This is a genomic window from Nocardioides iriomotensis (genome assembly GCF_004168035.1).
GTDB classification, from domain to species: Bacteria; Actinomycetota; Actinomycetes; order Propionibacteriales; family Nocardioidaceae; genus Nocardioides_B; species Nocardioides_B iriomotensis.
Genome location: NZ_SDPU01000020.1, coordinates 1 through 57,671, shown reverse-complemented (window position 1 = coordinate 57,671; position 57,671 = coordinate 1). Strand labels below are relative to the sequence as shown.

The following is a 57,671-nucleotide window of genomic DNA, read 5'->3' as shown; positions in this document are numbered from 1 at the left end:
AGCGCATTCTGGTAGTCGACCCGGCCGTCCCGGTCGAGCCGCGCCACCTCGCCGTCGAGCCGGGTCAGCTCCTCGCCGAGCTGCGTGACGTCCTCGTCGGCGAGGACGCGCACGGCGGCGAGGTCCTCCTCGGCCTCGCGCTCCCTTCGACGGCGGCGGCCGGGCAGGCGCATCAGGTCCCGCTCACGAAGGCGAACCGCTCGAGGATCAACGGCCAGTCACCGAACTTGTCGCGGTGGGCGACGTTCCCCTCGTGCCAGCCGCCGTGCTCGACGACCACCTCGGAGCCCGTGTCGGTGTCGGCGAACCGGACCGTCAGCGAACTCGGCGAGTCCGGGTCCTGGGTGAGCGTCCAGGTCTGGGCGTACGTCGTACCGGGGTCCCAGGCCGTGACCTCGCCGAGGACGAGCTCGTCACCGTGGATGTCGGTCATGACGACCAGGCCGCCGACGCGCGGCTCGATCCGCACCCCGTCGAAGGCGTCCGGGTCGGGCGAGTAGGCCTCGGGCCACCACTCGGAGATCCGCTCGGTGAACACCTCGAAGGCGGTCGCGGCGTCGACGTCGAGGGCCACCACGTGCCGGTGCGGATCCATGCGCCCATGATGGCCCAGCGACCGCACGTCGGGAACCACCCGGAACCGACGACCCGGGACGGGTCGCGGTCAGAGCACCTTCGACAGGAACGCCTGCGTGCGCTCGTGCTGCGGGCTGTTGATGACGTCGCGCGGGTTGCCCGCCTCCACGACGACGCCGTCGTCCATGAAGACGAGCTGGTCGCCGACCTCGCGGGCGAACCCCATCTCGTGGGTCACCACGATCATCGTCATTCCGGCCTCGGCGAGGCCGCGCATGACGTCGAGCACCTCGCCGACCAGCTCCGGGTCGAGGGCACTGGTGGGCTCGTCGAAGAGCATGAGCTTGGGGTCCATCGCCAGGGCCCGCGCGATCGCCACCCGCTGCTGCTGGCCGCCGGAGAGCTGTGACGGGTACATGTCGCAGCGCTCCCCCAGGCCGACCCGTTCGAGCAGCTCGAGCCCGCGCCGGCGGGCGTCGGCGCGGTTCGCGCCGCGCACCTGCACCGGCGCCTCCACCACGTTGCCCAGGGCGGTCATGTGGGGGAAGAGGTTGAAGCGCTGGAACACCATGCCGATGTCGCGGCGGTGCTGGGCGACCTCCTTCTCCTTCAGCTCGTAGAGCTTCCCGCCGCGCTGCCGGTAGCCCACGAGCTCGCCGTCCACCCACAGCCGCCCGCCGCTGATCTGCTCCAGGTGGTTGATGCAGCGCAGGAACGTCGACTTCCCCGACCCGGACGGCCCGACGACGCACATCACCGTCCTCGGCATCACCTCCAGGTCGACGCCCTTGAGCACCTCGACGCGGCCGAAGTGCTTGCGCACCCGCTCGGCCTTCACCATCGGGGTCGGGGTCTCCGTCGCCTCAGGCATCCTCACTCCCGTTCTCGGGGGCCTTGGTCCGGTTCGCCAGCAGCGCCCGGCGGTTCCCGCGGTCGGTGCTGCGGCGCGTGCCGCGGCTGAACCGACGCTCGAGGAAGTGCTGGCCGACCATGAGCACGCTCGTGATCGCCAGGTACCACAGGCACGCCGCCACCAGCATCGGGAACAGCTGGAACGTGCGCGAGCCGATGGCCTGCAGCTGGAAGAACAGCTCGTAGTAGGGCACGAACGCCACCAGCGCGGTGTCCTTGACCATCGCGATCGTCTCGTTGCCGGTCGGCGGGACGATCACGCGCATCGCCTGCGGCAGCACGATCCGCCGCATCAGCCGACCGCGCGACATGCCCAGGGCCTGCGCCGCCTCCGTCTGGCCCTCGTCGATCGAGGAGATGCCGGCGCGCACGATCTCGGCCATGTAGGCCGCCTCGGACAGCGCCAGTCCCAGGAGGGCGGCGACGAAGGCGGTCAGGATGGTGTTGGCGTCGACGCTGAGGAACCGGCCGTCGAGGCTGAGGCCGAACAGGTCGGCGATCTGCCGGTCGAACGGCACGCCCAGGTCGTACTGCGCGTACAGCACGCCCAGGTTGCCGAACAGGATCAGCAGGACGACGCGCGGCACGGCGCGGAAGAACCAGACGTAGATCCACGCGCCGCCCGACAGCACCGGGTTGGGCGAGAGCCGCATCACCGCGAGGACGATCCCCAGGGCGACACCGATCACCATCGCGAGCACGGTGAGGATCAGCGTGTTCTTCGCCCCGCTCAGCACGGGCGCGGAGAACGCGTTGTCCCGGATGAAGCCCCACTGGAACGCCTCGTTGGTGACCAGCATGTGCACGAACATCGCGGACAGCAGCACGACCAGGGCGCTGGCCACCCAGCGGCCGGGGTGTCGGACGGGGACCGCCCTGATCTCCGCCGCGGCCTCGTCGTCCGTGCTCGTCGCCGACATCGCGAGCCCGCGCCTACTCTGCGGCCGGCGGGTCGACCTGCGCCTTGGCCACGGCGCCGTCGTCGACCTTCCAGCGGCCGAGGATCCTCTGGTAGGTGCCGTCGGCGATCAGGGCGTTCACCGCCCCGGCCAGGGCGTCGGAGAACGCGGTGTCGCCCTTCTTCACGACGTAGCCGTACAGCGCCGCGTCGTACAGCTCCCCCACCTTCTCCAGGCGCCCGCCGGTCTGGCTGATGGCGTAGGCGATGACGGGTGAGTCCGCGAGCATCGCCTGGTCCTTGCCCGACACGACGGCTGACGTGGCCTGGTCCTGGCCCTGGTACTGGTCGACCTGGATCGCCGGGTCGCCGTTGTCGGTGCAGTCCTTGGACCGGCTGGTGACGTCGTCGGCCTGCACGGTCCCGCGCTGGACGGCGATCTTCTTGCCGCAGGCGTTGTCGGGATCGATCCCGTCGGGGTTTCCCGTCGGGGCAGCCCACTGCGTACCGGCGTTGAAGTAGCTGATCATGTCGGTCTGCTTCTCGCGGTCGGCGTTGATGGAGAACGACGAGACCCCGATCTCGTACTTGCCCGAGGAGACGCCCGGGATGATGGCCGAGAACGGCGCCGGGACGAACGTCGTGCGGAGCCCGAGCTTCGCGGCGACCGCCCGGAACAGGTCGACGTCGAACCCGACCACGGTCTGGCCGTCGGGCGCGAGGAACTCGTTCGGCGCGTACGTCGCGTCGGTCCCCACGGTGATCTTGCCGTCGGAGGAGATCGCCGAGGGCACCTGCTTGGCCAGCTTCTGGTCGACCACCACCGACCTCTCGGCCTTCGACGAGGCCGAGCCGGCAGGCTGTGCGGTCTCGGTGCCACCACCTCCGCACGCGGCCAGCGTCAGGAGCGCCACGGCTCCGGCGAGAAGGGTGAGCGGGGAAGAGCTCGTCGAGTGCCTCATGGTCGCCTCCCGGGCGGGTCGTTCGCACCACGGACCCGGCGGCCGCACGGCCAGGGGTCTCCCTCACCGTCCGCCCGCAGGCGGGGAGGCGACAGGGCCGAACGGCCCCCGCCGGGGGACCCTTACGGGCCGGTCAGAGCCGCTTGCCGAAGCAGCGCGAGAGAGGCGATCGGGCGTAGTGGCCGAACTTCTCGACCGGCTCGTAGCCGGCCGACTCGTAGAGCGCGATGGCCTCGGGCTGGGCGACACCGGTCTCCAGCACCATCGTGTCGGCGCCGGACTCCGCCGCGGTGCGCTCGAGGTGCGCGAGCAGGGCGCGGGCGAGGCCCATCCTCCGGCCGGCGCGGGCGACGTACATCCGCTTGATCTCGGCCGAGCTGCTGCCCCCGAGCCGGGGCACGTCCGGGCGGGACCGCCAGCCGCCCATCGCGACCGGGACGTCGCCGAGGTAGCCGACGAAGAAGGCCCCGGCCGGCGCGACGAACATCTCCGGGTGCAGCGGGGTCGCGTCCGGGCCGCCGTAGCGCTCGACGTACTCCGCCTGGACCTCCGCGATCAGCGCCTGCGCGGCCGAGTCCGTGATCGCGACGTGCTCGATGCGCAGCACGTCAGGCCAGCTGGGCGCCGCAGGCGTCGCAGAAGCGGGCCGCGGCGTCGTTCTGGCGGCCGCAGGTCCGGCACCCACGCCCGCCGGCGGCCATCCCCTCGCGCAGCCGTGCGACCTGGGCGCGGGCGACGCTGAGGTTCACCAGCATCAGACCGATGCCGAGCACCGGGATCCCGACCATGAGCATCCAGAACTTCGTCGGCATGCCGAAGCCGTCGACGGTCAGGAAGTCGTAGGCACCCGTGCCGAGCAGCACGGCTCCCACGACCGCCATCGCGCCGCCGCCGTAGCGGAGAACGGTCTGGCCGACCGGCCGCTGCCGGACCTCGCCCGGGTGGCCGGACGGCCCCAGCGGGAGGTTGCTCATGATTCGTCCCCGTTCCGACGTGTCGTTGGCGGGTGACAGAATAGGCCCGCGCCCGGCCAAGGTCCGGGACGCTCTGACAACGGGGTCAGGTCGCACTCACCACGAGACGTCTGACGAGGTACCTGTCGTGACCGACACGATCACCATCCCCGACCACCTCAAGCCTGCCGACGGCCGTTTCGGCGCCGGTCCCTCCAAGGTCCGGGTCGAGGCCCTCGAGGCGCTGGCCGCCACCGGCACGTCGCTCCTGGGCACCTCCCACCGCCAGGCGCCGGTGAAGAACCTCGTGGGCCGGGTCCGTGAGGGGATCTCGTCGCTGTTCTCGCTGCCCGACGGCTACGAGGTGGTCCTCGGCAACGGCGGCGCCACGGCGTTCTGGGACATCGCCACGTTCGGCCTGATCCGCGAGCGCAGCCAGCACCTGTCGTTCGGCGAGTTCTCCTCGAAGTTCGCCACCGCCGCCAAGGCCGCGCCCTTCCTCGGCGACCCGTCGGTGATCACGTCCGACCCGGGCACGCGGCCCGCGCCGCGGGCCGAGGCCGGCATCGACGCCTACGCCTGGGCGCACAACGAGACGTCGACCGGCGTGATGGCTCCGGTACGCCGGGTCGAGGGGGCCGACGACGGCGCGCTCGTGCTGGTCGACGCGACCTCTGCCGCCGGCGGGCTGCCGGTCGACATCAGCGAGGTCGACGCCTACTACTTCGCGCCGCAGAAGAACTTCTCGTCCGACGGCGGGCTCTGGATCGCCGTGATGTCGCCCGCCGCCCTCGAGCGTGCCGCCGAGATCGCGGCGTCCGACCGGTGGGTCCCGGCGTTCTTCGACCTGCCGACCGCGATCGACAACTCGACCAAGAACCAGACCTACAACACCCCGTCCCTCGCGACGATGTTCCTCCTCAACGAGCAGCTCGACTGGCTCAACGGCCAGGGCGGCCTCGACTTCGCGGTGTCGCGGACGACCGACTCGTCGACCCGGCTCTACACCTGGGCCGACAAGACGTCGTGGACCACGCCGTACGTCACCAACCCCGACGAGCGCTCGCTGGTCATCGGCACGATCGACTTCGACGACGCCATCGACGCGGCCGCGGTCGCCACGGTGCTGCGCGCCAACGGCATCGTGGACGTCGAGCCCTACCGCAAGCTCGGCCGCAACCAGCTGCGCGTGGCGATGTTCCCGGCCGTGGACCCGGCGGACGTCGAGGCGCTCACCGCGTGCATCGACCACGTGGTCGAGCAGCTCGGCTGACCGACGCGCTGCGACGGGTGCTCCGGCCGCCGCTTCAGGTCGTGAGCATCCGACGCACGGCGCGCTCGTAGGCAGTCTGCCGCTCCTCCGGCGTCGGGTAGCTGCGGCGCACCGCGGACTCGATCGTCACGCCGTCCTCGTAGAGGTCGAGCACGCGCGGGTCGACGTACGAGCTCCGGGCGATCGCCGGGGTGTTGCCGAGGTACTCGGCGACCTCCTTGATCGCGGCGACGACGGCCCGCTTGCGCGAGGTCTTCGTGTCGCCGGGCTCGTCGCTGCCGGCCAGCGCGGCCGCGGCGAGGACGGTGGCGTGCCAGGTGCGGAAGTCCTTGGCGGTGATCTCGGCGCCGGTCGCGTCGCGGAGGTAGTCGTTGACCAGCGCGGCGTCCATCGGGGTCCAGGACCGGACCTTCTTGTAGGCGAGCAGCCGGTCTCCCCCGCCACGACGCCGGCGCATCGTGTCCACTGCGGCCACGGCCAGCGCGTCCTCGATCCGGATCTCGTGCTCGATGCCGGACTTGCCCTCGAACCGGAACACCAGCGCACCGTCGCGGGCCCGGACGTGCCGCTTCTCCAGGGTGGTCAGGCCGAAGCTGCCGTTGCTGTCGGCGTACGCGTCGGAGCCGATCCGGAAGTAGCCGAGGTCCAGCAGGCGTACGGCGGTCGCCACGGCGCGCTCGACCGGCATGCCGTCGAGGGCGAGGTGCTCCAGGATCGCGGCCCGGGCGCGCGGCAGCCTGGCGGCGACCTCGAGGACCCGGTCGAACTTCAGCTTGTCGCGCTTGGTCCGCCAGTCGGGGTGGTAGAGGTACTGCCTCCGCCCGGCCTCGTCGACCCCCACGGCCTGGATGTGCCCGTTGGGGAGCGGGCAGATCCACACGTCCTCCCACGCGGGCGGGATGACCAGGTCCTTGATCCGGGCGACGTGCTCTGCCGTCAGCCGCACGCCCTCGTCGTCGAGGTAGACGAAGCCCTTGCCCGCGCGGCGGCGGCTCCAGCCGCGGCTGGTGGGCGAGACGGTGCGGAGTCGTGGCACGCGACGGGGTTACCCCGATACCGATATCGGTAGTCGAAGCGTGACCCCTGGGTCACTCCCGGACGACCGATATCGGTAGTCAGCGGCGGCGCAGCCGCCACCAGGTCAGGCCGAGGGCTCCGAGCAGCACCACGCCCATCAGGACCCGTGCCGCGGCGGCGAGCGGGTGCGACCAGATGCCCCGGCGTCCGTCGCGGGGCTCCTGGGCCGCGGGTGCGTCGGGGACGTCCGCGGACGGGGATGCGGAGCCGGAGGCACTCGGAGACGGGCGCGGCGAGGTCGCCGGGTCGGCGGTGAGCCGCGCGGGTAGCCGCACCTGGAGCACGTCGGTGCCGACGCCCTCGCTCGACAGCAGCACCCGCCCGTCGCGACCGACGGCGACCGCCTCGCCCTGCCGCTGCTCGGGGAGGTTCACGGTGCCGCTGACCTCGAACGCCGGGAACGTCAGGACGGTGGCGCTGCCGTAGCCGCGCAGCACGACGTGCTCCCCGTCGGGCAGGAACGCGCCGTCGGTGACCAGGCCAGGCACCTGCGCGAACCGTCGCATCGTCGTGACCGTGCCGGGCCGCGCGCCGGCCGGGACGGCGTAGACGGTCCCGCCGAACACGTTCTTGGAGACCACGAACAGCTGCCCGGTGCGCGGGTGCGCGAGCACCGCCTCGGCGTCGCGCGGGCCGTCGGGGTAGCGCAGGTCGAGCCGCTGCGCGCCGCCGCTCCCGGGCCGCACCCGGTAGAGCGCGACGGTGTCCCGGTCCGCTCCGTTGTCGCCGACGTCGCCGACCCAGACCGTGCCGCCGCGCCCGGGCGCGAGGGCCTCGACGTCGACCACCTCGTCGGTGGTGTACGTCGTCCGGGTGGTCGTGCGGCCGCTCGCCGGGTCGACGCCGTACAGCACCGGGCCGGAGCCGGAGTCGTTGACCGTGTAGACGACCGACCCCGCGTCGACGAGGCCGCTGGACTCGGCGATCTCGGGGTCGTCGAATGTGAACAGCACGCTCGACGGGACGGCGGCGACGACCAGCCCGGCCGCCGCGGCGGCGGCGCTAGAGAAGCCGGTCATGCAGCCGCTCGGCGAGCGCCGGGTGGACGCCCCAGGTGCGGACCAGGTCGTCGTACTCCGCGCGCGCCTCCGGCGAGGCGTCGGCCCCGGTGCGGACGGCGCGGAGCAGGGTGTTGCGGGGGGTGTGCTTGGACTCGACGAACTCGATCACGTCGACGCGGTAGCCGACCAGCCGCAGCACGCCGGCGCGGACGGCGTCGGTGAGGGTGTCCGCGAAGCGCTCGCGGAGGATGCCGTGCCGCGTCAGGAGGGAGTACGGCGCGGGAGTGGGCGCGCGGCGCAGCTGGGCGGCGACGTCGTGGTGGCAGCACGGCGCGGCGAGCACCAGCGGCGCCTCCCAGGTCACGGCCCGGGCCAGCGCGTCGTCGGTCGCGGTGTCGCAGGCGTGCAGGGCGAGCACGACGTCGGGCGGCTGGGGCAGCGTGGCGCCGGCGATGTCGCCGACGACGAAGGTCGCGGTGTCCCCGATGCCGAGCTGCTCGGCGACGGCGGTGTTGTGGTCGGCCGACTGCTGCTTGACGTCGACGCCGACGACGTGGACGGGCAGCCCGCGGACGTCGCGCAGGTAGGCGTGCGCGGCGAAGGTCAGGTAGGCGTTGCCGCAGCCGAGGTCGACCACGCGCAGCGGGTCGTCGGCGGTGGGCGTGCGCAGCCGGCCCGAGGCGAGCGCGTCGTCGACGGCCGGGCCCAGGCTGCGGAGGAACTCCTCGACCTGGCGGTACTTGGCCTGCCGGCTGGGCTTGACCCGGCCCTGCTCGTCGGCGATGCCGATCGCCCGGAGGACGGGGTGGTCCTCGGGCAGCAGCCGCGGCTTCTTCCGGTCGTGCGCCTTGGCGTCCGCCGTGTCCGGCGGGGCACCGTCGGGCCCGGCGTCGGCCGCGCGGGCGGAGGTGTGGACCATCGCCTCGAGCTTCTTGGTGACCCGGACCTGGTGCGTCTCGGTGGCGGTCTCGACGTGCCAGTTGCCGAAGGGCTCGTCGAGCAGCGCGTCGACGGCGTCACGGGCGTCGCCGCCGGGCTCGTGGTTGCTGGTGTGCGCCTGCGTGTCGTCGTACGCGGTCACCTGGAGCCGTCGCCCGGCCTTGAGGTCGACGTACCGGAGCTCCACGCGGCGCCAGCGCGGCTGCCGGCCCTTCTGCCGTCCCGAGGCGACGGCGCGGACCAGGGCGGTGTCGTCGAGCAGCAGGCCGCGCGTGCGCGCGAGGGCCCGCAGGAGGGGCTCAGCAGCCATCGTCGCCCTAGCCGCGCACGAGCGCCGCGACGGCGACGATCAGGATCAGCCCGACGAGTGCACCGGGGATCACCATGCGGCGGTAGCGGGGGTTCACACCGGCCAGTTTATCGGGGCGGACCGGACGGCCCGATCGCGCTATGGACCCCTCCCGGTCCCGGTCCTAGCGTCCCGAGAGGGGGCAACGGTGCCCCCTGTCGACGTGTGCGCGCGCCGATCCGCCGGAGGGAGAGAGCAGTGTTCATCCAGATCATCCAGGGGAAGTGCACCAAGCCGGACGAGCTGCGGGCGCTCGCGGACCGCTGGCAGACCGAGCTGGCACCGGGCGCGACCGGCTACCTCGGGGGCACGTACGGCTTCACCGACCAGAACGAGATGGTCGCGGTGATCCGGTTCGAGTCGCGCGAGGCGGCGATGGCCAACTCGGCCCGGCCCGAGCAGGGTGAGTGGTGGGCGCAGATGGAGCGGATGTTCGACGGTCCCGTCGAGTTCCACGACTGCGACCGCGTCGTGATGATGATGGACGGCGGCTCCGACAGCGCCGGCTTCGTGCAGGTGATCCGCGGCAAGATGGACGACCCCGACGCGCTCGAGGCCGGCATGACCCAGATGGAGACGATGCTCCACGACGCCCGCCCGGAGATCATCGGCGCGACGTTCGCGATCGAGCCGGACGGCACCTTCACCGAGACGGTGGCGTTCACCGACGAGGCCGCGGCCCGCGAGGGCGAGGCCAAGGCGATGCCGACCGAGGGCCCGGAGCACGACATGATGAAGCAGTTCTGGGAGTCGATCCACGACCTGGAGTTCCGCGACCTGCGCGCGCCCTGGTTCGCCACGAAGGCCTAGCGCGTCGGCCCCGGACTGCCCCTGGCAGCCGCCCCGGGGTCAGCGCACCAGCTCGGGCTGCCGACCGCGCTTGCGCAGCCGCGGCCGCTCGTTGACCTCGGGGTCGAGCATGCCCTGCGTGCGGGCGAACAGCGCCGCCGCGACCACGACGCCGACGATCGTGCCCAGACCACCGCCGATGAGGGTCCAGCGGGCGCCGAACGTCTCACCGATCCAGCCGACGATCGGCGCCCCCACGGGCGTGCCGCCCATGAAGATCATCATGTAGAGCGCCATCACGCGCCCGCGCATCATGGCGGTCGTGCCGAGCTGCACGGTGGCGTTGGCCGCGGTGATCATGGTCAGCGCGGTCAGGCCGAGCACGGGCGTCCAGAGCGCGTAGACGAGGTACGACGGCGACAGGCCGGCGAGCACCTCGACCACCCCGAACGCCAGCGCCGCGAGCACCACCAGCCGGTAGCGCGGGCGACCGCGCCGGGCGGCGAGCAGCGCGCCGGTGAGCGAGCCGAAGGCCATCGTCGTACCGAGGATGCCGTAGGCGGAGGCACCCTTGCCGAACACATCGGTCGTCATCAGCGCGGACGTCATCTGGAAGTTGAGGCCGAACGTGCCGGCGAAGAACACGATCGCGAGCACCAGCATCAGGTCGGGGCGGCTGCGGACGTAGCGCATGCCCTCGCGGATCATCCCCTTGCCGCGCGCGGCGAGCTCGGCGGGATCGAGGTCCTCGGCGCGCATCTTCTGCAGCACGAAGATCACCGATCCGTAGCTCAGGCCGTTGGCCATGATCACCCAGCCGGTCGCCTCCGCACCCGAGCCGAGCGCGGCGATCAGCAGGCCGGCGAGCGCCGGGCCCACGATGCGCGCGAGGTTGAACGACGCGCTGTTGAGGCCCACCGCGTTGGTGAGCAGGTCGGGCTCGACCATCTCCGACACGAACGACTGCCGCGCCGGCGCGTCGAACGCCGTGCCGATGCCGAACACGAACGCCAGCACGTAGACGTGCCACGGCTCGGCGACCCCGGTCACGGCGAGCAGGCCGAGCAGCAGCGCCGGCCCCGCCATCATCAGCTGGGTCACCTGGAGCAGGCGGCGCTTGGGGAACCGGTCGGCGACGAGGCCGGCGTACGGCGAGAGCAGGAGCATCGGCAGGAACTGGAGGCCGGTCGTGATGCCGAGCGCCGTGCCGTTGTTGTGCGTCAGCTGCAGCACCAGCCAGTCCTGGGCGACCCGCTGCATCCAGGTGCCGGTGTTCGACACGATGCCACCGGCTGCGTACAGCCGGTAGTTGCGGTTCGACAGGGCCTGGAACGTGGGGCTCAACTATGCGCCAGCCTTTCGATGATGGGGGCAGCTGCACGGAGCAGCCGGCGTTCTTCGGGGGTGAGCTCGCGGAGCCGCTGGGCGAGCCAGGCGTCGCGGCGCTTGCGGTCCGCGGCGAGGGTCTCCTCGCCCTTGGCGGACAGGGAGACGACCACCTGGCGGCGGTCGGTCTCGTGCGGCCGTCTCTCGACGTAGCCGCCGTCGACCAGGCAGTTGACCGTGCGCGTCATCGACGGCGGCTGGACCCGCTCGATCCCGGCCAGCTGACCGACGGTCAGTTGGCCGTTGCGGAACAGCGAGCCCAGCACGGACAGCTGTCCGACCGGGAGCAGCTCGTTGAGCGGGTCGCGCTCCGACCGGAGTCGCCGGCTCAGCCGCGCCACCGAGACACGCAACAGCGACGCCAGACCGGTGTCCGTGCGCGCAACCTGCTCGACCGTGGGTGTCATATCGTTAGCGTAACTCATTAGTCTTGCTAACTATTCCCAATATGTGCCGAACTCAGCCACAGGAATGCACGCGGTCACCGACCCGGCCCGGCAGAGAGCCCCCGCCCCAGAACGCCGCGGCCGGGGTCCGGGTGGAATGTCGACCGAGGGGTCCGTTGGGCACCGACACGCGCAGCGTCGACCTGCCCAACTGACCCCTCGGTCCGCGTTTGTGGTGAGGAGCGCAGTACATGGATGCGCACCCGGGCAGGGAGCCGGCCACGGTGGAGAGCCGGCCACGGCTAGCCGATGTCGCGCCTCCGGTAGCCCACGGCACCGAGCGCGATGAGGCCGACGCCGAGGAGGGTCAGCGCGAGGAGGGGGGCGAGGGCGACGGGCTCGACGGGGACCTGGGGCAGGTGCTGGAACGGCGAGAGGCCGTCGACCCAGTCCGGGAGGCGGAGCAGGCCGCCGAGCCAGCCGATCACGACGGCGAAGCCGAGTGCGGCCCATGCGAGGGCGGTGGCGCGCTGGGCCCAGCCGAGGAGCAGCACGGCGAGGCCGACGAGCACGAGGACCGCCGGCAGCTGCACCCACGAGAGCGCGACGAGGCGCAGCACCTGGTCGGCACTCCCCCGCACGAGCGCGTCGGCGATCCCGACGCCGAGGCCACCGAGGCTGACCAGCAGGGCCGCGCCGCCGAGGGTGACCACGAGCGGGCTGAGCAGCATCCGCCAGCGCGAGACCTGCCCGGCGAGCATCGGCTCGACGCGCCCCGCACCCTCCTCACCGTGCAGCCGCAGCGCGGACGCGACGGCGAAGCCGGCCGCGCCCAGACCCATGAACAGCAGCGCCGTGCCGAAGAACGCGTCGGTGACGGAGCCGCCGGTCTGCTCGAAGTACTGCTGCAGCGTCGGGTTGTCCTCGACCATGTTCTCGAGCTGCTCGCTGAAGGAGCCGAACACCAGCCCGAGCAGCACCAGCGCGACGGCCCAGGCGATGACGGTGCCGCGCTGCAGCCGCCAGGCCAGGCCGAGCGGCGAGGAGAGGGACCGGCCGGCGCGCGCGGCGCCGCGGCGGTCGGGGAACACGCCGGAGCCGACGTCCCGCCTGGTGGTGAGCCAGCCGGCGCCGACGAGCAGGAGCGCGGCGACGAGGAGCGAGACGGCCAGGGGCCACCAGCGGTCACCGTCGAACAGCAGGACCTGCTGCGACCAGCCGATCGGCGAGAGCCACACGAGCCCGCTGCCCTGCACGTCGCCGATGGCGCGCAGCGCGAAGGCCGCACCGAGCACGGCGAGCGTCGCGCCGGTCGCGGTGCGGGCGTGCGACATCAGCTGGGCCGCGACGGTGGCGATCGCGGCGAACACGATGCCGAGCGCGGCCACCGAGGCGCCGTACAGGAGGGAGGCGCCGGTCCCGAAGTCCTGGGCGGCGACCGACGCGGTCACACCCAACCCGATGACCACGGACGTGGCGCAGGCGACGATGACGGCAGCCGCGGTGCCAGCGTGCCGGCCGACGACGCCGGAGGCGAGCAGCTCGGTGCGGCCCACCTCCTCCTCGGCGCGCGTGTGCCGTACGGCGGTCATCGCGGCCATGATCGCGACGCCGATGAGGACGGTCAGGCTGGTCTCGTAGACGATGATCCCCTGGATCGTGTCCAGCGCGACGGGCGGTCCGGCCATGGCGACGCTGGCCGGGCTGGAGCCGATGTTGCGCTGGTACGACGCGATCTTCACCGCGGTGTCGTAGGTCGAGGCGACGCCGGCGGCCGAGGCGGCGGTGATCCCCACCAGGGCGAGCACCCACACCGTCAGGCGGATCCGGTCGCGCCGCAGCACGAGCCGCAGCAGCGACGCGGTGCCGAGGAGACCGTTCATCGGGCGCCCGCACTCTCGGTGTCCGTGGGCTCCACCGGCTCGACGCTCTCGCCGAACTGGCGGAGGAACAGCTCCTCCAGCGTCGGCGGGTGGCTGACCAGGGAGGTGACCCGCAGCGGCGCGAGGTAGTCCATCGCCTCGTCGAGGTGGTCGGTGTCGACGTCGAAGTGCACCTTGCCGTCGACGTGCTCGACGCGGAGGACGCCCGGTACGCCGGCCAGCCCGTCGGCGGGCTGCTGGGTCGAGACGATCACGGTCGTGCGGGTGAGCTGGCGGAGCGCGGCGAGCGTGCCGGTCTGCACGATGCGGCCGGACCGGATGATGCTGACCCGGTCGCAGAGCGCCTCGGCCTCGGCGAGGATGTGGCTGGAGAGCAGGACGGTGCGGCCCTCGGCGCGCAGCTCGTGCACGCAGTCCTGGAACGTCGCCTCCATCAGCGGGTCGAGGCCCGAGGTCGGCTCGTCGAGGAGCAGCAGCTCGGCGTCGGAGGCCAGCGCCGCGACGAGGGCGACCTTCTGCCGGTTGCCCTTGGAGTACGACCGCGCCTTCTTGGTGGGGTCGAGGTCGAAGCGCTCGAGCAGCTCGGCCCGGCGCCGCTCGTCGAGGCCGCCGCGCAGCCGCGACAGCAGGTCGATGGCCTCGCCGCCCGTGAGGTTCGGCCATAGGCTGACGTCGCCGGGCACGTAGGCGACGCGGCGGTGCAGCGTCGCGGCGTCGCGCCACGGGTCCCCGCCGAGCAGCGTGGTCTCGCCGGAGTCGGCGCGCACCAGCCCCAGCAGGATCCGGATGGTCGTCGACTTGCCGGAGCCGTTGGGGCCGAGGAAACCGTGCACCTCTCCGGTGGCCACCTCCAGGTCGAGCCCGTCGAGGGCCCGGGTGGTGCCGAAGGTCTTCACGACGTCGTGGGCGGAGATGGCCGTTGTCATGCCGACAGTCTGGCACCGGATTCACAGATTTGTGAATGTTTTGAAGTCTATGATGCTGACATGACCGCCGCGCCACTGCGCCCACAGGACCCCGACCAGCTCATGGCCGCCGTCGAGCGCGTGGCAGCACTGCTCACCGAGAGCGGCATCCCACGGATGGCCGCCCGGGTGTTCGCCTACGTGCTCGCGGAGGACTCCGACCGCTACACGGCGGCCGACTTCGCCGACGCCCTGCAGATCAGCCCGGCCGCGGTGTCGGGTGCCGTGCGCTTCCTGACCGCCGCCCGGCTGCTCTTCCGCGAGCGGGTTCCGGGGCAGCGCGCCGAGGTCTACCGCGTGTACGACGACGACGTCTGGTCGACGATCATGGCGGCGCGGCTGCCGGTGCTGCGACAGTGGCAGGAGGCGATGCGCGACGCGGCCGGGATGGTCGGCGTCGACAGCCGCGGCGGCCGTCGCCTGCTGGAGTCCGAGGACTTCTTCGGCTTCATGCACGCCGAGACGGCGGCGACGCTCCAGCGCTGGCAGGAGCAACGCCGCCGTACCGACGGCGCCTGAGGTCGGTCAGGCGAAGAGCTGCTTGATCGGGTCGATCGCGAAGTACACGACGAACAGCGCCGCGACGACCCACATCAGCGCGTGGATCTGGTTGGCCTTGCCGCGCACGACCTTGACCAGGACGTAGGCGCAGAAGCCGGCGCCGATGCCGACCGAGATCGAGTAGGTGAACGGCATCAGCGCAATGGTCAGGAACGCCGGGATCGCGATCTCGACGTCGTCCCAGTCGATGTTCTTGACCTGCTGCATCATCAGGAAGCCGACGAGCACCAGCGCCGGGACGGCGGCCTCGTTGGGGATGATCTCGACGAGCGGCGCGAAGATCGTGGCGAGCAGGAACAGCACGCCGGTGACGATGCTGGAGAGGCCGGTGCGTGCGCCCTCGGCGACGCCGGTCGCCGACTCGATGTACGACGTGTTGCTCGACACCGACGCGGCACCACCGGCCGCCGCGGCGACCGAGTCGACCACGAGGATCCGGCGGGTGTTCGGCGGCGCGCCCTCCTCGTCGAGCAGGCCGGCCTCGGCGCCGATCGCGGTCATCGTGCCCATCGTGTCGAAGAAGTCGGCGAGCATCAGGGTGAAGATGAACAGCACCGTGGTCACGATCCCGACCCGCTCGAACGACCCGAGCAGGGAGAACTCCCCGAGCGCCGGGAAGGACGGCACCGCCGCGATCGAGTCCGGGAAGGCCGGCACGTTGAGGTTCCAGCCCTTGGGGTTGTAGTTGTCGCCGTCGACCATCGGACCGACGTTCGCGATCGCCTCGACGATGATCGCGATGACCGTGGTGATGGCGATCGAGATGAGGATCGCGCCCTTCACCTTCTTGACGTACAGCGTGATCATCAGCCCGAGGCCGATCACGAACACCAGCACCGGCCAGCCCACCAGGGCGCCGCCGGAACCGAGCTCGACGGGCACCGGGCCCGCGCCGGTACGGCGCACGAATCCCGCGTCCACCAGGCCGATCAGCGCGATGAACAGGCCGATGCCGACGCTGATGGCGATCTTCAGCTGGCCGGGCACCGCGTGGAACACCGCCTCGCGGAAGCCGGTCAGCACCAGGATCAGGATGATCAGGCCCTCGAGCACCACGAGGCCCATCGCGTCGGCCCAGGTCATCTGGGAGGCGATCGAGAACGCGACGAACGCGTTGAGGCCGAGGCCGGCGGCGAGCGCGAGGGGGTAGTTGGCGACGACACCCATCAGGATCGTCAGGACGCCGGCGACCAGCGCGGTGGTGGCGGCGATGCCGGGGAAGTCGCCCCCGGCGAGGAAGTTGCCGTCGGCGTCGGGCGCGGTCAGCAGGATGATCGGGTTGAGCACGATGATGTAGGCCATCGTGAAGAACGTGACGACGCCGCCGCGGATCTCGCGGCCGACGGTCGAGCCGCGCTCGGTGATCTTGAAGAACGTGTCCACTCTCGGGACTCTCCTCGGGCAGGGAGGGGTGATGGAAGCAGGGACGAACGCAGAGCCGTGGGGAAGCCGGGGAAGACGCTCACGCCGGGGCGAAACCGGCGTCAGCGACACGTATGTTGCCAGATCCGACGTTTCGGGCGTGCTGCCAGGAGGGCGGTCTCACCCGGCGCACGACCGGCGGGATAGATTCGTCGCGTGGACCAGCCCGCCGAGCACCCGCACGACGCCTCCGGCGTGCCCGCGGACGAGTCGGCCGAGCTGAAGACGCACGAGATCGGCAAGCGCACCTACATCGTGGCCGACGTCGACCCGCTCGACGTCGACGGCGTGCGCACCGTGGCGGTCGGCTCCGGCCTGTGGCTGCTCGGGTTCGTGATGCTGCTGCCGTTCGCCGGGCGGCTGGCCGAGGCCGACCGGCTGTGGTGGCTGTGGACCTGCCTGGCCGGGTTCGGGCTGGGCGTCATCGGCTGGGACTACTGCCGCCGTCGCCGCAACCGGCGGGCGAACCGGGAGCCCGGCAAGGTCTCGCTGGACCCCACCAACTGATCCGGCCTCTGGCTGGCTCTTCGAGCAGCTGTGGCTGGCTTTCAGACAGGCTTCCGCGGTCCCTGCGTGCGTGATCTTCCTGCCGGGCGGTGAGGGGTCAATTGCCCGTCCCTCGCCTAGCGGCTCGCTCCAGGCAATGGCCCCCTCACCTTGCGGGATCGTGGGCGGGTCTGTATTCAGGTGCCGGGCCGTGGGCCGGTCTGTGTCCAGGTGCGGGATCGTGGGCCGGTCTGTGACCACACTCAGAACTGGTCGAGGTCGTCCCAGGTGAGGGTGTCGAGGACCGGCTCGGGAAGGGGCTGCGGGAGGTTCTTGCGCGAGAGCCGCGCCTCGGAGTGCGCGCCGCAGCCGTGGTCGAAGGAGACCACGCGGCCGTCGTCGTTGGCGTAGGCGTTGGCGCAGACACCGAACAGCGTCGACATCGGGCCGGCGAGCCGGACCAGGAAGCCGCACGACCCGCAGGCGCCGGGCGCCGACTGCGCGATGGCCGCCTCGGGGCCGTGGGAGCCGTCGTACCAGCGCTGCGCGGCCAGGTCGCGGCCCTCGAGCGACAGCACGCGGGGACGGCCGAGCCCGACCTCGTGGGCGAGCTCGCGGACGCTGTCCTGGTCGACCACGTCGTCGCCGGCGGTGTAGCCGGGGACCAGCCGCGGGTCGTCCTCGTCGGTGGGCAGCAGGTCGCCGGGGCTGAGGTCGCCGGGCTTGATCCGGTCGCGGTAGGGCACCCAGGCCGGGGCGACGATGGCCTCGTCGCCGGGCAGCAGCACGACCTCGTCGATGGTGACGGTCTTCTGCCGCGGCGCGCGGGCGACGGTCACCGACCAGCGCCAGCCGCTGTAGCCCGGCCGGACGCAGGCGAAGAAGTGCGTGACGACCCGGTCGTCCTCGGCGACGTGACCGAGGTGCTCCCCCACGTCGACCACGTCGACGGCCTGGAGCAGCGCCTCGCGGGCGGCGTCGACGGCCTTCATGCCGACGGAGTCGGCCTTGCCGACCTTCGCGGCCTTGGGCTTGGTGGGCGCCTCGACAGTCACGAGGATCGATTGTTCCTCACCAGGTGGCCGGTTGTCGCGCCGGGCCGTCGGATCCGTTGGGCAAGATCCGTTGGGCAAGATGGGGTCATGGCCGACGAGCACGCCGACGACACCCCGGGCCCGACCCGGTCGTCGGCCGGCGACCGGGCCCGCGCCGCCGGGCGCGGCGCCTCCCGGGCCGCGGCCGCGACCGGCCGCGGCGTGCGTCGGGTGGGGTCGTGGTCGGCGGAGGGTGCTCGGCGCGCCGGCCAGGCCACGGGTACGGCGGCCGGCTTCACGCTCCGCCAGGCCCGCCGGGCCAGCAGCGCGGAGGGGGCCGGCCAGAGCGGGCTGTACCGGCTGATCGAGCTGCACGCGTTCAACGCCGCCGGCGACGCGGCGGTGGCGATCTCGCTGGCCGGCACGCTGTTCTTCCAGGTGCCGACCGAGCAGGCGCGCGGTCAGGTGGCGATGTTCCTCGGCCTGACCATGCTCCCGTTCGCGATCGTCGCGCCGCTGATCGGGCCGTTCCTCGACCGCTACGGCCAGGGCCGTCGCTGGGCGATCGGCGCCACGATGGCGCTGCGTGGCTTCCTGTGCTGGGTGCTGGCCGACGCGGTCGTGTCGGAGTCGGCCGCGCTCTTCCCGGCGGCGCTGGGCTGCCTCGTCGCCTCGAAGGCGTACGGCGTCACCCGGGCCGCCGCCGTACCTCGGCTGCTGCCGGACCGGCTCAACCTGGTCAAGGCCAACTCCCGGATCTCGCTGGCCGGCGTCGCGGGCGCGGCCGTCTCCGCCCCCATCGCGATCGGGGCGTCGACGCTGGGGGCGGAGTGGTCGCTGCGCTACGCGTTCCTGGTGTTCGTCGGCGGCACGATCCTGGCGATCCTGCTGCCCGCCCAGGTCGACCACGCCGCCGGTGACCGGGAGCCGATGTGGCGGCGCCGGAAGCGCCCGGCCGTGCCGCGGGCGGTCGTCCTGGGGCTGCGCAGCAACGCCGGGCTGCGGCTGCTGTCGGGCTTCCTGACGATGTTCATGGCGTTCCTGCTGCGCGACGAGCCGTTCCCGGGCTGGGAGGCGCGTCCCGAGCTGCTGCTCGGCCTCGTGATCGGCGCGGCCGGCCTCGGCAGCACGATCGGCATCACGCTCGGCTCGATCCTGCGCAACGTGCGCCCGGAGATCACCGTCGTCGTGGCGCTGCTCGCCGACGCCGTGGTCACCGTGGTCGTCGCGGTGTTCTACGGGCTGCCGACCGCCGTGCTCCTCGGCCTGACCGCCGGCCTGGCCCAGTCGTTCGGCAAGCTCTCCCTCGACGCGCTGATCCAGCGCGAGGTGCCCGAGCGCACCCGCGCGAGCGCGTTCGCCCGGTCCGAGACGCTGCTCCAGCTGTCCTGGGTGGTGGGTGGCTTCCTCGGCATCGGGCTGCCGCTGGTGCCCGAGATCGGCCTGGGCGTGACCGCCGCCGTGCTCGTGCTCTGGTCGGCGTTCGTGCTCAGCACGCTGCGCCACCGCGACCCCGCGCCGGAGCGCGAGGAACCGGTGGCGTCGACCCGCGGGGGTTAGAGCTCCAGCTCGTCGGCGAGCGCGCGCAGCAGCTTGGCCGTCGGCTTGGCGGTCTTCGGGTCGGGGTGCCGCCCGTTGCGGTAGCCCTTCTCGATGTTCTCCAGCAGGCGGTAGAGGTCTTCGACGATCGTGACCATGTCGGCCGGCTTGCGGCGCATCCCCTTCGACACCGACTGGGCCGGCTCGAGCAGCCGCACCTGGAGGGCCTGGTCGCCGCGCCGGCCCTGGGCGATGCCGAACTCCACCCGGGTGCCCGCCTTCAGCGTCGTCACGCCGGCGGGCAGCGCGTCGTTGCGGACGTAGACGTCGCCGCCCTCGTCCTGCGAGAGGAAGCCGAATCCCTTCTCGGCGTCGTACCACTTGACCTTGCCAGTCGGCACGGCGATGACCTCATCTGTTCTCGGTCCGCGGGGGTGCCGCGGAGTCGTGCGGGGGTGGAAATGCCTAGCGTACGGCGACCGGTGGCCGCCGTTCACCTGGGATTCGGGTGAGCTAGCGGTAGCGGTCGGGATCCGCGAGACGCTCGTTCATCGCGCCCGAGCGGAAGCCACGGGGGTCGAGCTCGACCGCGTCGAACCCGGCGGCACGGACCGCGGCGAGCACGTCGGGAGCGGCCTCGACGGCGGGCACCGCGGCGGCGTCGACCTCGAGCCGGGCCGCGTCGCCCAGGTCGCGCACCCGGAGGTCGCGCACCTCGATGCCGACGTCGGCGAGGGCGGCACGGGCCGCGACCTCGGCCCGCTCGACGCGGGCGAGCCGGTGCGGGGTCACCTCCACGCCGTACGCCACCCGCGAGGACAGGCAGGCCGCGGCCGGCTTGTCCCAGGTCGGCAGGTCCCAGGCGCGCGACGCGGCCCGCACCTGCGCCTTGGTGAGCCCGGCGTCGGCGAGCGGGGTGACGGCGCCGCGCTCGTCGGCGGCGCGGATGCCCGGCCGGAAGCCGGCGACCACGTCGTCGGCGTTGGTGCCCGTCGCGACGTGCGCGAGGCTGTGCTCGGCGGCGAGCGGCGTGAGCACGTCGAGCAGCTCGGCCTTGCAGAAGTAGCAGCGGTCCGCCGCGTTGGCCCGGTAGCCCTCGCGCTCCATCTCGTGCGTGCGTGGGGTCAGCACCCGGACGCCGAGCGACTCCGCGAACGCCCGGGCGGGGTCGCGCTCGGCCACGGGGAGCGAGTCGGAGTACGCCGTCGCGGCGGCGACGTGGCCGGGCCCGAGCGCGCGCACGGCCGCGGCCAGCAGGAACGCGCTGTCGGCGCCGCCGGAGAAGGCGACGAGCACGGACCCGCGCCGCCGCAGGTCCTCCTCGAGCGCGGCGAGACGCGTCTCGAGCACGTGCGCCTCCAGCCAGGCCGGGAACTCGTCGAGGCTCTCCAGCAGCACGTCCGTGCCCGCTGCGCGCAGCTCCTCGGCGGTGCAGCCCCCGCTGAGCACCGAGACGCTCAACGCGCCGGCGGCCCGGGCTCCCTCGACGTCGTGGACGTGGTCGCCGACGTACACGCGGGCACCGTGCTCGGTGAGCACCCCCGCCTTGCCGACGCCCCACACCTCGCCGACGACGTGGTCGACGTCGAACGCGAGCGCCTCGACGTGGAGCACGGCGTTGCGGGTGAACTTGCCGGTGACCAGCACCGACGTACCGCCGTGCCGACGGACGGCCGCGAGCGCGTCGTGCGCGCCGGCGAGCGCGAGGGTCGGCGGGACCGCGATGTCGGGGTAGATCTCCCGGAACCGGTCGATGAGCGGCTGCACCTGCTCGACCGGGAAGTACGGCGAGAGCAGGTGGTCGAGGGGCGGGCCGAGGTTCTCGCACATGCCGGCCACGTCCATCACGACACCGGTCTCGTCGCTGAGCGCCTGGAGGGTCGCCGCGAACCCGGGACGGGTGTCGATGAGCGTCATGTCGAGGTCGAACCCGACGACGAGGGGCGCGGCGGTCACGCAGCAACTGTAGGTGGCCGCCAGGCGCCCCCGGAGGTGCGGGCGGGCCACCCGTTGCTTACCAGTGAGGCCCCTGGGACCATAGGTGCCTCTCGAACGAAGGCACGCCCGTGGACCCCCGTCGTCGCACCCGTACCAACCGCGCCCTCGGCGCGGTCATCGGCGTGCTGCTCGCGGCCGGGGCTCTCGCGGTCCCGACGACGGCCAGTGTCCAGGCCGCCGCGCCCGCTGCCGGTCCGGTCCACGCCACCCGGCCGGGGCTGTACGTCGTCACGCTCGCCGGGCAGCCGGCGGCGGCCCACCGCACGACCCGGCCCGCGGCGGGCGAGCGGTTCGACCGCACCGAGCCCGGCGTGACGGCCTACCGGGCCCGGCTGCGGGAGCGGCAGGACCGGGTGATCGAGGCGATCGGCTCGCCCGAGGTCCTGTACCGCTACACGACCGCGCTCAACGGCTTCGCCGCCGTGCTCGACGGCGGCCAGGTCAAGGCGCTCCGCGCCCGCGACGACGTGCTGCTCGTGGAGCGCAGCACCACCCGGCGCACCGCCTCCGACGACTCGCGCTTCCTCGACCTCGACGATGCCGGCGGGGCCTGGCGGCAGGTCGGCGGCGTGCACGACGCCGGACGCGGTGTCGTCGTCGGCGTCGTCGACACCGGCCTCTGGCCGGACAACCCGAGCTTCGAAGGCCTCGCGCAGGCCCGGCCCGGCCAGGCCAAGGGCGTGCCCGGCTTCCACGGCGCGTGCGCGTCGGCCGAGCGCTGGAGCGCCTCCGACTGCAACGGACGGGTGGTGTCGGCTCGCTGGTTCGTGCGCGGCTTCGGCGTCGACCGGCTGGCCAGCACCGAGGTGCTCTCGCCACGCGACACGACCGGGCACGGCTCGCACGCCGCCTCGGTCGTCGCCGGTGCGCGCGACGTGGAGGTGACCGTCGACGGCCAGCGGTTCGGTCGCGACACCGGGGTCGCGCCTGCCGCGCGGATCGCGGTCTACAAGGCGTGCTGGACCGCGCCCGACCCCGGCGACGACGGTTGCGCCACCGCCGACACCGTCGCGGCCATCGACCGCGCGGTCGCCGACGGCGTGGACGTCCTCAACTACTCGGTCTCCGGCGCGGACGACCCGGGCGACTCGGTCTCGCGGGCATTCCTGGGTGCCACCGCCGCCGGCGTCTTCGTCGCCGCGGCGGCCGGCAACAACGGCCCCGACCCCGGCACGGTCGGCAACACGGCGCCGTGGGTGACCACCGTGGCGGCGAGCACGTCGCGCCTCCACCAGGGCGCCGTACGCCTGCCCGACGGCACGTCCTACGTCGGCGCCATGACGGCGCGCCGCTCGCTGCCCGAGACCCGCGTGGTGCTCGCCCGGGACGCGGCCGCCGCCGGTGCGCCGCCCGACGCCGCCGCCCGCTGCGAGGAGGGCCGGCTCGACGCCGCCACGGTGCAGGGTGCCGTCGTGGTCTGCGAGCGCGGCGTGATCGCCCGCGTCGACAAGTCCACGGCCGTCGCCCAGGCCGGCGGCGTCGGCATGGTGCTCGCCAACACGCATCCCGACAGCGTCGACGCCGACGTGCACGCCGTCCCCACCGTCCACCTCGACGCCGCCGACGCCGCGTCGGTCGAGGCCTACGTGCGCGACGCCGGCGACGACGCCCGGGTGGCGCTGGACGCGTCGGCGAGCGAGGACGTGCCGGTGCCGACCGTCGCCGGGTTCTCCGCGCGCGGCCCGGTCGCCGGCGGCGACGTGCTCAAGCCCGACCTGACCGCGCCCGGCGTCGCCGTCGTCGGCGCGACCGCCCCGCCCGGCGCGTCCGGCCGGCTGTGGGACCTGATGTCCGGCACGTCGGTCAGCACGGCGCACGTCGCGGGCCTCGCCGCGCTGGTGCGGGCGCAGCACCCGTCCTGGTCGCCGGCCCGGATCCGCTCGGCGATGACGATGACGGCGTACGACGTCCAGGGCGGCGCGGACACGTTCGCCCAGGGCGCCGGCCACGTCGACCCGTCGCGCTTCCTCGACCCCGGGCTCGTCGTCGACGCCGGCCCGGCCGCGTGGCGCGCGTTCCTGCGCGGCGACGTCCGTCCGCAGGACCTCAACGTCCCGTCCGTCGCCGTCGGCTCGCTGCTCGGCCGAACCAGCGTCGTGCGACGGCTCACCAACGTCGCGGAGACCACCGAGACCTACACCGCCTCGATCTCCGGCCTCCCCGGCGTGAGCGCCCGGGTCCGGCCGTCGGTCGTGACGCTGGGGCCCGGCGACTCGCGTCGGGTGCGGATCCGGCTGGTCGCCTCCCCCGACGCGCCGACAACCGACTTCAGCCGCGGCGCGATCACCTGGACCGGCCTCAGCCACCAGGCCCGGATGCCCGTCGTGGTGCGCACCGCCGTCGTCTCCGCGCCCGGCGAGGTCGGCTCCGACGCCCCGAGCGGCTCGCTGCCGGTCACCGGCCGCAGCGGACGCGGCACCCCGGTCGACGTGACCGCCAGCGGTCTCGTCGGCGCCAACCCGGTCGGCCTCAGCCTGCGGCCGGGCTCCTTCGACGCCGCGACGCCCGATCCGGACGCCGACACCTTCGCCACCGACGTCAGCGTCCCGGACGGCGTGGTCGCCGCACGGTTCGAGGTGACCGCGCGTAGCGCCGGCGACGACTTCGACCTGTACGTCTACCGCGACGGCGCCCTCGTCACGGCGACGACCAGCGGGGCCGCCGACGCGGTGGCCACCGTCGACGACCCCGAGCCCGGCACCTACCGCGTGCTCGTCAACGCCGCCCGCGCCGGCAACGGGTCCACCGCCACCGCCTCCCTGACGAGCTGGGTCGTCGGCGCGACCGGCGGCAGCCCGCTGACCGTCACGCCCGGGACCGCGCCGTCGCGCCCCGGGGACGAGTTCGGCTACACCCTCGGCTGGGACGGCCTCGACACCACGCAGCAGTGGCTCGCGGTCGTGCAGTACGCCGGCAGCGACCGCCGCACCTACCTGCGCATCGGCTGACGCACGATCGGCACCGCACAGGTGCCTGACCGGGTGCCGATCTTCCCCGGCCCCTCGCCCGACGCACGACCGGCACGTCGCGACGCCCTGCGCAGGACCGAACCGTGAGTCAGGCGAGGCCGAGCTTGTCGGCGGTCTCCTCACGCATCTGCACCTTGCGGATCTTGCCGGTCACGGTCATCGGGAACTCCTCGACGACCATCACGTAGCGCGGGATCTTGTAGTGCGCGAGCTTGCCGGTCGCGAACTCCCGCACGGCATCGGCATCGAGGGGGCGACGGGGACCAGTGCCGGCGTCCTTCATCTTGATCCAGGCGCAGAGCTCCTCGCCGTACTTCTCGTCGGGGACGCCGATCACCTGCACGTCCTCGATGTCGGGGTGGGTGTAGAGGAACTCCTCGATCTCGCGCGGGTAGATGTTCTCGCCACCGCGGATGACCATGTCCTTGATCCGGCCGACGATGTTGCAGTAGCCGTCCTCGCGCATCTCCGCGAGGTCGCCGGTGTGCATCCAGCCGTCGGCGTCGACGGCCTCGGCGGTCTTCTCCGGGTCGTCCCAGTAGCCGATCATCACCGAGTAGCCGCGCGTGCACAGCTCGCCCGGCTCCCCGCGCGGCACGGTCTCCCCGCTCACCGGGTCGACGATCTTGATCTCGACGTGCGGGTGGACCCGGCCGATGGTGGCGGTACGGCGGTCGAGGTCGTCGTCGCTGCGGGTCTGGCACGAGACCGGCGACGTCTCGGTCATGCCGTAGGCGATGGACACCTCGGCCATGTGCATGTCGTTCACGCAGCGCTTCATCACCTCGACCGGGCAGATCGAGCCGGCCATGACGCCGGTGCGCAGCGAGGACAGGTCGAACGAGTCGAAGTCGGCGTGGCTCAGCATCGCGATGAACATCGTCGGCACGCCGTACACGCCGGTGCAGCGCTCGTCCTGCACGGCCTGCAGCGTGATGCCGGGGTCGAAGCCGGGCGCCGGGATGACCATGGCCGCGCCGTGCGTGGTGCAGCCGAGGTTGCCCATCACCATGCCGAAGCAGTGGTAGAAGGGCACCGGGATCGCGAGCCGGTCCTCGTGCGTGAAGTTGATCAGCTCGGTCGTGAAGAACCCGTTGTTCAGGATGTTCCGGTGCGACAGCGTCGCGCCCTTGGGGAAGCCGGTCGTGCCGGAGGTGTACTGGATGTTGATCGGGTCGGTGTTCTCCAGCGTGGCCATCCGCTCGCCCACAGCGTCGGCCGGGAGGTCCTCCCCCGCCGCGAGCAGCTCGTCCCAGTCGGGCGTACCGAGGAAGACGACGCGGTCCAGCGCGTCCGCCTGCTCACGGACCTCGCCGACCATCGCGCGGTAGTCACTGGTCTTGAAGTCCGTCGCCGACACCAGAAGCCGCAAACCGGACTGGTTGAGGACGTAGGCCAGCTCGTGGGTCCGGTACGCCGGGTTGACGTTGACCAGGATCGCGCCGATCTTCGCGGTGGCGTACTGCACCAGCGTCCACTCCGCGCAGTTGGGCGACCAGATCCCCACCCGGTCGCCCTTGGCGATGCCGCCGGCGAGCAGTCCGCGCGCGACCCGGTCGACGTCGGCGTCGAGCTCGGCGTAGGTCCACCGCCGCCCGCTCGCGACCTCGACCAGCGCCTCGCGGTCGGCGTGCTCGCGCGCGATGCGCGTGAGGTTCGCTCCGATCGTCTCCTCGATCAGCGGCGGCGTGGTCTCTCCGCGCGCTTCGGACAAAACGGAGGACTCCGAGGTCGTCATGCTCCGAACCTAGTCAGCAAAGCGCGTCCACGGAACCGCAAGATCGGTCGGGCGTACGGCGGTCGCGGCGGGCGAGACTGGGTGGCATGACGGACCACGACCGGCTGCGCGAGCTGCTCGACGCGGTGCTCGACGAGGACAACCGCACGCTCACGGACATGGCCGGTGACGCGTACTCGTCGCCGTTCCACTTCTCACGGCTGCTCTCCCGTCGTGCCGGCGAGCCACCGGTCGCGATGCGCCGCCGGGTGATGCTCGAGCGAGCGGCGTGGCAGCTGCGCGAGGGCTCGTCGGTGACGGACGCGGCGTTCGCGGCCGGGTACGACAGCGTCGAGGGCTTCGGCCGCGCCTTCACCCGCGCCTTCGGCCACGCGCCCAGCGAGTCCCCGGCGTCGGGCGTCTCGCACTGGCTGCCGGCGCCCAACGGTATCCACTTCCACCCGCCGATGTCGTTGTGGGTGGACAGCCAGGAGAGCCGCGGCGGGACCGGCGCGGAGGTGACCGCGCTGATGGTGCAGCACGACCTCGACGACGTGCGCGACCTGCTCGAGGCCGCCAAGGGTCTCGACGACGAGGCCTGGCGCGCGGTCCGGGTCGAGGGCAGCAGCGCGCTCGCGTGGGACGGCCCGGACGAGTGCCTCGCCCAGGTGTTCAGCCACCTGGTGCGGACCAAGGAGATCTGGCTCGCGTCGGTCGAGGGCCGGACATTTCCGGTGTTCGACGTCGCGACCGACGACGTCGCGACGCTCACGGCCCTGCACCGCGAGCTCGCGCCGCGCTGGCTCGCGATGGTGCGCGACATCGACCGCCGGGGCGCCTGGGGCGACCGTCTGGTCGACGCGCTCTGCGAGCCGCCGGAGAGCTTCGTGCTCGGCAGCGTGCTCGCACACGTGCTGACCTTCTCGGCGCACCGGCGCCAGCTCGCCCGGCACATGCTGCGCCAGGCGGGCGCCGCCGCGCCCGACCCCGACCCGATCAACTGGCTGCGCGCGCAGCACAGACAGGAGCCCGGCCCGGCATGAGCACTCCCACGACCCGCACGACCTACTACACCGCCACCACGCTGGACGGCTACATCGCCGACGAGCACGACTCGCTCGACTGGCTGTTCGTCCAGGACCACCGCGACGAGGGGCCGCTCAGCTACGCCGAGTTCATCACCGGCATCGGCGCGCTGTGCATGGGCGCGACGACGTACGAGTGGATCCGCCACCACATGGCGACCACGGACGAGAAGTGGGGCTACGACGTGCCCGCTTTCGTGTTCTCGCACCACCCGCACGACAAGGTCGAGGGCGCCGACGTCCGCTTCGTCACCGGCGACGTCCGGCCGGTGCACGCGGAGATGGTCGCGGCCGCCGGAGGGAGGGACCTCTGGGTCGTCGGCGGCGGCGACCTGGCCGCCCAGTTCGCGGAGGCCGGCCTGCTCGACGACGTCATCGTCTCGATCGCGCCGGTGACCCTGGGCTCCGGGCGCCCGCTCCTCCCACGCCGCTTCGACCTCGCCCTGGTGGAGACCCTGCGCAACGGGGACTTCGTCTGCGCGCGGTACGACGTGGTCGTCCCGCGCACCTGACCGGGGTCACCGGCCTGGACCGCTCCTCACTTCGACGTATCGAAGTCGGACGTCGCACGCTCTTCCCACGACACGCGAGGGAGGTGCAGGGATGTCGCGACGTGCAGGGCTAGTGTTCCGGTCCACCGGTCGACGTAGTCAGGACTACGCGCCCGCCCTCCCCCACCTCGGACCGCGCGGGTCCGGCGGAACGGACATTCCACCGCGCGCTCAGCAAATATGCGTAGCCCGATCGGCGTGGACGGGCTACGTTCATCGACCCCTTGGGGCCCGCGTTTGGCCCGTTCGTGTCGTTCTGGGATTCAGGTCCTGACATGAACGCCAAACCGACATACGGTGACGCGCAGGTGCTCGGGGCTAGGCACCGGGGGACAAAACGGGGAGGGCGTCGCGGGGGCGACTGTACGGCCGAGTCGAGCAAAGGCTCGGAAGCAACCCCCACGCCGCCTGGGAAAACTTTGGGTGGGGTGAACAGCATGACGGAAGCTCGGATGGGGTCGAGCACCGATCGGGAGGGGCACGGCCGGCAGAGCAGGGGGGCAACAACCTCTGGGACAGGTTCTCGGGGAACAGCGGGGGGCAGTACGGGGGAAAGCGCAGGGGGGCCCACGGGGGAGCTCACGGAGCAGCGACTCCGGCACGACGTTCGGCAGTCGCTGAGCGCCGTGATGCTGCTGGCGGCGATCGTCGACCGCCAGCCGCTGGCGGGTCCGGTGGTCCACGAGACGCTGGAGCAGATGCGGCATGAGGTCGACTGGATGACCCGCGTGCTCGCACCGGCCGCAGGGTCGACCGAGGCCTTCGTCGACGTCGGTGAGGCGGTCGACCAGATGTGGCGTGGCGTGGCGACGGGCCGCGACACCGAGATGCGCCTGCTGCGCCAGGCCGACGTCTGGACCTTCACGGACCCGGTGGCCCTCGGCCGCGCGGTCCGCAACCTGATCGAGAACGCCATCCGCGCCGCCGGCGACGGCGTCGTCGAGGTGCGGGTCTGCGCCCGCAACGGCTGGGTCTCGATCGAGGTGCACGACAGCGGTCCGGGCTTCGGGCTGATCCGGCCACAGGAGCAGCTCGGCCTGATCACCGTCCGTCGCTTCGCCGCGGCGTACGACGGCCGGTTCCACATCGACTCGTCGCCGCTCGGCGGCGCGCTGGTGCGCCTCGAGCTGCCGCAGCTGTCACCCGTCACGGAGGTACCGCGCGAGCTGGTGCCCGAGCGGACGACGGCCTGAGGGCGGGCGGCATGCGAATCGTGATCTGCGACGACCACCACCTGCTCGTCCAGGCGATGGCCACTGCGCTCGGCGGCCTCGGCTACACCGTCGAGGCCGCCGTGTCGACACCCGAGGACGGCATCCGGGCCGTGGCGCTCCACGACCCGGACGTCCTGCTCGTGGACGTCACGTTCCCGACGGGTTCCGGTCTCGACGCGGCACGCGCCGTGCTGACCAACCACCCGCACACCAAGGTCGTGATGCTCACCGGCGGCGACTCCCCGGAGACGCTGCGGTCCGCGCTCGACCTCGGCGTGCACGGCTACATCCGCAAGGCGCAGCGCATCGAGGAGATCGCCGCGGCGCTCGACAAGGTCGCGTCCGGCCAGATGGTCGTCGACCAGCAGCTGCTGCACGGCTCGCGCACCATGCCGGCCGTGCCGAGGCAGCGCACACCGATCGACGAGCTGACGCCGCGCGAGCAGCACGTGCTCCAGCTGCTCGTGGACGGGTGCAGCACCAACGAGATCGTCGCGCACATGAACGTCACGCCGAGCACCGTGCGCACGCACGTGCAGAGCATCTTCGTGAAGATGGGGGTTCACTCGAGGCTGCAGGCGGTCGCCATGCTCAGCCGTGAGGGTCTCCTCGACCGAGTGGGCGGCATCCATGGTGACGGCAGGTGACCCGCCGGCCGGTGTCGACGTCCTGAGGGTCGCGCTGCACCACCCGATGCGGATCTGGGTGGACAGCATGGAGTCCTTGCTCCAGAGCCGGTGGGACGTCGACCTGGTCGCCGCACACACGAGCACGAGCTGGGTGACGCACGCCGTCATGACCGGCCGGGCCGACATCCTGGTGATGTACATGTCCGAGGCGAACAACGCCCTCGCGGACACCCTCACCGACCTGCGTGCCGTCAACCCCGACCTCAAGGTCGTCGGCCTCGGCGACAGCGACGACCCACGCCTGGTGGTCGGCGCCGTGCGCGCGGGCGTGCGGGGCTGGGTCGAGCCGACCGTCGGCCTCGACGACCTGATGGCGACGCTGCACGGCGTGGCCCGCGGCGAGACCTGGATCCCGCCGCGCCTGCTCACGCCGGTGCTCGACGCCCTGCTCACCGCCCAGGAGGCACGCGAGGAGCTGGGCTCGGCGCTCAAGGCGCTGTCGGCCCGGGAGGTCGACATCCTGTCCTGCCTGGTGCAGGGCATGTCACGTCAGGAGATCGCCGACCGCTACGTCCTGTCCACGCACACCGTCCGGACCCACATCAACAACCTGCTCCGCAAGCTCGGCGTGCACAGCACCCTGGCCGCCGTCTCGATCGCGCGACAGGTGGGACTCCCCGAGCAGCGAGAGAAGCCGTAGGTGGTGTTGACCCGTTCAGATGGCCTGTGGCCAGAATGGGTCAACACGCCCTAGCACCCGCGAGGTACCTCTTCCATGCCGCTGTCCCGTCTCACCGGCCCCCTGCTCGCCCTCGCACTCGCGGCCACCACGGCCGCCTTCGCACCCGCAGCGACCGGCACACCGGGCGACGAGCCGACGCCACGGGCCGCGACGCAGCGCAAGGCGTTCCCGGGCGCGCAGGGCTTCGGGACGGCCACCCCGGGCGGCCGCGGCGGCCGGGTCATCCTGGTGACCACGCTGGCCGACCGCGGGCCGGGCAGCCTGCGCGCGGCGCTCAGCGCGCGCGGCAAGCGGATCGTGGTGTTCCGCGTCTCCGGCACGATCACGCTGACGTCCGGGCTCGAGCTGACCTCGCCGTACGTCACCCTCGCCGGCCAGAGCGCACCGGGCGGCGGGATCACGCTGCGGGTCGGCCCGTGCAGCGACGACGCGGCCCTGGGCATCTACACCCACGACGTGGTGGTCCGGCACCTGCGGGTACGGCGGGGCGCCAACACCTGCAGGGGCGAGGGCGACTCGGCCGACGGCATCGTGGTCTACAAGGAGAACGCGCACGACGTGGTCGTCGACCACTCGTCGGTGTCGTGGGCGGTCGACGAGAACCTGTCGACGTACGACTACGCGAAGAACGTCACCTTCTCCTGGAACATCGTGTCCGAGGGACTGTCCCGCGCGACGCACCCCGAGGGCGAGCACTCCAAGGGCGTGCACCTGTCCGGTGACAGGAGCGGCCGGATCTCGTTCCACCACAACCTGCTGGCGCACAACATGGACCGCAACCCGCAGCCGACCAACCCCGGCATCGCCGACATCCGCAACAACATCGTGTACAACTACGGCGACAACGCGGCGCTGACGTCCAACAGCCACGGCGAGCCACACTTCAACTTCGTCGGCAACTGGTACATCCCGGGCCCGAACACCGAGCGCTCCGAGTGGGAGCTCGACGTCTACGACGGCACCAAGGGCGCCGGGTGGGCGTTCTACGTCAAGGGCAACCTCGGCCCGCACCGCAAGAGCAACGACCTGCCGCAGAGCCGCACGGTCTCGCCAGAGGGTCGCGGCTCGATGGTCTCCGCACCGTTCCCGGCTCCGGCCACCCTCACCACGTCCGCCACGACGGCGTACGACCAGGTGCTCGAGGGTGCCGGCGCCACCCGGCCGGTGCGCGACGCCGTCGACCAGCGCATCGTCCGCGAGGTCAGGGCCCGCGGCGGGCGGATCATCGACGACCCGTCGCAGGTCGGCGGATGGCCGAGCCTGCCCGCGACGTCTCCGCCGCCCGACTCCGACCGCGACGGCGTGCCGGACACCTGGGAGAGCGAGCACGGCACGAATCCGGGCGTGAAGGACTCCAACCGCGACGTCGACGGCGACGGCTGGACCAACGTCGAGGAGTGGCTCGACGCCCTGGCGCGTTGACCGTTCTCCCGAGCCTTCATCCGGGGACTAGTTCCACTCGTTCATCTTCCGTCCGTCTGGCGTAGGTGGGTTAGTCACCTTGCCCGATCCTGCCGGCGTCTCGGGTCCATAGCGTTCTAGGAGTCCCGTGGGGGGACTCGAGAACGGTTGGTGGGGGTGGCCATGACTTCGGCGACGTCGAGGGCACAACAGAGCGTCCCCTTCTCGCGTCCTGTCGTGGCACCCGAGACCGGGCCGGCCGTGGAGCGTGTGCTCCGCTCCGGCTGGCTCACCACCGGTCCCGAGTGCGCCGCGTTCGAGGAAGAGCTCGCTGCCTGGCTCGAGGTGCCGCACGCCGTAACGGTGGCGTCGTGCACGGCGGCGATCGAGATCGCCTTCCGCGGCCTCCGCCTTCCACGGGACGCCAAGGTCCTGGTCCCGGCGGTCACCTTCTGCGGGGCCGTCGAGGCCGTCCGGCACGCCGGCCTGGTCCCGGTGGTCGCCGACGTCGAGCCGGACACCGGCACGGTGTCACCCCGCACGTGCGCCGCGGCCGCTCGGGAGGCCGGTGGCGTGCAGGCGATGCTCGCCCTGCACTTCGCCGGGTACCCCGCCGACGTGGCGGCCCTGGCCGAGGCGGCCGGACTGACCCTCGACCAGGTCGTCGAGGACGCCGCCCACGCGCTGGGCACGCGCGTCGGCGCCGAGCTGGTCGGCGGGCTCTCCCGGGCGACCTGCTTCAGCTTCTACGCCACCAAGAACCTCCCGATCGGCGAGGGCGGCGCGCTCACCACCCGCGACGAGGAGGTCGCCGCCCAGGCGCGCGTGACCCGGCTGCACGGGATGACCAGCGACGCCTGGCGGCGGTACCTCCCCGGCGGCAGCTGGCAGTACTCCGTCGAGGAGGCCGGCGTGAAGGCCAACCTCTCCGACGTGCATGCCGCCATCGGCCGCGCGCAGCTGCGCCACCTCGACGCCTGGCAGGTCCGCCGGCACCAGATCGCCGGCCGGTACGCCGCGGGACTCGCCGACGTTCCCGGCCTCGTCCTGCCGACCGACCCGGAGACCGGCGAGCACGCCTGGCACCTGTACGTCGTCCGGGTGACGCCCGAGAGCGGCGTGACCCGCGACGACCTGTCCCGGCTGCTCGCCGAGCGCGGCATCGGGACCAGCGTGCACTTCATCCCGCTCCACCACTTTCCGCACTTCCGCGACATCTGCGTCGTTCCTTCGGGCGGCCTGCCCGGCGCCGACGCGGTGTTCGCCGAGACGCTCTCGCTCCCCTTGCACCAGGGGCTCGCCGACGAGGACGTCGACATCGTGGTCGACGCCCTGCACGAGCTCGCACCCGGCACCACGTCGACGATGAACCGCTACCAGGAGGCACTGCCGTGACCATGCTCAACGAACGGACCGAGCCGCTGCTGCTGGCCAACCGCGCACCCGCGCGGCTGCTGCGCACGCTCGTCGTGGGGGCGGGCGAGGCTGGTCGTGCATTGGCTCGGGACCTTGCCGCCACACCGTCGTTCGGACTCGAACCGATCGGCTTCGCGGACGACAACCTCATCGAGCGCGAGCAGCCGGCACCCTTCCCGGTGCTCGGCAGGCTCGGCGACGTCCAACGGATCGCCGAGGAGGAGAAGGTCGACGTCGTCGTCATCGCGATCCCCGGCCTGGACCCCAACGTGTTCCGGCAGGTCGGCCACGCCGCCTCCAGCGCGGGCGCGAGCGTGCGGTACCTCCCGTCCTTCGTCGCCGCCCTGGAGCGGAAGGTGGTCGGCAGCGACATGCGCTGGCTCGACGTCGGCCAGCTGATCGGCCGCGAGGAGGTCCACGTGATCAGCCGCGAGGCCGCGGCGATGATCGAGGACCGGGTCGTGCTCGTCACCGGTGCCGGCGGGTCGATCGGCTCCGAGCTGTGCCGCCAGGTCTTCGGCTTCGCACCCAGGCGCCTGATCCTCCTCGACCACGACGAGTCCAACCTGCACCGGCTCCAGCTCGAGCTGTTCGGCCAGGGCCTGCTCGACAGCGACGACTGCATCGTCGCCGACATCCGCGACCGCGAGCGCATCGACCAGGTGTTCGCCGACGCGCGCCCGGACCTGGTCTTCCACGCGGCCGCGCACAAGCACCTGCCGCTGCTCGAGCGCCATCCGTGCGAGGCCGTGAAGTCCAACGTGCGGGGCACCGAGAACGTCCTGTGGGCGGCCCTGAAGTACGAGGCCGAGCGGTTCATCCTGATCTCCACCGACAAGGCCGCCGACCCGACGTCGATCCTCGGCGCGACCAAGCGTCTCGCCGAGCTGCTCGTCCAGCAGGAGCACGGCGGCACGACGAAGGTCGCGTCCGTCCGCTTCGGCAACGTCCTCGGCAGCCGGGGGTCGCTGCTCAGCGTGCTCGCCGAACAGCTCAACGCCGGCCTGCCGATGACCGTGACGCACCCGGACATGACCCGGTTCTTCATGACGATCGAGGAGGCCGCCGGCCTGGTCGTCGAGGCCGCCCGGCTCGCCGACCGCGGCGAGGTGTTCGTGCTCGACATGGGCGAGCCCGTGCGGATCGTCGACATCGTCCAGTCGTTCGCGAAGCTGATGAACCGCAGCGACGTCGACATCGTCTTCACCGGGATGCGTCCGGGCGAGAAGCTCAACGAGACGCTGTTCAGCGAGCACGAGACGCCCACGCTCACCGAGCACCCCCGCATCTACCGCACCGACGTCGCGGAGCCCGCCTGGGGCTTCCAGCAGAGGCTGCGCACGCTGTACCACGCCGCGTCCGCCAACGACCGCGACGCCGTCCGCCGGGGACTGACCGCACTGCTGCCGGACTACCACCCGCAGGTGCCGAAGATTCCCGCGCAGGCCGCGCCGTACCCCGATGACTTCTGATGAGCGGGGCACGACCGAGTCGAGCGCGCGGGTCCGTGGGCCCACCGCGCGGCCCTACCCGCGCCCCCGAGACCTGGACCAGCTGCTGCGCGAGCAGCGGCTTGTCATCGCCGACGTCATCGCCGGCGCCGCGCCCGGCACCCGCAGGCTGTTCCTCGCCGACCGTGGCACCGACGAGCTGCGGTTCGCCGTCGGGCTGGCCCACGGCCAGGGGGGCGACGAGGCCGTCACCAACGAGGTCCGCGCCCTGGCGGTCCTCGACGAGAGGCTTCGCGGCCGGCTCGCCGCGACCGTTCCACACGTCGTGGAGTGGGTCGACGGACCGGGCGGGAAGCGCGGCCTGGTCGTCACCGCGGTCCCGGGGCTCGCGTCCGTCGGCGCCCCGCCCGCGCCGGCCACCGTCTCGCGGGAGCAGTTCGTCACCGTGGTCGCCTGGCTCACCGACCTGTGGGAAGCCACGTCCGGTCCGCCCGGGCACGTGGAGCTCGGCCGCAGCGCGGTCGACCAGGTGCTCAGCCGGTACCGCGGGGCGGCCCACGTCCGGCCGGCGATCGGCGCGCTGCTGCGCGCGCGCAGCCGGCTCGCGCAGGTCGAGGTGCCGACGGCCATGACGCACGGGTGCCTGTGCGCCCGGCACGTCTTCGTCCGGAACGGCGACATCGGGGTCGACGACTGGAGCCTCGCGCGGGCGGACCACGACCCGCTGGGCGACCTCGGCCGGTACGCCGTGGAGGCCACCGGGCTGCGGCTGCCGGAGGTCGTCGCCGGACGCACGAAGTTCGCGACGTCGGTCAAGGCCGGGATGCACGGCGCGCTGGAGGCGCTGACCGTCCCGGGGCGCCTGTGGCGGGACGTCCTGCTGCTGGCGCAGTTCGAGGTCGCGCTCACCGAGCTCGGGCACGGCGACGCCGGCCGGCTCACCCTCCTCCAGCAAGCCGTCCACGCGATGCCGGCCCGCACCTGACCCGTCGCAGAGAGCACACAGCACCAGCACACGAGCACGACGACCTGGAGGGTAGTCATGAGAGCAGTCGTCACCGGCGCCGCCGGTTTCATCGGGTCGCACCTGAGCCAGCACCTGCTGGACAAGGGCGACGAGGTCTTGGGCATCGACTCCCTGACCGACTACTACGACCCGCGCCGCAAGGAGCGCAACATCGCGCACCTGCGGAACCGGCCGGGGTTCGTCGAGTGCCGGCTCGACCTGGCCACCGCCCCGCTCGAGATGCTCTTCGAGAAGGCGGACGTGGTCTACCACCTCGCGGGGCAGCCGGGCGTGCGTGCCTCGTGGGGTGAGGAGTTCGCGCCGTACCTGTCCCGCAACATCCTCGCCACCCAGCGGGTGCTCGAGGCGGCCAGGAACACCAAGGTCTACAAGGTCGTCTACGCCTCGTCGTCGTCCGTGTACGGCGACGCCGAGACCTACCCGACCACCGAGGACCTGACGCCGCGCCCGGTGTCGCCGTACGGCGTGACCAAGCTGGCGGCCGAGCACCTCTGCGAGCTGTACCGCACCACGTCGGGCGTGCCGACGGTCTCGCTGCGGCTGTTCACCGTCTACGGTCCGCGGCAGCGGCCCGACATGGCGTTCACCCGGCTGGTCGAGGCCGCGCTGTCCGGCGACCCGTTCCTGCTGTACGGCGACGGGCAGCAGAGCCGCGACTTCACCTACGTGTGGGACGTCGTGACCGCGATGCGGCAGGCGGCGCTCTCGCCCTGGGTCGGCGTCGCCAACATCGGCGGCGGGTCCCGCACGACGATGAACGAGGTGGTCGAGAAGGTGCAGGCGCTGGCCGGCCCGATCCACCTGGTCCGGCTGCCCAGCCAGCGCGGCGACGTCCGGCACACCGCGGCCGACACCACGACCGCCCGCAAGGGCTTCGGCTACCACCCCCGCACGACCCTGGACGCCGGCCTGGCCAACATGGTCGACGCCGCGCGGCTCGGCTGGGAGCAGGCCCACGAGGCGACGGCCGCGGCCGAGGCGGGCGCATGAGCCGCTCGGTCTGGCCCGCCGTCCCGCGCCGCATCGTGCCGAGGGCGCTGCTCCCCCGTCAGCCGGAGCTGCCCAAGGTCAAGGTGCTGCACGTCATCACGCGGTTCATCGCGGGCTCGGGCGGCAACACGCTGCTCTCGGCGGCCGGGATGGACCCCGACCGGTACGAGGTCTGGGTGGCCGCGATGCCGGGCGGCCCGCTGTGGGAGCAGGCCGAGGCGGCCGGCGTCCGCTGCGTCGACGTACGCCACATGAAGGAGACGATCTCGCCCAAGCACGACCTGCTCGCCTGCCTCGAGCTGGTCCGGCTGATGCGGCGCGAGCGGTTCACGGTCGTGCACACGCACTGCAGCAAGGCCGGCCTGATCGCTCGCGTCGCTGCCCGGATCGCCCGGGTGCCGGTCGTCGTGCACACGTTCCACATCTTCGCCGCGCACGACGGGCTGAGCCGTTCCCGCAGGCGCCTGTACCTCTTCCTCGACCGCGCGGTGCGGGGCATGGCCCACCACTACGTCGCGGTGGCGCCGCGCGTCGCCCAGGAGGCTGTGCACAACCGGATCGCCCCGCCCGGCAAGATCGTCGTCGTGCCGTCGGCGGTCGCGCTGGACGACATCCCGACGACGACGGACCCGGCCGTGCTCGCCGAGCTCGGGCTCGACGACGGCGCGCCGGTCGTCGGCACCGTCGGCCGGATCGTGGCGCAGAAGGCGCCGCTGGACTTCGTCCGGATGTGCGCCGAGGTGCACCGGTCCCGACCCGACGTGCACTTCGTGATGGTCGGGGACGCGACGCTGGAGTCGGCCGGGCTGGAGGCGCAGACCCACGCCGAGGCGGAGCGGCTCGGCGTGCCGATCCTGTTCACCGGGTTCCGGTCCGACGCACCACGCGTGGCCGCGGCGTTCGACGTCTACTGCGTGCCGTCGCGGTACGAGGGGCTGGGCCGGGCCGTCACGGAGGCGATGGCGTCCGGCCGCGCGGTCGTGGCGACCGCCGTCAACGGCGTCCCGGACCTGGTGGAGCCCGGCTGCACCGGCCTGCTCGCCACGCCCGGCGATCCGTCGTCGATGGCGCGCTCGGTGCTGTGGCTGCTCGACCACCCGACGGAGGCCGCGGCGATGGGCGCGGCCGGCCGCGAGCGGGTACGCGGGCACTTCTCCACCGACGTCATGTGCCGGGCTCTCGACGAGCTCTACAGCGACCTGGTGGGCCAGGTGGTTCCCGAGACCGCCGAGGCCCGGAAGGCGGATGTCCTCCGATCTGCGTAGGCCTTTTACGCACCAGCACGCGTGCCCGGGGGGCGGGCTCGCACCGAGGATTGCCGATGATTCGACTTGCAGGGGGCATGGATGAAGACAGGGGGCCGCGCTGCCACCACGGCGGCGCCCTCGCCGACCCGTAACCTGACCCGGCGCGCGTCCCTCAACGCAGTCGCCTCCGGGCTGGACTACGGTGCCCGCGCCCTCGTCGAGCTGGTCGTGAGCCCCCTCGTCGTCTCCGGGCTCGGCGCCGCGACGTACGGCGCCTGGCGGGTGCTCTGGCAGTGGTCGAGCTACGTGTGGGGTGCGAGCGGCCGCTCGGCCCAGGCCCTCCAGTACGCCATCGCCCACCGCCAGTGGACGGCCACCGACGCGGAGAAGCGGCAGCTGGTGGGCGCCGCGGCGCTCGTCTGGCTGCTCTTCCTGCCGCTCCTGCTCGTCGCCGGCGTCCTCGGCGTCTGGCTGGTGCCGCACCTGATGGAGGTCCCCGACAGCCAGGTCACCCCGCTGCGGGTCGCGGCCGCGATCCTGACCGTCGACGCGGCCGCGATGACGCTGCTGACGCTGCCGCGCTCGGCGCTGGTCGGCGAGAACCTCGGGTACGCCCGGATGGGCATCTCCACCGCCCTGGTCGTGGTCGGCGGCCTGCTCATGATCGGCTCCGTCCGGCTCGGCCTCGGCCTGCCGGGCCTCGCCCTCGCGACGTTCGCGAACACGCTGCTCACCGGCGTGGTGTTCTGGTCGATCACCCGCCGTCGGCTGGCCTGGTTCGGCCTCGCCCGCCCGAGCCGCACCCTCGCGCGCTGGTTCCTCGGGCTGTCCGCCTGGTTCCTCGGCTGGAAGCTCGTGCTCGAGCTGATGATCGCCAGCGACGTCCTCGTGCTCGCCCTGTTCGTGCCGCTCGCCACCGTCGCCGCGTTCGCGCTGACCAAGTGGGTCTGCGACGCGATGGCCCAGGTCCTCTCGATGGTCGTGCAGGCGACCATCCCCGGCATCGGCGGCTATCTCGGGTCCGGTGCCCGTGACAAGGCGGCCGTGCTGCGCGGCGAGGTGATGGCCCTGGTCTGGGTGCTCGGCACCGGCATGAGCGTCACGATCATGCTCTGGAACCACGCGTTCGTCCGGCTGTGGGTCGGCGACCACCTGTACGCCGGCGACACCGTCACGCTGCTCCTCGTCGTGCTGGCGTTCCAGCTCGCCCTGATCCGCACCGACACGTTCGTCATCGACGTCGCCCTCAAGCCACGCATCAAGGTCGTCGCCGGCGTGGTGGCGGCGGTCGTCTCGATCGGGCTCGCCGCCCTCGCCGCCGGTCCCCTCGGCGGCGGGGCCGTCGGCCTCTGCCTCGGGCTGGTGGCCGGCCGGGCTGTGCTGGGCGTGACGGCCCCGGTGGCCGTCGGCCGCTTCCTCGGCATCCCCCTGAGCCGGCAGGTCGCGTCGCTCGCACGTCCGGCACTGGCCACCGCCCTCCTGCTCCTGGCCGCCCGCGAGGTGGCACCGCAGGTGCCGTCGCTGGGCTGGCTCACGCTCGTGCCGGTCGTCGGCGCGACCGCGCTCGCGGCCACCGGCGTCTCCCTGCTGCTCGGCCTCAACGGTCCCCAGCGGCGGCGCCTCGTGGGCCGGGTCCGCGCCGTGGTCGGGAAGCGGGTCAGCCGATGAGCACCCGGGGGTTCGGCGCATGACGACGTACGTGACCCACCCGACCCACGCGACACCGCGGCCGGCCGTCGAGGCCGCCCCGCTGCGCCTGCCGGACGTCCTCGTCATCGGCGGCGCGATCGTCGCTCCGCTCAACCTGCTGATCGTCCGCAGCTTCAGCGTCTACGACCTGCTCGTCCTGCTGGCGCTGCCCTACCTGCTGCGCCAGCGCCGCTTCGTGTGGCCGCCGGCCGGCTACCTCGCGGCGTCGTACGTCTTCATCCTGGCCGCCCTGGTCAGCGCCTTCCGCGCCACGCACGCGACGGAGGCGCTCACCCAGGTGCTGCAGTACGCCTTCATCTTCTTCATCCAGGTGCCGGTGGTGATCGGCGTGGTCACCACGCGGAAGCGGGCCGTGACGTCGGTCGCGCTGCTGTGCTTCGGCACGCTCGCCGCGATCCTGCACTCCTACGTCTACCGGCCCACGCAGGGCGCCGGCCGCGTCGTGGTGTTCTACAGCGAGAACCCCAACCGGCTCGGCTACCCGGCCGCCTACCTGGTCCCGCTGCTGATCGTGCTGTGGCTGCTCAGCCGGCACCAGAAGCGACCGGTCCGGATCATGGTCACGCTCGCCCTGCTGGTCGGGGTCTACCTGAGCGTCTGGGCGATCAGCGCGTCCGGGTCGCGCAGCAGCCTGCTCGGCACCGGCGTCGCCCTGGTCGTGGTCATCGTGGCCCGCCCGGGCCTCGGGTTCCGGCGCGCGGTCGCCCGGCTGCTGGTCCTGGTCACGGCGTGCGGGCTCCTCGGTTTCGCGCTGGTGGCATCGGGCCAGCTGCCCAACACGCTCGAGGAGCGGATCAACCGCAGCCTCGACAAGTCCGACTCCAGCGCCCAGGCGCACCTGGTCGGCGACCGCGAGCACCTCGCCAACGCCGGCATGCTCGCGTTCCTCGACGCCCCGCTCGTGGGCACGGGTCTCGACAACTTCCGGTACGTCGCGCCGGAGTACGACGTCGAGGTGACCGCGCAGCTGCCGCACAACCTGTGGCTCCAGCTCGGCGTCCAGGTCGGCGCCATCGGCGCCGCGGCGTTCGCGGTCTGGCTGCTGCTGTGGGCCTTCGACGTGTTCGGCACGGTCAGACGCGCCCACCCGCCCGACGCACACCTGCTGTGGGGGATCTTCGCCGCCATGGCCGGGATCCTCACCGTCTTCATGTTCGCGCCCGAGATGCTCGACCGGCACTACTGGCTGATCGCAGCTCTGGGACTCGCCGCCGTCCGGGGATGCCGGACGACGTTCACGCCAGGAGGCCACCACCGATGACCGACGCCGCCGCCGGCCTGTCCGTCCTGCACGTGATCGTGCGGGCCGGGCCGACCAACAGCCAGTACAACGAGCACTGCCTGCCCGTCCTCGACACCCGGACGGTCACGGTGTGCTCCCTGTTCCCGGCCGACGTGACGCCGCCCGACCAGCTCCGGCTGTTCGAGGGCGACGGCTCGGTGCCCGGGTGCTTCCGGGCGCTGCGCCGGGCGCTGACCGCCGACGAGTACGACGTGGTGCACGTGCACGCGCCGGCCAGCGGCATCGTCACGCTGTGGACCTACGCCCGGCTGCGCCGGCCCCGCCGCGACCTGGTCTTCACCATCCACAACAGCTGGCAGAGCTTCCGCCGCCGCAACCGGATGTTCCTGCGGCTGATCATGCTGCTCTTCCCGCTCGTGGTGCTGTGCGGCCAGGCGGCGTACGAGTCGATGCCGAAGCGGCTGCGCCGGCTGCGCCACGACAAGCTGCAGGTGGTCCCGAACGGCGTCGACGTCGACCGGGTCGACCGCGCACTCGACGGCTACCGGCCGCACCGCGGCGCCGGCTTCCACGTGGCAGCGGTCAGCCGGCTGATCCCGATCAAGCACCCGCACACCGTGCTGGCGGCGTTCCTCGCGATGCGCAAGCGCGACGACACGCTGACCTTCATCGGCGACGGCCAGCTGAGGCTCCAGCTCAACGACCGGATCCAGCACGAGAAGCTGCTGCACACGGTGTCCATGCGCGGGATCATCGCCCGCGACGACGTCTACCGCGAGCTCGCCGACGCCGACGCGTTCATCACCACCTCGGGGGGCGAGGGGTTGCCGGTCGCCATGCTCGAGGCGATGGCCTGCGGCCGTCCGGTCGTGGCGTCCGACATCCCGCCGCACCGCGAGATCGCCCGCGCCGCCAAGGGGCTCCCGCTCGTGCGCGTCGGCGACACCGAGGGGTACGCCCGAGCGCTCGAGCGGCTCCGCGCCGTCGGGCCCGAGGAGCGCGCGGCGATCGGCCAGCGGCTCCGCGAGACCGTGGTCTCCCACTTCAGCGTCACGAGCATGAACGACGCCTACGGGCGTCTGTACCGGCAGCAGGTCCCCCGTGGCGCCGAGGTGGGCAGGACCCTGCGCCCCGCGTCACGGCTCGACCCCGAGACGGCCGGTCTCGGCGAGCGGCTGCGGCACCGGATCGGCTTCCTGCTGGCCCTGACCATCCTCGGTGGCGTCGTCGGCTTCGGGATCGCGTTCGTCCAGGCGCCGGTGTTCAAGGGCGAGACCAGCCTGCAGGTCGGCCGTGACCTCGCGGTCGCCGCGGACGAGAACACCCTCAACACCAGCGCGGCCCTGGCGGTCCGGTACGCCGACCTGACCCGGCGCGAGCCGGTGCTCGCTCCCGTCGCCGAGGACGGGTGGGCCGAGTCCTGGCGCGACCTGCAGCCCGACGTGTTCGCCCGGGTGGGCGACAAGAACCCGCAGCTCGTCGAGATCAGCGTCTACAGCGACAGCCGGGAGAAGGCCGCCGACCTGGTCAACGCCGTGGCGCAGTCGCTGCTGCGGGCCTCCCGCGAGGCGATCACCTCCTCGGACCGGGCGTTCATCGGCGAGCAGCTGACGTCGCTCGAGACCGACATCGCCCGCGGCAACCGCGAGCTGCTCCGCCTCGAGGACGAGCTGGTCGTCGCCGACGCGGCGACCCGCCCGACGCTCGCGGCCCGGATCACGAACCTGCAGGAGACGCTGGTCCAGCTGCGCAGCTCGTACGCCGAGCTCGACACGCTCGACACCTCCGAGGCCGGCGAGCTCGCCGTCGTCGACGCGGCCTGGACCACCCGCTCCCCGCTGCGTCCGACGCCCGTGGTGCTGGCCCTGGCCGGTGCAGCGATCGGCCTGACCCTGGGCATCGGCTGGATCCACCTGTTCGACCGGCGGCCACCGCGGACCCCGAACACGGCCCCGGTGCCCGCACCGGACATCCCCGAGCAGACGCACCAGCAGCGCCGCCAGCACGGCCGCGCCCGCCCCTCCGCGTGGGCGGCCAACGACCCGTCGTGGCCCGATCACGACCTGGAACGAAGGTGAGTGACCGATGACGACCGACGAGGCCGACCTCCAGGCCCTGATCTCGAGCCCGTTGCCCGGGATGCCGCTCGGCGCCCAGTCGCTGGCCCTCGCCCTCCGCGAGGAGCTGCGCCTGGCCGAGGTGCGGTACTGCCATTGGAAGAGCAACGACATGCTGCACAAGTCGGCGACGGGCGAGAACGACCTCGACCTGCTGGTCCACCGGCACGACGGGGTGCGCTTCACCGAGGTGCTCGCCCGGCTGGGCTTCCGTCACGCCAAGGCCCCGGGTGGTCGCGACCACCCGGGGGTCAGTCACCACTACGCGCTCGACGCGCCCTCCGGACGCTTCGTGCACGTGCACGCGCACTACAGCCTCGTGCTCGGTGACGACACCACGAAGAACTTCCGGCTGCCGATCGAGGACGCGTACCTCGCCTCGTGCCGGCACGACACGGTGTTCCCGATCCCGTCGGCGGAGTTCGAGCTGGCGGTCTTCGTGATCCGGATGATGGTCAAGCACGCGACCTGGGACGCCGTCGCCGTCGGCAAGGGCCGGCTCGGCGGCAACGAGAAGCGCGAGCTCGGCTGGCTCATCGAGCGCTCCGACCCCGAGGCCACGCTGGCCGTCGTCCGCGAGCACCTCGGGGGCATCGGCACGGACCTGTGGGAGCGCTGCCTGGCGACGCTGGTGCAGCCGGCGTCGCTGCCGAAGCGGCTCGCCGCCGGCCGGGCGACGCTCCGCGCGCTGCGCCCGCACGCGCGCCGCTCGTGGCCGCACGACCTGTGGCTGCGGATGTGGCGGCGCTTCACCTGGGGCTCGCGGGCCTACGTCCTCAAGCTCCCGGCCCGCAAGCGGATCACGCCGGTCGGCGCCACGATCGCGATCGTCGGCGGGGACGGCGCGGGCAAGTCGACCGCGGTCGCCGGCACGACGAAGTGGCTCGCCGGGCCGCTGCGCGTGAAGCAGCTGCACCTGGGCAAGCCACGCCCGTCGCTGCTCACCCTGGCCGTCAAGGGCCCGATGTACGTCGCCCGCAGCGCCGGGCTGCTCGAGTCCGCCTGGGCCTCGGTCGACCCGCGCAGTGCCACGCCCGAGGACTTCCCGGGCAACGCGTGGGCGCTGTGGCACCTGTTCACCGGCCGCGACCGGCTGCGCGACTACACCAAGGCGCGTCGCGAGGCCGACACGGGCGGCCTGGTGGTCACCGACCGCTGGCCGGTGAAGCAGATCGCGACGATGGACGGCCCGCGGACCACGTGGACGCTGCGCACCCCCGAGCGGTTCTCGCGGCTGACCCTGCGGATCGCCCGGGCCGAGCAGCGCATCTACGACCAGATCCAGCCGCCGGACGTCCTGGTGGTGCTGCGCCTCGACCCCGAGGTCGCGGTCGCCCGCCGGTTCGACGAGCCGAGCCGCTACGTCCGGGCCCGCAACACCGAGGTCTACGAGGCGGACTGGTCCGGCAGCGGCGCGGTCGTCGTGGACGCCACCCTGCCGCCGGACGAGGTGCTGGACGCCGTACGACGAGCGGTGTGGGAGCGGCTGTGAACGCGCGGCGCGGTGGCGCCGTCGTCGAGCTGCTCGGGGCTCCCGGCGCCGGGAAGTCCGGACTCGCCGACGCGCTCGCCGCGCTGGACGGCGTGACCGTCGTGAAGGACCACTCGCGCGGCGACCTGTCCGCGCTGGCCTGGTCGATGGCCCGGTCGTGGCCGGTCGCCGTCGCGCCGCCGCCCGACGTCGACCGTCGCCGCTGGGTCTCGTGGGCGGCCCGGGTGACCGCCGCGCAGCACGTCGCGCGCAACCGGATGTCGCAGGGCGCCCGGACGGTGGTCTTCGACCAGGGCGCCGCGTACACACTGGTGCGCATGATGCAGCTGCGCGACCGGCCGCACGGCAGCGCCTGGTGGACCCAGCGCTGCGTCGAGACCGCGAGCCTGCTGGACCTGCTGGTGATCGTCGACGCCGACACCGCCACCCTGGCGAACCGCGTGCGCGGCCGGCGCAAGCAGCACGTCACCGACGAGCTCGACAACGAGAGCCTGCGTGCCTACCTCGACAGCGAGCGCCGGCACGTCCACCGCGTCGCCGACGCGCTCGCCCGCGAGGGCGCCGAGGTGCTGCGGCTGATCACCACCGAGCTCACCGTCGAGCAGCAGGTCGGTCTCGTGCGGCAGGCCCTGCGCCAGCGCGCTCACCAGGCGGCGGGCTGACGGTGTCCGGACTCGTCGTCGAGCTCGCCGGTCTGCCCGGATCGGGCAAGAGCACGCTCGCCGACGCGCTCGTCGCCCGGTTGCGGTCCGAGGGACTGCCCTGCGAGGTCGGGGACGTCGGTGTCTCCGCGCGCGTGCGGCGCGAGGTGCGGGTGCTGCGCCGGGTCGGGCTCGCCGCCGCCCAGGCCGCCCACTCCCCCGTCTCCGCCGCGCGGTCCGCCGGCGTGGTCGTGCGCAGCGGGCAGTCCTCCCGGCGCGACACCGCCGCGGTGCTGGCCCAGTGGCTGGCCACCGAGCGGATCGTCGCGCGCGGCCGCCGCGCCCCGGGCGTCCGGCTCCTCGAGGAGGGCCTGGTGCAGACGACGTGGACCGCGCTGCTGCGCGCCCACGAGCTCGGTGCCGCCGACCTGTGGCCGAGCGTCCCTGCCGCCTCGCGCCCCCACCTCGTGGTGCTCCTCGACGTACCCCCGGACCTGGCGGCGCACCGCCTCGCCGCTCGGGCCTCCCAGCACAGCCGCGTGCAGCAGCTCGGCCCGCGCAAGCGGGCCGCGGCGCTGCGACGCGGTCAGCAGGTCCTCGACGACGTCCTCCAGGCCTGTCCGGTCCCGGTGCACCGCCTGCCGTCGTACGGAGAGACCGCCGACGAGCTGGCGGCGCTGGCTGCTGAGGCCGTACACGCGCTCGTCGGCGGCCCGTCCGCGGACTGACCGACCGAAGGTCCCGACCTGCGCTGAGGCTTCGTTGGGGGCAATGCGGGGGGCTCCCCAGCGCAGGTCGGAACGGTCCTCGGTCAGCCTGTCGACCACTCCACGTGCAGCAGTGGAGCGACGCTCGCGCCCGACTCGAAGGCGCGAGCCGTCCGGCGGCCGGTGCCGGACACCTGGAACGCGATCGCGTTGCCGGGCACCCAGCCGGACCGCGACACGACGGCGTTCACGAGGGGCGACAGGTCGGGCGTCCGCTGGGCGGTGGTGGCCTGCCCCACCGTCGTCCAGTCCGCAGGCGCCCAGGGCACAGACGCTGCGGTGGTCGCCCGACCTGTCACGGCGTTGACCGTCCCGGTGTAGGTGGCGGCGTTGTCGGCCGTCTCCGCCCTGATCGACAGCGCGGACGCGCCGGTCGACACCTCGTCGGTCGTGAACTGCAGGTAGGCGGCGGTGATCGTCGCCCCGGCCGGCACCGGCACGTTGGCGATCCGGATCCCCACCACCTGCTGGGTGTTGCCGTCCGTGGTGAGCTCGAGGTCGGAGCTCGACGTCTGGGTGCTGCCGGAGTTGACCGACTGCTCGACGTCGTCGCTGCCCGCCAGGACCCGGAGGTCGGCCGAGCCCGTTCCTCCGCCGCCCGCTGCCTGGGCGACCACGGTCATCTCGTCGAAGGCCGACAGCGCACCGTCGTTCGCGGTCAGCCGCAGCACGTACGTGCCGGCGGCCGAGAACGTCGCCGTCGTGTCGACCAGGCTCGCGTTCTGGAACGTCGCCGTGCCCGGGCCGGACACCTGGGACCAGGTGGTGGTCACCGCGCCGGGCGTCGTCGGCAGGCCGTCGTCGGTGACCGTGCCGTCCAGGGACGCGGCCGCCGGCAGCGTGACGCCCCGGTTGGGCCCGGCGTCGACCGTCGGGGCCTGGTTGACCGGGCCCGAGGCGCCGCCGCTGTACTCGACGTGCAGCAGCGGGGCGAACGTCGCACCGCCCTCGAACGCCTCCGCCGTACGCCGTCCCGTGCCCGAGACCTGGAAGGCCATGGCATTGCCGGCGGCCCAGCCCGTACGGTTCACGACGGCCTGCACGAGCGAGGCCAGGTTCGGCGTCCGCTGGGCGGCGGCCGCCGCCCCGACGGTCGGCCAGTCCGGCGGCGACCAGGCGACGCTGGCCGCGGTGGTGGCACGACCGGTCACGTTGTTGGTCGCCGTGGTGTACGTCGGCGTGTTGTCCGCGTTCTCGGCGCGCACCGTCAGTGACGACGCGCCGGTGGAGACCTCGTCGACCCGGAACTGGATCCAGGCGTCGGTCACCGTCGCACCCCGCGGCACGGTGACGCCGGTGAAGCGCATTCCGACCACCTGCTGCGCGGATCCGTCGGTGGTCAGCTCGAGGTCGCTGCTGGTGAGGTCGTTGGCGCCGGTGACGCGCTGCTCAGCGTCGTCGGAGCCGGCGGCCACTCGCTTCTCGAAGACCGTCGCGCCACCCGTGCCTCCGGCGACCGTCACGGTGACGTCGTCGGAGACCGACGCGGCGCTGTCGTTGGCGGTCAGCCGCAGCACGTAGGTGCCCGCCGCCGAGAACGACGCCGTCGTGTCCACGGCGTTGACGTTGCCGAACGTGACCGTGCCCGGACCGGAGAAGGTCGACCACGTCGTCGTGACCGTGCCCGGCGGGTTCGGCAGGCCGTCGTCGGTCACCGTGCCGTCCAGGGATGCGCTCGCGGGGAGCGTGACGCTCTGGTTCGTCCCTGCGTCGACCACCGGAGGTGTGTTGCCCGGCGCCTGGTCCTGCACCTGCACCGTGACGGTGTCGGAGGCCGTGAGCGCGCTGTCGTCAGCGGTCAGTCTCAGCACGTACGTCCCGCCCGTGGAGAACGACGCGGACGTGTCGACAGCGTTCGCGTTGCCGAACGACACCGTGCCCGGACCGGAGTCCTGCGTCCAGGTGGTGGTCACCGCACCCGGCGGGTTCGGCAGGCCGTCGTCGGTCACCGTCGCGTCCAGGGTCGCGTTCGAGGGCAGCGTGATCGTCTGGTTCGCACCCGCCTCGACCACGGGTGCCGTGTTGCCCGACGCAGCCGGCTGCACCGTGATGGTGACCGTGTCGGATGCGGTCAGTGCACCGTCGGTCGCGGTGAGCCGCAGGACGTGCATCCCGGCGGTCGAGAAGGTCGCGGTCGTGTCGACGGCGTTCGCGTTGCCGAACGTCACCGTGCCCGGACCGGAGTCCCGCGACCAGGTCGTGGTCACCGCACCCGGGGAGCTCGGCAGGCCGTCGTCGGTCACCGTGCCGTCCAGCGTCGCCGTCGCCGGCAACGTGATCGTCGCGTTGGTCCCGGCATCCACGGTCGGCGCCTGGTTGGTCTGGCCGCCGGTGCTGTACTCCACGTGCAGCAGCGGGGCCGTGGCCGCGCCGGACTCGACGGCGCGCGCCGTACGACGACCGGTGCCGGAGAACTGGAACGCCATGGCGTTGCCCGAGCTCCAGCCCGTGCGGTTGACCACGGCCTGCACCTGGGCGGAGAGGTCGCTGGTGCGTTGCGGTGCGCCGGCCTGGCCCACGGTCGGCCAGTCCGGCGGGTTCCACGGCACCCCGGCCGTCGTCGCCCGGCTGCTGACGTTGCTGGCCGTGGCGGTGTAGGGCGCCGCGTTGTCGGAGGCCTCGGCGCGGACCGTCATGGCCGACGCACCGGTCGACACCTCGTCGGTCCAGAACTGCAGGTAGGCCCGCACGATGGAGGCGCCGCGCGGCACGGTCAGGCCGGGGAACCGCACGCCGACGACCTGCTGCGTGTTGCCGTCGGTGGTGAGCTCGAGGTCCGAGCTGCCGATGTTGGTGTTGCCCGAGGTCGCGCCCTGCTCGGCGTCGTCGGAGCCGGCCACGGCACGCACCTCGCGGACCAGCGCGCCGCCCACGGGCGCGGCGAAGATCGTGACCTCGTCGGCGGTCGTGAGCGCCCCGTCGGTCGCGGAGAGCCGCAGGACGTAGCTGCCCGCCACCGAGAAGCTCGCCGTGGTGTCGACGGCACCGGGGTTGCCGAAGGTCACGTCGCCCGGGCCGGACACCTGGGTCCAGGTGGTCGTGACGGTGCCCGGGTTGGTGGGCAGGCCGTCGTCGGAGACGGTGCCGTCGAGGTTCGCCGAGGCGGGCAGAACGACGCTGCTGTCGGCGCCGGCGTCGACGTTGGGCGGCAGGTTCGACGGGCCGCCGCCGATGGGCGGCAGGCTCGCGGTGATCTCGTACATCCGGCCGTCGTTCTCGTTCGGGTTGCTGTCGTTGTCCTGACCGCGGGCCACGACGTAGTAGGTGCGCTGGCCGGACCCGCTGGACGCGGGCGCCACCGCGAGGCCGGCGGCCGCGGTCATGTTGGCGCTGCTCACGTCGATCGTGTTGATCAGGGCACCCGTGTTGCGGTCGAGCTCGTAGATCGTCTCGGAGCTGTCGTCGAGCAGCAGCGCCGTGCCGCGCACCTGGTCGAACCCCATGCCCTCGGGGTCCTGCGCGCCGAACACCGATGCGTTCCAGTGCTGCCACACGTCGTCCGAGGTGCCGAAGCGGCCGTCGCTCCCGGCCCGGACGCGGTGCACGTCGGAGGACTCGCCGCCGGCGAACCACAGCGCGTTGGTGGCGACGTCGTAGTCGACGCCCTCGGGGTCGTTGACGCCGCGAGCCTGCACGTTGAACCCGCTGACGGTGTCGTCGGGCGTGCCGAAGCGGTTGTCCGCCCCGGCGACGATCTCGAACAGCATCTTCTCGTCGTCGTCGGTGACGAACAGGTGGTCGTTGGACGGGTTGTAGCCGACGCCGACCGGCTCGTCGGACCAGGGCTGCGACACCCCCGTGCTCTGCAGCGTGCCGGTCCGGGTGGTCGCGTAGAGGTTCACGTTGCGGAAGATCGACATCTCGTCGACCTCGCCGTCGGCGATGAAGAGCTGGTCCCGCCCGGGGAGATAGGCGACGCCCGACGGGTCCGGCGAAGGCGGGCTGTACGACGAGGTCGCGACGGTCCGGATGCTCGACGGCGTGATCGCGGCGACGAGCTGGAGGTCGGTGGCGAACATCGCCTCGACGACCTCGCCGAAGTTGCCCGGGGCGCCGTTGTCGAGCACGTAGATGCTGAGCTCGGAGAGACCGTCCGTCGGGTCGTTGGAGGGCGCGAGCACCACGCCGCGCACGTCGTCGACGCCGAGGTCGCTGGCGTCGTACCGCGACGTGACCAGACCGTTCCTCGTCCCGAGGAGCTGGTCGGTCGTCGCGTCGTAGGTGAACACCTCGCCGGTCTCGGGGTGCGTCGCGCGTCCCCGCAGGTCGTGGCCGCGCGCGCCGAGCACGTCCCGCGGCGCGGCCTTCGCGTGCGCCGTACCGCGGAACCGGCCGAGGTCGGTGGCATCGGTGCCGACCGCCTTCGGCGCGTGGGGACGGGCGGCACCGGTGATGACGAGGGCGCCGAGGCGCCGGCTCCAGGCGAGCGACGTCGGGTGCGGGAGCCCGACCTCGAGCGTGGGGAAGGAGTGGATCTTCTGCAACGCGCCGTCGAGCACGGGCTCGACGGCACGGGGCGCCGGCTCGGGCGGAGCCGTGCGCAGGACGGGGCTGAGTGCCGCCGCGGCAACCAGTGCTGGTGCGAGGAGCGTCGTGGAGATGCGGGCGAGGGCCTTCATGCGGGTCTCCTGGTTGCCGAGCCGGGGAGGGTGTGTCGGTGCGATCCGGTGGCCCGGCCTGGCTGGCCGGGCCACCGGTGTGTGGAGGATGGTTCAGTAGCGGAGCGAGTCCGCCGAGGTGCCGATGCGGTCCTTCAGGACGGCCTTGCCTCGCTTGCCCCACATGTCCTTGGTGGCGAGGTAGAGGTGCCGTGCGCTGGACTTCCCGACGCCGGAGTGGAGTCGGATCACCGCTCCCGGCTTCAGGGTGAAGGCGGGCAGCCGGACCGACTTGCCGTTCTTCTTGTTCTTCAGCACCCAGCCGTCGAGGTCCACCGGTACGGCGCCGGTGTTCTTGACCTTGACAACGTCGCTCTCGTAGTTCACCCGCAGCAGGTCCGTCAGGTAGAAGCTGACGGAGAGGGTGTTGGACACGGCCTCGTCCAGCGTCGTCGTGGCCGGCGACACCAGGCGGTACTGCACGGCGCGACTCGTCTTGGAGCTGACCGTGAACCGGGCCGCGGAGACCGTCCCGCTCGTCACCTTGGCCGTGGCCTTGTCGACCCAGCCGGTACCCTTCCGCTGCTGCAGCTTGATCACCTGGCCGTCCTCGGCCGGCTGGACGGTGCCGGTGATGGTCGCCGTGGTGCCGGTCCGCAGGACCGTCGCGGACGTGGTGGCCGACAGGGTGGTCTTCTTCTTGCCACCGGCCGCCTTCACCCTGACCTGCGTCGTGTCGCTCGTGCTGAGCTGACCGTCGTTCGCGGTGAGCTGGAAGACGTAGTCGCCGGTCACGGACGGGCTCACCGTCGTGTCGACCGCCGCCGCATTGGCGAAGACGACGTCGCCGGGGCCGCTGACCTTCGACCACTGGACGCTGACGGGACCCGGCTTGCCGTCGTCGGACACCGTGCCGTCGAGCAACGCCGACTGGCCGACGTCGATGTTGCGGGTCGGCCCCGCGTCGACGAGCGGCGCCGTGTTCGTGGCCGGCGTCTTGAACTTCAGCATCAGCACCGGCGGGGTGAGGCCGTCCTTGGCCTCCGCCGTACGGCGGCCCGTGCCGGCGAACATGAACGCCAGGGCGTTGTTCTTCTGCCAGCCCGGCCGGTCGACGATCTCCTGGATGATGGCCTTCAGGTCCGGCGTGGCCTGGCCGGGACCGGCCTCGCCACCGTTGGGCTGGGCCGGCGCCGTCCAGGTGGGCGGACTCCAGGCGACCTTGGCCGTCGTCGCCGGACGCGTCGTGATGTTGAAGTTCTTGCCGTTCACGTACTGCGCCGCGTTGTCCGCCGCTTCACCGGCGATGGTGAAGCTGGCTGTGCCGGAGCTGCCCTCGTCCACCTTGAACTGGATGTAGGCGCTTTCGATCGTCGAGCCCTTCGGCACCGGGATGCCGGAGAACCTGATGCCGGTCTTGACGTCCTCGGGGGTGCTCGGGCCGTCGTTGCCGAGCTCGATGTCCGCGCTGGCCACGTCGGTGAAGCCGGTCGCGCTTCCCACGAGGATCTCGTGCGCGTCGTCGAGGCCGCTCACGACGGGCAGGGCGACGTCACGGGCCGCACCCGGTGTGAGCACCTTGACGGTCGCGTCGTCGGTGCCGACCGCGCCCTTCGGGTCCCGCACGGTGAGCCGGAAGACGTAGTCGCCGGTCTGTGAGACGGTCGCGGTGGTCGTCGCCGCGGTCGGTGCGCTGAACGTGACGGTGCCCGGCCCGGAGACCTTGCTCCACTGGTAGGTCAGCACGTCGGCTGCGTCGCTGTCGAGGCCGCCACCCGTGAGGGTCAGGGTCTCGGTGATGTCGACGACCTGGTCCACACCCGCGGAGGCGACGGGCGGGAAGTTGGTGATGGGCGCCAGGCTGGCCCGCACCTCGAAGACCTTGCCGTCGTTCTCGCCGGGGTGCGAGTTGTTGTCGAGACCGCGGTCGACGAGGTAGTAGCTGCGCCCGTTGCCGTCGGACGAGGGAGCCATGACCACGTCGGCGGCGTTCTGCGCACCCATCTGAGCGATGGAGATGGTGTTCAGGAGTGCGCCGTAGCGGTCCAGCTCGAAGATCGCCTGGCTGCCGTCGCTGGACACCAGGATGGTGTCGCGGACGGAGTCGTAGGCGATGCCCTCGGGGTCGATGACGCCGTACCGGGTCAGGTCGACCTCGGTCGGGATGTCGTCGCCACCCGGCGCGACGCCGTTGAAGATGCCGTCGACGCCCGGGTTCAGCCGGTAGAAGCGCGCACCGGTCTGGCCGTTGATCAGCAGCAGCTCGTTGCGCTTGGTGTCGAAGGCGACGCCCTCCGGGTCGGTGTTGCCGAAGGTCGACGTCTTGAACCCGCTCGTCAGCCCGGCCCGGAGCCTCGTCGTGGCGATCGTCCCGCTCAGTCCGGTCGATGCAGCGTTCGTGATCTCGAAGACGGACTTCTTGTCGTCGTCGGTGACGAACATGCTCCCGGTCGCCGGGTTGAACGCCAGGCCCGTGGGCTCGATCGACCAGCCCGTGGCGGTCGTCTTGGTCGTGGACGACTCCACGACCGTGCCGGTGCGCGTCATCGACCAGATGTTCTTGCCCTGGTAGCCACCCGGCTCCGTGGGACCGAGGACGATCTCGTCCACCTCGGCGTCGCTGACGACGATCTGGTCCTTGGAGGGGATGTAGGTGATGCCGGAGGGGTCCGGGCTGGGCGGCGTCCACACCGACGTGTCCGTGAACCGGACCGTGGTCGAGTTGACGTTCGCCGCCCAGGCGGCGCCTCCGGTCGAGAGCGCGAGCGCCGACGCCGTGACGAGGGCGACCCGCTTCCTGATGCTGACTTTCTTGTGATTTCTCACGGGGAACCCCCGAAGTCGAGGCACCGGCAGGGGTGCCGACCTACGACGTCCGGCTGAGCTGGCCGGACGTCCTGACAAACCGGCGCGGAGGACCGCGCCGAACCCGTGCTGGCGCTTCTCGCGCCGGCGGTCAGTGGCGCGCAATGGCGATCACCTGCCGGCAGAGAAGGCGCAGGTCGTAGCCGAACGAGCGCTGCTCGAGGTACGACAGGTCGAGGCGGACGCGCTCGTGGAGCAGCACGTCCCGGTAGTGGGCGTTCGGGTCCGCGTGGCCGGCGAGGCGCTCGGCCTCGTTCATGAACCCCAACGTGGACGGGCCCGCGAGCCCTGGTCGGACCGACAGCACCCGGCGCTCGTCCTCGCTGTAGAGCGCGACGAACTCCGGGGTCTCGGGCCTCGGTCCGACCAGGCCCATGTCCCCGCGCACGACGTTCAGCAGCTGAGGCAGCTCGTCGAGGTACCAACCGCGGAGGACGCGACCCACACGCGTCACACGGGGGTCGCCGAGCGGCGAGACCTCCGCCGACCCCGTCGCGCCGGTGTGGGTCATGGTGCGGAACTTGCAGATGCTGAACGGCCGGCCGTCCTTGCCGACACGAACCTGGCGGAACAGCACCGGTCCCGGCGACGTCGCCTTCACCAGGATGCTGATCACCAGCAGGACGGGACTGAGCAGGACCAACGCGACCGCAGCCACGCTGCGGTCGAAGACGTTGCGGAGAGCCTCGTTCATCCCCCGTCACCACCTCGCGGACCGCGCATGCCGGCCGTCGCCGACTCGCGCAGGATCATGAACGGCTCGGCCGCGAGCAGGCCCGAGGCGGCGCCGTGCCCCTGGGCGTAGGCGGTGAGTGCCTCGATGGAACGTGGGTGCGGGAAAGGCCTGACCTCACTGACGAAGGTCTCGGCGTACGCCTTCATGGCGGTGAGCTTCACGTCGAGCGTCTCGCTGATGTCGACGTACAGGTTCGGCGCGAAGACGCTGCCCGGGATCGGCGGCGCCCAGTCCGTCGAGGACGGGATCTGGAAGGCACACACCCGCGACACCGAGGTGCCGGGCACCGGGCGCGTCGCCACGAGCGTGGCCCGCGCAACCAGGCGGTGGTCCTCGTTGACGTCGCCGGGGAAGTGCGTCAGCACGACGTCGGGCTGCAGCTCCTCGATGACCTGCTCGATCGGCGTGATCACGTCGAGCAGGCTGAGCGTGTCGAGGCGCTGGTCCGGAAGCCCGACCATCACGAGGCGGTCCAGGCCGAGCACCTGGGCGGCGTTGCGGGCACAGGCGGCCTGCTGCTCGACGCGGCCGTGCCGCGAGCTGGCGCCGTCGGCCAGCACGCAGGCCCAGACGGTGTCGCCGCGGGCCGCGTGCCACGCCATCGTGCCGCCGGCCCCCAGCGTCTCGTCGTCCGGATGTGCCGCCACCGTGAGTAGCCGCATGCGCAATCTCCTCCCCCGACCTCAGGAACTGCGCAAAGCACACCGCGGGGGCCGTAGCGCCTACATCGGTCAATCGGCGTAGCGCAGGTCCGGGGAATGACGGGTCTGCGCAGGTCGCGGCGCTGTGAGGCTGGTGACTGGGCAAGCAAGCGAGGGGAAGGACCCACGATGAGGCCACGCATCACCGTCATCGGCTGCGGCTACCTGGGGGCGACGCACGCCGCGTGCATGGCGGAGCTCGGCTTCGACGTGCTCGGGCTGGACGTCGACCACGACAAGGTGGCGGCACTGCAGGAGGCGCGGCCGCCGTTCTACGAGCCGGGGCTCGAGCCGATCCTGCGCAAGCACGTGGAGTCGGGCCGGCTGCGCTTCACCACGTCGTACGACGAGGTGGCGGAGTTCGGCGACGTGCACTTCCTGTGCGTGGCCACGCCGCAGCGCGACGGCGAGCTCGGCGCGGACCTGCGCTTCGTCGACAGTGCGATCGCGTCACTCGCCCCGCTGCTGCAGCGTCCCTGTGTCGTGCTCGGCAAGTCGACCGTCCCGGTGGGCACCGCCGAGCGGCTCACCGAGGACCTCGCCCGGATGGCGCCGGTCGGGCGCGACGCGGTGCTCGCATGGAACCCGGAGTTCCTGCGCGAGGGCTTCGCGGTCGACGACACCCTGCGGCCCGGCCGCCTGGTGTTCGGGCTCCCCGAGGGCTACGGCCGCGACGCCGCCGACCAGGCGATGCGGGTCGTGTACGCCGAGGCGATCGCCGCCGGCACACCCGTCGTCGTCGCCGACCTGGCGACCGCGCAGCTGGCCAAGGCCGCCGCGAACTCCTTCCTGGCAACGAAGATCTCCTTCATCAACGCGATGGCGGAGATCTGCGAGGCGACCGGTGGCGACGTCACGGTCCTCGCCGACGCGATCGGACACGACCCGCGCATCGGCCGGCAGTTCCTCAACGCCGGGCTGGGCTTCGGCGGCGGCTGCCTGCCCAAGGACATCCGCGGCTTCATGGCGCGCGCCGGTGAGGTCGGCGCGGGCGACGCGCTGACGTTCCTGCGCGAGGTCGACGCGATCAACCAGCGCCGGCGCAGCCGCGTCGTCGACGTGGCCGCCGAGCTCGTCGACCGGCCCTGGCCGGTGGCCAACGTGGCCGTGCTCGGCGCGGCCTTCAAGCCAGACTCCGACGACATCCGCGACTCGCCCGCGCTCAACGTGGCCGGCCGGATCTCGCTCTTCGGCGCGCACGTCACGGTGCACGACCCGCAGGCGATCTCGAACGCCCGCAAGCTCTGGCCGACGCTGCACTACGCGGACTCGGTGATCGACGCCTGCCGTGGCGCCCACGTCGTGCTCGTGCTCACCGAGTGGTCGCACTTCCGGGAGATCGACCCGGTGGTGCTGGCCGAGGTGGTCGCGACCCGGGCGGTCGTGGACGGCCGCAACTGCCTCGACCGTGAGGCGTGGCGCGCGGCCGGCTGGACCTACCGCGCGCTCGGCAGGCCCTGACCGGCCAACCGCGCGACGTACGCGTCGACGGCCGCGTCGTCCCACCCGCGCGACTCCCGGAGCCCGGCGCGGAGGTGCTCGACGTACGCCGGGCTGGGCGGGTTGTGCGGGACGTGCTCCGCGCCGTGCGGTGAGGTGAACGTGAGCAGCGGCCGGTCGTCGACCTGGCCGACCTCGACCAGCGTCTCGTAGCGGCCGGGCCCGGCGGTGTGCCGGCCACCCGGCAGCGGAGCGGTGACGATCTGCTCGAGCGGGTCGCCGTGCTGCGGGACCCGGTACATCTCCTGCGCCGCGACGTCGGCGAACTGGGCGGGCGTGACGAGGTAGCCGCGCCCCACCGAGTCGCCCGGCGTCTCGTGGTCGTAGAACGCGACGCCGCCGCCCCACTGCGGCGACTCGCCGGCGAAGTAGACGGTGCCGGGGAGGTCCACCGGGATCGAGCGCAGTGGCGGCGTGGCGTCGCGGGCACCCGGGTTGTGCCGGCTCCCACCCGGCGGCAGACCGCCGCTCAGGTAGTAGCCGAACCGGTCCGCGGACATGTTCGAGCCGTAGCTGACGTACCAGACGTGCGTGGGGGACATCCCCGCCATCGTCGCAGAGCACCGGTCCAGGCCGGTTGCGGAGGGGAGCCGGTACGAACCAAACCGCTCCCCGGGCCCGGCCGAACCCCCCGTGTCCGCGCCGCGCAGGGCGGCGCGTTGGGAGCTTCGAGGAGCTGACATGCGAACCACCCGAACCGTCTCCGCCGTCGCCGCGGTCGCCACGCTCGTCGCCGGATCCGTGCTGACCACCACCCCCGCGCAGGCCAAGGCCGGGACGACCCCGCTGACCGAGGTGCTGGCCGCGGACGGGAACAGGTACGACCGGAGCTGGGACGACTTCGACGTCGCCGAGAAGGCCGTCCGTGCGGTGATCAAGGCCGACCCGAACAGCCCCGTCGCGGTGCTGGCGGACGGCGACACGGCGCTGACCGCGTTCGTGCCGACCGACCGGGCGTTCCGCAAGCTCGTCACGAGCATCGCCGGTGAGCGGCCGGCCACCGAGAAGGCGACGTTCGCCGCCGTCGCGTCGCTCGGCCTGGACACGGTCGAGGACGTGCTGCTCTACCACGTCGTCCCCGGCGCCACGGTCAAGTACGCCGCCGCGAAGAAGTCCGACGGCGCCCGCCTCGAGACCGCCCTGGGCAAGCACATCGGCATCAACGTCGCCGGGGGCGAGGTGCGCATCGTGGACGCCGACCGCAACGCCCGGAACGCGCGCGTCATCGCCGCCGCCAAGAACATCAACCTCGGCAACAAGCAGATCGCGCACGGCATCGACCGCGTGCTGCGGCCGATGGACCTCTGATCACGACCGACCACCTCTGACCGCTGCACCGGTGGCGCGAGGCCCCGCCCGGAGTCCTGGGACTCCCGGTCGGGGCCTCGTTGTTGTGCGGGCGCCCGGATGACCTGGCTGCAGGCCAGTCAACGACCCGGCCGCCGACCGGCTCGGCCCTCTTGCCACAACGCC

General features: G+C 72.4%; 49 protein-coding genes (1 of these 49 running past the window's edge). 25 read left to right on the top strand and 24 right to left on the bottom strand.

What is annotated here, in order from left to right; translation table 11 throughout:
- The 7 genes from ETU37_RS06930 to ETU37_RS06900 all read right to left on the bottom strand — a co-directional run.
- On the bottom strand, nt 1–173 hold the beginning of the coding sequence (locus ETU37_RS06930) for a hypothetical protein (RefSeq protein ID WP_129986526.1). It extends 409 nt beyond the left edge of the window; only the first 173 of its 582 coding nucleotides appear in the window; its start codon is at nt 171–173; its stop codon lies off the left edge, out of view.
- Nucleotides 173–595, bottom strand: coding sequence for an SRPBCC domain-containing protein (locus ETU37_RS06925; RefSeq protein ID WP_129986525.1), 423 nt, complete (start codon nt 593–595; stop codon nt 173–175). Before ETU37_RS06925 ends, ETU37_RS06930 begins: the two co-directional genes overlap by 1 nt.
- 69 nt (nt 596–664) lie before the next feature.
- On the bottom strand, nt 665–1,447 hold the full coding sequence (locus ETU37_RS06920) for an amino acid ABC transporter ATP-binding protein (protein ID WP_276319674.1): 783 nt from the start codon (nt 1,445–1,447) through the stop codon (nt 665–667).
- Entirely contained in the window at nt 1,440–2,408 is a 969-nt protein-coding gene (locus ETU37_RS06915; protein WP_129986524.1) for an amino acid ABC transporter permease, read from the bottom strand. Before ETU37_RS06915 ends, ETU37_RS06920 begins: the two co-directional genes overlap by 8 nt.
- Before the next feature lie 13 nt (nt 2,409–2,421).
- Complete coding sequence (locus ETU37_RS06910) at nt 2,422–3,348, bottom strand: ABC transporter substrate-binding protein (RefSeq protein WP_129986523.1); 927 nt, start codon at nt 3,346–3,348, stop codon at nt 2,422–2,424.
- A 133-nt stretch (nt 3,349–3,481) separates the two neighbouring features.
- Entirely contained in the window at nt 3,482–3,955 is a 474-nt protein-coding gene (locus ETU37_RS06905; RefSeq protein WP_240755595.1) for a GNAT family N-acetyltransferase, read from the bottom strand.
- Between the two features lies 1 nt (nt 3,956).
- Nucleotides 3,957–4,322: a zinc-ribbon domain-containing protein gene (locus tag ETU37_RS06900; RefSeq protein WP_129986522.1), complete on the bottom strand. Its 366-nt coding sequence runs from the start codon at nt 4,320–4,322 to the stop codon at nt 3,957–3,959.
- Nucleotides 4,323–4,449: 127 nt separating this feature from the next.
- Here ETU37_RS06900 and serC point away from each other — a divergent pair, with 127 nt between their 5' ends.
- Nucleotides 4,450–5,574 (top strand): phosphoserine transaminase, encoded by a 1,125-nt coding sequence (gene serC, locus ETU37_RS06895; RefSeq protein ID WP_240755594.1) that lies wholly within the window; start codon nt 4,450–4,452, stop codon nt 5,572–5,574.
- A gap of 34 nt (nt 5,575–5,608) precedes the next feature.
- Here serC and ETU37_RS06890 read toward each other — a convergent pair whose 3' ends face one another.
- The 3 genes from ETU37_RS06890 to ETU37_RS06880 all read right to left on the bottom strand — a co-directional run bounded on the left by ETU37_RS06890 (nt 5,609) and on the right by ETU37_RS06880 (nt 8,901).
- Nucleotides 5,609–6,610: a DNA topoisomerase IB gene (locus ETU37_RS06890; RefSeq protein ID WP_129986520.1), complete on the bottom strand. Its 1,002-nt coding sequence runs from the start codon at nt 6,608–6,610 to the stop codon at nt 5,609–5,611.
- Nucleotides 6,611–6,689: 79 nt separating this feature from the next.
- Entirely contained in the window at nt 6,690–7,670 is a 981-nt protein-coding gene (locus ETU37_RS06885; protein WP_129986519.1) for a hypothetical protein, read from the bottom strand.
- On the bottom strand, nt 7,654–8,901 hold the full coding sequence (locus ETU37_RS06880) for a class I SAM-dependent methyltransferase (protein WP_129986518.1): 1,248 nt from the start codon (nt 8,899–8,901) through the stop codon (nt 7,654–7,656). Before ETU37_RS06880 ends, ETU37_RS06885 begins: the two co-directional genes overlap by 17 nt.
- Nucleotides 8,902–9,138: 237 nt before the next feature.
- On the opposite strand from ETU37_RS06880, the gene ETU37_RS06875 reads away from it, so the two are divergent.
- The gene (locus ETU37_RS06875; RefSeq protein ID WP_129986517.1) at nt 9,139–9,750 is read left to right on the top strand and encodes a hypothetical protein; all 612 of its coding nucleotides are present in this window, start codon (nt 9,139–9,141) and stop codon (nt 9,748–9,750) included.
- Nucleotides 9,751–9,789: 39 nt separating this feature from the next.
- Here ETU37_RS06875 and ETU37_RS06870 read toward each other — a convergent pair whose 3' ends face one another.
- From ETU37_RS06870 to ETU37_RS06855, 4 genes are all read right to left on the bottom strand, one after another.
- Nucleotides 9,790–11,073 (bottom strand): MFS transporter, encoded by a 1,284-nt coding sequence (locus ETU37_RS06870; protein WP_129986516.1) that lies wholly within the window; start codon nt 11,071–11,073, stop codon nt 9,790–9,792.
- On the bottom strand, nt 11,070–11,522 hold the full coding sequence (locus ETU37_RS06865) for a MarR family transcriptional regulator (protein ID WP_240755593.1): 453 nt from the start codon (nt 11,520–11,522) through the stop codon (nt 11,070–11,072). Before ETU37_RS06865 ends, ETU37_RS06870 begins: the two co-directional genes overlap by 4 nt.
- Before the next feature lie 281 nt (nt 11,523–11,803).
- Nucleotides 11,804–13,384 carry an ABC transporter permease gene (locus tag ETU37_RS06860; protein WP_129986514.1) on the bottom strand — a complete coding sequence of 527 codons (1,581 nt, stop codon included), beginning with the start codon at nt 13,382–13,384 and terminating at the stop codon, nt 11,804–11,806.
- Nucleotides 13,381–14,310, bottom strand: a complete 930-nt coding sequence (locus ETU37_RS06855; RefSeq protein ID WP_129986513.1) for an ABC transporter ATP-binding protein — start codon at nt 14,308–14,310, stop codon at nt 13,381–13,383. The genes ETU37_RS06860 and ETU37_RS06855 overlap by 4 nt, the downstream gene beginning before the upstream one ends.
- 60 nt (nt 14,311–14,370) lie before the next feature.
- Here ETU37_RS06855 and ETU37_RS06850 point away from each other — a divergent pair, with 60 nt between their 5' ends.
- On the top strand, nt 14,371–14,868 hold the full coding sequence (locus ETU37_RS06850) for a GbsR/MarR family transcriptional regulator (protein WP_129986512.1): 498 nt from the start codon (nt 14,371–14,373) through the stop codon (nt 14,866–14,868).
- Between the two features lie 6 nt (nt 14,869–14,874).
- Here ETU37_RS06850 and ETU37_RS06845 read toward each other — a convergent pair whose 3' ends face one another.
- A complete protein-coding gene (locus ETU37_RS06845; RefSeq protein ID WP_338068608.1) occupies nt 14,875–16,293 on the bottom strand; it encodes an NCS2 family permease in 1,419 nt (472 codons plus the stop codon).
- A 195-nt stretch (nt 16,294–16,488) separates the two neighbouring features.
- Between ETU37_RS06845 and ETU37_RS06840 the strand changes: the two genes are divergently transcribed.
- Nucleotides 16,489–16,839 carry a DUF2530 domain-containing protein gene (locus ETU37_RS06840; RefSeq protein ID WP_240755592.1) on the top strand — a complete coding sequence of 117 codons (351 nt, stop codon included), beginning with the start codon at nt 16,489–16,491 and terminating at the stop codon, nt 16,837–16,839.
- A gap of 242 nt (nt 16,840–17,081) precedes the next feature.
- Here the strand turns inward: ETU37_RS06840 and ETU37_RS06835 are convergent, their stop codons facing one another.
- Complete coding sequence (locus tag ETU37_RS06835; protein ID WP_129986925.1) at nt 17,082–17,810, bottom strand: DUF3027 domain-containing protein; 729 nt, start codon at nt 17,808–17,810, stop codon at nt 17,082–17,084.
- Nucleotides 17,811–17,960: 150 nt separating this feature from the next.
- Between ETU37_RS06835 and ETU37_RS06830 the strand changes: the two genes are divergently transcribed.
- On the top strand, nt 17,961–19,412 hold the full coding sequence (locus tag ETU37_RS06830; RefSeq protein WP_129986511.1) for an MFS transporter: 1,452 nt from the start codon (nt 17,961–17,963) through the stop codon (nt 19,410–19,412).
- Here the strand turns inward: ETU37_RS06830 and ETU37_RS06825 are convergent.
- Both ETU37_RS06825 and larE read right to left on the bottom strand, forming a co-directional pair.
- Complete coding sequence (locus tag ETU37_RS06825; protein WP_129986510.1) at nt 19,409–19,792, bottom strand: cold-shock protein; 384 nt, start codon at nt 19,790–19,792, stop codon at nt 19,409–19,411. The two genes, ETU37_RS06830 and ETU37_RS06825, sit on opposite strands and share 4 nt — an antisense overlap.
- A gap of 112 nt (nt 19,793–19,904) precedes the next feature.
- The gene (gene larE, locus ETU37_RS06820) at nt 19,905–21,347 is read right to left on the bottom strand and encodes an ATP-dependent sacrificial sulfur transferase LarE (protein WP_240755590.1); all 1,443 of its coding nucleotides are present in this window, start codon (nt 21,345–21,347) and stop codon (nt 19,905–19,907) included.
- Between the two features lie 110 nt (nt 21,348–21,457).
- Here larE and ETU37_RS06815 point away from each other — a divergent pair, with 110 nt between their 5' ends.
- Entirely contained in the window at nt 21,458–24,337 is a 2,880-nt protein-coding gene (locus ETU37_RS06815; RefSeq protein ID WP_129986509.1) for a S8 family serine peptidase, read from the top strand.
- Between the two features lie 109 nt (nt 24,338–24,446).
- Here the strand turns inward: ETU37_RS06815 and ETU37_RS06810 are convergent, their stop codons facing one another.
- A complete protein-coding gene (locus tag ETU37_RS06810) occupies nt 24,447–26,096 on the bottom strand; it encodes an AMP-binding protein (RefSeq protein WP_129986508.1) in 1,650 nt (549 codons plus the stop codon).
- An 86-nt stretch (nt 26,097–26,182) separates the two neighbouring features.
- Between ETU37_RS06810 and ETU37_RS06805 the strand changes: the two genes are divergently transcribed.
- The 17 genes from ETU37_RS06805 to ETU37_RS06730 all read left to right on the top strand — a co-directional run bounded on the left by ETU37_RS06805 (nt 26,183) and on the right by ETU37_RS06730 (nt 45,759).
- Nucleotides 26,183–27,118, top strand: coding sequence for a helix-turn-helix domain-containing protein (locus ETU37_RS06805; RefSeq protein WP_129986507.1), 936 nt, complete (start codon nt 26,183–26,185; stop codon nt 27,116–27,118).
- Entirely contained in the window at nt 27,115–27,672 is a 558-nt protein-coding gene (locus ETU37_RS06800; RefSeq protein ID WP_129986506.1) for a dihydrofolate reductase family protein, read from the top strand. Before ETU37_RS06805 ends, ETU37_RS06800 begins: the two co-directional genes overlap by 4 nt.
- Before the next feature lie 668 nt (nt 27,673–28,340).
- Entirely contained in the window at nt 28,341–28,904 is a 564-nt protein-coding gene (locus ETU37_RS23110; RefSeq protein WP_240755640.1) for a sensor histidine kinase, read from the top strand.
- An 11-nt stretch (nt 28,905–28,915) separates the two neighbouring features.
- Nucleotides 28,916–29,572, top strand: a complete 657-nt coding sequence (locus ETU37_RS06790; protein ID WP_129986504.1) for a response regulator — start codon at nt 28,916–28,918, stop codon at nt 29,570–29,572.
- Nucleotides 29,556–30,254, top strand: coding sequence for a LuxR C-terminal-related transcriptional regulator (locus ETU37_RS06785; RefSeq protein WP_129986503.1), 699 nt, complete (start codon nt 29,556–29,558; stop codon nt 30,252–30,254). Before ETU37_RS06790 ends, ETU37_RS06785 begins: the two co-directional genes overlap by 17 nt.
- Nucleotides 30,255–30,329: 75 nt before the next feature.
- Nucleotides 30,330–31,718 carry a pectate lyase gene (locus ETU37_RS06780; RefSeq protein ID WP_129986502.1) on the top strand — a complete coding sequence of 463 codons (1,389 nt, stop codon included), beginning with the start codon at nt 30,330–30,332 and terminating at the stop codon, nt 31,716–31,718.
- Between the two features lie 216 nt (nt 31,719–31,934).
- On the top strand, nt 31,935–33,092 hold the full coding sequence (locus tag ETU37_RS06775) for a DegT/DnrJ/EryC1/StrS family aminotransferase (RefSeq protein ID WP_206053776.1): 1,158 nt from the start codon (nt 31,935–31,937) through the stop codon (nt 33,090–33,092).
- Between the two features lie 2 nt (nt 33,093–33,094).
- Entirely contained in the window at nt 33,095–34,585 is a 1,491-nt protein-coding gene (locus tag ETU37_RS06770) for a polysaccharide biosynthesis protein (RefSeq protein WP_129986923.1), read from the top strand.
- A complete protein-coding gene (locus ETU37_RS06765) occupies nt 34,575–35,549 on the top strand; it encodes a hypothetical protein (protein ID WP_129986500.1) in 975 nt (324 codons plus the stop codon). The genes ETU37_RS06770 and ETU37_RS06765 overlap by 11 nt, the downstream gene beginning before the upstream one ends.
- Nucleotides 35,550–35,606: 57 nt before the next feature.
- The gene (locus ETU37_RS06760; protein ID WP_129986499.1) at nt 35,607–36,581 is read left to right on the top strand and encodes an NAD-dependent epimerase/dehydratase family protein; all 975 of its coding nucleotides are present in this window, start codon (nt 35,607–35,609) and stop codon (nt 36,579–36,581) included.
- Complete coding sequence (locus ETU37_RS06755) at nt 36,578–37,846, top strand: glycosyltransferase family 4 protein (protein ID WP_129986498.1); 1,269 nt, start codon at nt 36,578–36,580, stop codon at nt 37,844–37,846. Before ETU37_RS06760 ends, ETU37_RS06755 begins: the two co-directional genes overlap by 4 nt.
- Before the next feature lie 81 nt (nt 37,847–37,927).
- Nucleotides 37,928–39,496, top strand: coding sequence for a lipopolysaccharide biosynthesis protein (locus ETU37_RS06750; RefSeq protein WP_129986497.1), 1,569 nt, complete (start codon nt 37,928–37,930; stop codon nt 39,494–39,496).
- Nucleotides 39,497–39,515: 19 nt separating this feature from the next.
- The gene (locus ETU37_RS06745) at nt 39,516–40,799 is read left to right on the top strand and encodes an O-antigen ligase family protein (RefSeq protein ID WP_129986496.1); all 1,284 of its coding nucleotides are present in this window, start codon (nt 39,516–39,518) and stop codon (nt 40,797–40,799) included.
- Nucleotides 40,796–42,859 (top strand): glycosyltransferase, encoded by a 2,064-nt coding sequence (locus tag ETU37_RS06740; protein WP_165372434.1) that lies wholly within the window; start codon nt 40,796–40,798, stop codon nt 42,857–42,859. The genes ETU37_RS06745 and ETU37_RS06740 overlap by 4 nt, the downstream gene beginning before the upstream one ends.
- Before the next feature lie 7 nt (nt 42,860–42,866).
- Nucleotides 42,867–44,390, top strand: a complete 1,524-nt coding sequence (locus ETU37_RS06735; protein ID WP_165372433.1) for a hypothetical protein — start codon at nt 42,867–42,869, stop codon at nt 44,388–44,390.
- Nucleotides 44,387–45,052, top strand: a complete 666-nt coding sequence (locus ETU37_RS23105) for an AAA family ATPase (protein WP_165372432.1) — start codon at nt 44,387–44,389, stop codon at nt 45,050–45,052. The genes ETU37_RS06735 and ETU37_RS23105 overlap by 4 nt, the downstream gene beginning before the upstream one ends.
- A 2-nt stretch (nt 45,053–45,054) precedes the next feature.
- Complete coding sequence (locus tag ETU37_RS06730; RefSeq protein ID WP_165372431.1) at nt 45,055–45,759, top strand: AAA family ATPase; 705 nt, start codon at nt 45,055–45,057, stop codon at nt 45,757–45,759.
- 83 nt (nt 45,760–45,842) lie between these two features.
- Here the strand turns inward: ETU37_RS06730 and ETU37_RS23440 are convergent, their stop codons facing one another.
- The 4 genes from ETU37_RS23440 to ETU37_RS06710 form a co-directional block, all read right to left on the bottom strand.
- Nucleotides 45,843–50,417, bottom strand: coding sequence for a PKD domain-containing protein (locus tag ETU37_RS23440; RefSeq protein WP_206053774.1), 4,575 nt, complete (start codon nt 50,415–50,417; stop codon nt 45,843–45,845).
- A 93-nt stretch (nt 50,418–50,510) separates the two neighbouring features.
- Nucleotides 50,511–53,222, bottom strand: a complete 2,712-nt coding sequence (locus tag ETU37_RS06720) for a PKD domain-containing protein (protein WP_129986493.1) — start codon at nt 53,220–53,222, stop codon at nt 50,511–50,513.
- A 130-nt stretch (nt 53,223–53,352) separates the two neighbouring features.
- Entirely contained in the window at nt 53,353–53,955 is a 603-nt protein-coding gene (locus ETU37_RS06715; protein WP_129986492.1) for a sugar transferase, read from the bottom strand.
- Nucleotides 53,952–54,659, bottom strand: coding sequence for a PIG-L deacetylase family protein (locus ETU37_RS06710; RefSeq protein ID WP_129986491.1), 708 nt, complete (start codon nt 54,657–54,659; stop codon nt 53,952–53,954). Before ETU37_RS06710 ends, ETU37_RS06715 begins: the two co-directional genes overlap by 4 nt.
- Before the next feature lie 168 nt (nt 54,660–54,827).
- Between ETU37_RS06710 and ETU37_RS06705 the strand changes: the two genes are divergently transcribed.
- Complete coding sequence (locus ETU37_RS06705; RefSeq protein WP_129986490.1) at nt 54,828–56,159, top strand: UDP-glucose dehydrogenase family protein; 1,332 nt, start codon at nt 54,828–54,830, stop codon at nt 56,157–56,159.
- On the opposite strand, the gene ETU37_RS06700 is transcribed toward ETU37_RS06705, so the two are convergent.
- Nucleotides 56,135–56,740: a histone deacetylase gene (locus tag ETU37_RS06700; RefSeq protein ID WP_129986489.1), complete on the bottom strand. Its 606-nt coding sequence runs from the start codon at nt 56,738–56,740 to the stop codon at nt 56,135–56,137. The two genes, ETU37_RS06705 and ETU37_RS06700, sit on opposite strands and share 25 nt — an antisense overlap.
- 139 nt (nt 56,741–56,879) lie before the next feature.
- On the opposite strand from ETU37_RS06700, the gene ETU37_RS06695 reads away from it, so the two are divergent.
- Nucleotides 56,880–57,506: a fasciclin domain-containing protein gene (locus ETU37_RS06695; RefSeq protein WP_129986488.1), complete on the top strand. Its 627-nt coding sequence runs from the start codon at nt 56,880–56,882 to the stop codon at nt 57,504–57,506.
- The last annotated feature ends 165 nt before the right edge of the window (nt 57,507–57,671 follow it).

Bases quoted from the DNA above. Each gene is read 5' to 3' on its own strand.
- ETU37_RS06745 (WP_129986496.1), top strand. From the start codon at position 39,516: ATGACGACGTACGTGACCCACCCGACCCACGCGACACCGCGGCCGGCC.
- ETU37_RS23440 (WP_206053774.1), bottom strand. From the start codon at position 50,417: ATGAAGGCCCTCGCCCGCATCTCCACGACGCTCCTCGCACCAGCACTG.
- ETU37_RS06770 (WP_129986923.1), top strand. From the start codon at position 33,095: ATGCTCAACGAACGGACCGAGCCGCTGCTGCTGGCCAACCGCGCACCC.
- ETU37_RS06800 (WP_129986506.1), top strand. From the start codon at position 27,115: ATGAGCACTCCCACGACCCGCACGACCTACTACACCGCCACCACGCTG.
- ETU37_RS06740 (WP_165372434.1), top strand. From the start codon at position 40,796: ATGACCGACGCCGCCGCCGGCCTGTCCGTCCTGCACGTGATCGTGCGG.
- ETU37_RS06805 (WP_129986507.1), top strand. From the start codon at position 26,183: ATGACGGACCACGACCGGCTGCGCGAGCTGCTCGACGCGGTGCTCGAC.
- ETU37_RS06695 (WP_129986488.1), top strand. From the start codon at position 56,880: ATGCGAACCACCCGAACCGTCTCCGCCGTCGCCGCGGTCGCCACGCTC.
- ETU37_RS06865 (WP_240755593.1), bottom strand. From the start codon at position 11,522: ATGACACCCACGGTCGAGCAGGTTGCGCGCACGGACACCGGTCTGGCG.
- ETU37_RS06830 (WP_129986511.1), top strand. From the start codon at position 17,961: ATGGCCGACGAGCACGCCGACGACACCCCGGGCCCGACCCGGTCGTCG.
- ETU37_RS06790 (WP_129986504.1), top strand. From the start codon at position 28,916: ATGCGAATCGTGATCTGCGACGACCACCACCTGCTCGTCCAGGCGATG.
- ETU37_RS06760 (WP_129986499.1), top strand. From the start codon at position 35,607: ATGAGAGCAGTCGTCACCGGCGCCGCCGGTTTCATCGGGTCGCACCTG.
- ETU37_RS06700 (WP_129986489.1), bottom strand. From the start codon at position 56,740: ATGTCCCCCACGCACGTCTGGTACGTCAGCTACGGCTCGAACATGTCC.
- ETU37_RS06885 (WP_129986519.1), bottom strand. From the start codon at position 7,670: ATGACCGGCTTCTCTAGCGCCGCCGCCGCGGCGGCCGGGCTGGTCGTC.
- ETU37_RS06915 (WP_129986524.1), bottom strand. From the start codon at position 2,408: ATGTCGGCGACGAGCACGGACGACGAGGCCGCGGCGGAGATCAGGGCG.
- ETU37_RS06780 (WP_129986502.1), top strand. From the start codon at position 30,330: ATGCCGCTGTCCCGTCTCACCGGCCCCCTGCTCGCCCTCGCACTCGCG.
- ETU37_RS06715 (WP_129986492.1), bottom strand. From the start codon at position 53,955: ATGAACGAGGCTCTCCGCAACGTCTTCGACCGCAGCGTGGCTGCGGTC.
- ETU37_RS06835 (WP_129986925.1), bottom strand. From the start codon at position 17,810: ATGAAGGCCGTCGACGCCGCCCGCGAGGCGCTGCTCCAGGCCGTCGAC.
- ETU37_RS06920 (WP_276319674.1), bottom strand. From the start codon at position 1,447: ATGCCTGAGGCGACGGAGACCCCGACCCCGATGGTGAAGGCCGAGCGG.
- ETU37_RS06850 (WP_129986512.1), top strand. From the start codon at position 14,371: ATGACCGCCGCGCCACTGCGCCCACAGGACCCCGACCAGCTCATGGCC.
- ETU37_RS06810 (WP_129986508.1), bottom strand. From the start codon at position 26,096: ATGACGACCTCGGAGTCCTCCGTTTTGTCCGAAGCGCGCGGAGAGACC.
- ETU37_RS06765 (WP_129986500.1), top strand. From the start codon at position 34,575: ATGACTTCTGATGAGCGGGGCACGACCGAGTCGAGCGCGCGGGTCCGT.
- ETU37_RS06710 (WP_129986491.1), bottom strand. From the start codon at position 54,659: ATGCGGCTACTCACGGTGGCGGCACATCCGGACGACGAGACGCTGGGG.
- ETU37_RS06755 (WP_129986498.1), top strand. From the start codon at position 36,578: ATGAGCCGCTCGGTCTGGCCCGCCGTCCCGCGCCGCATCGTGCCGAGG.
- ETU37_RS06750 (WP_129986497.1), top strand. From the start codon at position 37,928: ATGAAGACAGGGGGCCGCGCTGCCACCACGGCGGCGCCCTCGCCGACC.
- ETU37_RS06860 (WP_129986514.1), bottom strand. From the start codon at position 13,384: ATGAACGGTCTCCTCGGCACCGCGTCGCTGCTGCGGCTCGTGCTGCGG.
- ETU37_RS06900 (WP_129986522.1), bottom strand. From the start codon at position 4,322: ATGAGCAACCTCCCGCTGGGGCCGTCCGGCCACCCGGGCGAGGTCCGG.
- ETU37_RS06910 (WP_129986523.1), bottom strand. From the start codon at position 3,348: ATGAGGCACTCGACGAGCTCTTCCCCGCTCACCCTTCTCGCCGGAGCC.
- ETU37_RS06705 (WP_129986490.1), top strand. From the start codon at position 54,828: ATGAGGCCACGCATCACCGTCATCGGCTGCGGCTACCTGGGGGCGACG.
- ETU37_RS06735 (WP_165372433.1), top strand. From the start codon at position 42,867: ATGACGACCGACGAGGCCGACCTCCAGGCCCTGATCTCGAGCCCGTTG.
- ETU37_RS06880 (WP_129986518.1), bottom strand. From the start codon at position 8,901: ATGGCTGCTGAGCCCCTCCTGCGGGCCCTCGCGCGCACGCGCGGCCTG.
- ETU37_RS06925 (WP_129986525.1), bottom strand. From the start codon at position 595: ATGGATCCGCACCGGCACGTGGTGGCCCTCGACGTCGACGCCGCGACC.
- ETU37_RS06855 (WP_129986513.1), bottom strand. From the start codon at position 14,310: ATGACAACGGCCATCTCCGCCCACGACGTCGTGAAGACCTTCGGCACC.
- ETU37_RS23110 (WP_240755640.1), top strand. From the start codon at position 28,341: ATGCTGCTGGCGGCGATCGTCGACCGCCAGCCGCTGGCGGGTCCGGTG.
- ETU37_RS06785 (WP_129986503.1), top strand. From the start codon at position 29,556: ATGGTGACGGCAGGTGACCCGCCGGCCGGTGTCGACGTCCTGAGGGTC.